Here is a 56367-nt window from a genome sequence, read left to right as displayed (position 1 = left end):
CCGCTAAATTGGCCGCGCCTTTCCCATCCGTTGTGCCGTTCAAGACAAGGAAATACGTGATGAAGCTTATTGGAATGCTCGATTCACCCTACGTGCGCCGCGTCGCCATCAGCCTCAAGAGCCTGGGCCTGCCCTTCGAGCATCACTCGCTTTCGGTGTTCAGCACCTTCGAGCAGTTCAAGGCGATCAACCCCGTGGTCAAGGCCCCGACCCTGGTCTGCGAGGGCGGTGAAGTGCTGATGGATTCGAGCCTGATCATCGACTACCTGGAAACCCTGGCCGGCCCGCAACGCAGCCTGATGCCCACCGCCCTGCCCCAGCGCCTGCGTGAGCTGCGGCTGGTCGGCCTGGCCCTGGCGGCCTGCGAGAAGTCGGTACAGATCGTTTACGAGCGCAACCTGCGCCCCGCGGAGAAACAGCACGGCCCCTGGCTGGAGCGGGTTGGCGGCCAGTTGCAAGCCGCCTATGGCGAGCTGGAGCAGGAGTTGCAGAAACAGCCGCTGCCCCGGGACGGCTCCCTGGGCCAGGCCGGCATCAGCCTGGCGGTGGCCTGGAGTTTCAGCCAGATGATGGTGGCGGACCAGTTCAACCCCGGGCAATTCCCGGCAGTACGCGGCTTTGCCGAGTACGCCGAACAATTGCCGGTATTCCTCGCCACCCCCGCCACCTGAGCCACACCCTCCCCGTAGGAGCCGGCTGCCGGCGAAGAGGCCCGCAAGCCTTGCAGCGCCTTCGCAGACGCCTTCGCTGGCAAGCCAGCGCCTACAGCAGCGGTCAGGCCGGTTCGGGCTGTTTCTTCACGGCGGCAGTGGCGAAGCGCCGGGCCAGGAAGGGGGTGATGTCCAGCGGCAGGGCTTCATCGTTCACCAGTTTGTCCAGCAACACGCCGGTGATAGCCGAGGTCAGGATGCCGGTGCGGAAGTGCCCGCAGGCATTGAGGTAGCCTTCGACCCCATCCATCGGCCCGAGGATCGGCAGCTCATCCGGCGAACCCGGGCGCAACCCCGCCCAGCAGCGCTTGAGGTTGACATGGGCCAGCTCCGGTACGCAGCGCACTGCGCCCTGCACCAGGCCGTTGATCTCCGGGTAGGTGGTGGTGACGTCGAAGCCCTTGTCCTCGGTGGTACTGCCGATCAGGATCTCGCCGTTGTCCTTCTGCGCCATGTAGCAGTCGCTGGTGGTCAGGCAGCCGTTGAGCAGCTTGGGCATGCGCTCGGTGAGAAGGATCTGGCCCTTCACCGGCTTCACCGGAATCTCGATGCCAGTGGCCTGCAGGCTCAGCTCGGCGGCCCAGGCGCCGGCGGCGTTGATCAGGGTCGTGCAGCGGAACAAACCAGCAACGTCGGTCTTCACCCCGCTGACCCGATTGCCCTGGTGCAGGACCCCGGTGACGTTGGTGTTGAAGTACACATCCACGCCGTTCTGGCGTGCGCCTTCGGTGTAGGCGTCGGTGAGGCGGAACGGGTTGACCTGGTGGTCGCAGAGGAACTCCAGGGCGCCCTGGGCTTCATGGCTGACATTGGGTTCCGCGGCGCGCAGGGCCGCCTGGTCGAGCCAGCGTACCTGGTCGCTCAGGTGCGGGATGCAGCCGACGATGTGCTCGGCGTACAGGCGGTCTTCCTCGTCATAGATGACGAACTTGAGCCCGGTCTGCTCGAACTTGAAATCCATGTTGTGCAGGCCCATCAGCTCGCGGTGCAGGCGCGGGTACAACTCGTTGGACTGCAGGGCGAAGTCGAAGAACGACTGCGGCAGGATGTGCGGAGTGCTGGAATCCACCACCACCGCCGAACCCTGGGCCTCGCGCTTGCGGTTGGCCGACATCATGCGAAAGAAGATCACCCCGCAGCCCAGCCCCACCGACTCGCCGATGGCCCACAGGCCGCCGGCCGAAGCGCGGCTGGCGTTGCCCGGGCGCTTGGCGTCGATCAGCGCCACCTTCAGGTCCTTGCGCTTGGACAACTGGTAGGCGCAGGAAGCGCCGATCACGCCGCCACCGGCAATGACCACGTCGTAATGCTTAATCATGCTGGGAGACCTCCTGGTCAGACGGCGGGAACGCGGAAAACGGAATCGGGTCCAGGGGGAAGCGCGGGCGGATCCAGCCCACGTCCTTGCGCCCGGTGGCCTGGCGCAGGCGGTCGCTGCAATAGCCCACGCACATGCGCCCCTGGCAGTCGCCCATGCTCACCCGGGTGCGCATTTTCAGGCTGGCCATGTCCTGCACGCCCTGGCTCAGGGCACGCTCGATGTCGTTGCGGGTGGTGTGTTCGCAACGGCAGATCACGGTGTCGCCCTTGGGCAGCTCTACCTGCCCGGCGCCACGCGCGGTATAGCGGTCCACCGCACCACGAAAACGCAGGATCGAGGCCAGCTTGCGCTCGTAACCCTGGCGCCGTTGCAGGGCCGCTTCGTTGCTCAGTACGCCACGCTGCATGAGGATCGACAGCGCGGCGATACGCCCGCTGAGCATGGCCGCCTCGCCGCCGCGGATGCCGCCCATGTCGCCGGCCAGGTGCACGTGGGGCTCGCTGCTCTGCTGCCAGGCGTTGGCGCTGGCGCGCAGGTAGCCGTCGTCGCTGAAGTTGTGTTCCAGGCCCATCTGCTGGCTCAACTGGGTGCGCGGGATGAAGCCGTAGCCCACCGCCAGGGTCTGGGCAGCAATGCGCTGGGCCTTGGCCATGTCCGGCTGCCAGTCGCTGGAGTACGGCGCCACGGTGACCACGCTCAGGGCGTCCTGGCCCTGGGCTTCGACCACGCCCCAGCCATAGCGCAGGGCAATGCCGTGCAGCTTGAGGTAGGCGAGCATGCTCAGGCCGTCGAGAAACAGTTGCGGCTTGTTGAGCATGGCCAGGCTCTGCTTGGCGATCTTGCCCAGGGCACAAGCCTCGTAGACCCCCGCCACGCGCACGCCGGAAGCATGCAGCTGACACGCCACCAGGGGCAGCAAGGGGCCGGTACCGGCGATCACCACCGGGCTCTGGGGCTTGACCACCCCGCTCTTGATCTGCAATTGCAGGCCACCCAGCAGCTTGACCCCGGGCAGGGTCCAGCCGGGGAACGGCACACTGCGCTCATGGCAGCCGGCGGCCAGTATCAACTGCTCGTAGCTGACCTGCTGCACCTGCTCTTCGCCATCGAGCAGCACCAGGCTCTGGGTGCCCTCGGCGCCCACTACCCGGCTGTTGAGGCGCACGTCGATCATCTGTTCGTGGTCGGCGAAATCGCCGTGCAGCTTGGCCAGCATTTCGCAGTAGCGCGGCCCCAGGTAATCCAGCTGCACGCCGTCGCGCAGCGGCCCGCGGTAGACCACGCCCCCCAGGCGCGAGGCCTCTTCGATCAGGGTGCTGCGCACGCCGTGCTCGGCCAGTTCGATGGCGGCCGCCATGCCCGCCGGCCCACCGCCGACGATCACCGGGTTCAGGCTCATAACGTGGGCTCCGTTTCAGTGATGCGGTTGCTCAGGGTCTGCACCTGCATCCCCGGCTTGACCAGGGTCTGGCAGGCGCGGCGCTTGTGCCGGCCGTCGATCTGCACCAGGCAGCAATGGCACACGCCCATGCCGCAGTAGGCGCCGACCAGTTGCCCGTGATCGTTGCGCGCCACCTGGCGCAGGCCGGTGGCCTGGATCACGCTGAGGACGGTTTCACCCAGGGCGGCAGTGACTGGCTGGCCATTGAGGCTGATGGTCATGTCCGCATGCTGCAGCGGCTGAATATCGAAGTTGCGGTCTATCTGACGCATTGTGGGTTCATCCGTGAAAAATGAATGGGGTTGCCGGCGTCCCGCCGTCCATGCTGCTGCGGTCGGGACCGGGCAACGTCCCGGTCCCAAGCTGTTTGTCAGAACCGAGCGCGGGCCAATCTAGTCGGTTTGTCGGACACGGATATTGATCTGGGCCAAGCAAACGGCTGCCTCGCACCCGACGGTGGCCAGCCCTTGCAAAACTGCGATACCGCGCACAAAAACGCCGCTGGCGGCAATGGCCGGCAGCGGCGTTCGGGAAGGCCCGGGCCCGTTCGGGCCGGGCTTTATAGCTTGAATCAGTGCATGAACAGGGCGATCAGGATAATCACCGGGATCGGCACACCGAGGAACCACAAGAGTAATGAGCGCATGGGAAATCTCCTGGATCAGTGAACGGGGGTGGGGGCTACGGTGCGCGGCTGGACATCGCTTTCAAGCCAGACCACGGCGTCCCGACGACGACCGCCAAAGGTCGCCGCGAGGCTGGCGAAGAAGGCCCCGCACAGCAGCGAGATAAACATCCACAGCGACGACCAGGCAGCCACCTTGGCTGCGGTGTCGGCAGCTTCCTTGGCGGCCTGCTTGGCTTCTTCCACGGCCTGGCGGGTCTTGGCGAAGACTTCATCGACCCGACGCTCGGCATCGGCCTGGCTGAGGTTGGTACGCTGGGCCACCAATTGCGCCAGGTAGCTGCGGTCCTCAGGGGCCAACTGGCCGTCGTTGCTCAGGGTGCGCACGAAGATCCGCGATACCGTGCCACGGGCCGCGTCATCGCTGACCGCCGCCGGGCGATCGTCGCGGAACAGGCTGTCGACGAAGTAGCCGTAGTCATCCTGGGAACCCTGGGCGGCAGCATGGCCGGCCACCTGGGTCATGGCACCGGCGGCGCCGGAAGCCACCTGGGCGCCGGCATGCACGCCGCCGCTGATGACGCTGCTGACCGACCCCACCACCAAAGTCGCGGTGACCAGGGTGGCCACGGCCCAGGCCAGGAAGCCATGGGCGGTGTCGCGGAAATACACTTCATCGCCATGCAGGTTGGCCCACTTCACCCGCAGGCGCCCGGCGATGTAACCGCCCAGGCCGGCAGCGATGATCTGCGTCACGGCCAGCCAGACAATGCTGGAAATGCCCAGGCCCTTGGCGCTGATGCCGCTGCCGGCCCAGGGCGAAACCGCGGAAAAGCCCAGGCCGAAGCCCAGCAACAGGAGGATCAGCGAAAGAGCGGCGGCCGCCGCGGCGCCAGCGAAGATCGCCGCCCAGGACACGCCCGAGTGATGACTCGAGGCATCTGCGGTGGCCAGCAGGTGTTCAGAGGGTCTGTTCATTGTTGTTCAGCTCCAGGCATGAAAAATGGTGTTACACGTCTCGAAGGGACAAGTGCAGCCACCGTGCCAGTTGCACGAACTTTATAAGCGCTTTTATTTCAATGACTTGCGATAAGCAGACAATCCCGGATCGTGCAATTTACCGGCCCGGGAGTTTTCGGGCGGGCGTTCTGCACGGCCCGCCCGGTGCTCAGGCCTGCCGGCTCCGGTAGAGCTCCCGGCCGCGGGTCCAGCACAGGTGCACCACCAGTACCAGGATCCACAGGGCCAGCAGCAGGTTGCCCACCAGGGTCAATTGCCCGATGCCCTGCCCCCACAAGGTAAAGAGCGGCAATGCCAGCCAGGCCGAACGACGAAAATCCAGCAGCCGCATGATTCCCGGCACGGCCACCGCCATCAGGGCGATGACCAGGACGTCCAGGCCGCGATACGCCAGCATCCAGCGCGCATAGCGAGGGTCGGCAGCATAGGCCTCCAGGTAACCCGGCAGGCGCAGCGCCAGATCCACGGCGAGGCTCAACAGCAGGCTGGCCAGCAGCAGCCACAGCAGTCCTTTGAAACGTGATGCGTAGTTCATTGCACAACACCTTGATACACAGAAGGTCAATCGGGTTTTCAATGCCGCTTGTAGCTCTTGTTGCCACTGGGGGTCAGGCAGTACACCCCGCCCCGGGGCCCGGTGCAGAAACTGCCGCTGCCACAGTTGCATCCCTGGGCGTCGCGCAGCAGGGGCTCGGCCCGCGGGGTAGTGGAGCGCTGGCCGGACATCAGGGCGCAGTTCTTTTTCGACGCGCTGATGGAACCGTCGTTGCACAGGAACAGCTCGCCGTCGCAACGGGCGATACCGCCCTTGCGCCCGGAACAGGGCTGGTTGGCCGCCAGCACCGCGCTGCTGCACAGCACCATCAGGCAGAGAAAGGACAATGGCTTCCAGCCAACCCGGGGCAGGCCCGTCATGGATGTGCCTCCTGGCCATAAAAGTGGCGCGATAATATCAGGCAGCGCGGCCTCTGGCAGGGGCTTGTTCAAGGTCTGGACAGAGGCCTGGAGGCGCAGATGAAAGTTTTTTTAGAATTGCGGCCGCCGTTTCTTGGCAAAATGCCCGCCTGTGTCACGAACCGCCAAACAGGTAACGCCTATGACCCGCATTCTGACCATCGAAGACGACGCCGTGACCGCCCGGGAAATCGTCGCCGAACTGAGCAGCCACGGCCTCGACGTGGATTGGGTGGACAATGGCCGCGAGGGCCTGGTGCGCGCCGTGAGCGGCGACTACGACCTGATCACCCTGGACCGCATGCTGCCGGAACTGGACGGCCTGGCCATCGTCACCACCCTGCGCACCATCGGTGTGTCGACACCGATCCTGATGATCAGCGCCCTCTCCGACGTCGATGAACGGGTGCGCGGCCTGCGCGCCGGTGGCGACGACTACCTGACCAAGCCCTTCGCCTCCGACGAGATGGCGGCCCGGGTCGAAGTGCTGCTGCGGCGCAAGAACACGGTCAAGGATTTCGACACCAGCCTGCGGGTGGCGGACCTGGAACTGAACCTGATCAGCCGCGAGGCAACCCGCGCCGACCAGTTGCTGAGCCTGCTGCCCACCGAATACAAGCTGCTGGAATTCCTCATGCGCAACACCGGCCAGATCCTCTCGCGGATGATGATCTTCGAGGAGGTCTGGGGCTATCACTTCGACCCCGGGACCAATCTGATCGACGTGCACATCGGCCGCCTGCGCAAGAAGATCGACCCGCCCGGCATGACCCCGTTGATCCGCACCGTGCGAGGCTCGGGTTATGTCATTGCTGAACCCCTCTAAAGGCTGGCGTTCCTCCAGCAGCCGCCTGCTGGCGCTCTACAGCACGCTGTTCGTGGCCTGGAGCTGCATCCTCATGGGGGTGCTGTACTACGAGGTCTCCACCTACCTGGACAGCCTGGCCAAGCACTCGCTGATGCAGCGCCAGCACCTGTTCGCGCGCTTCGAGGGCGACCAGCTGGTGGAAGCCCTGACCACCAGCATGACTTTCGACATGCGCGCCATCGACGCCTACGGCCTGTTCGATGAGCAGCGCCGGCCCCTGAGCGGGCCGATCCGGCAGATACCCGACGACCTGCCCCTGGACGGCAAGATCCACGAACTGAAGAACTGCATCGACTCCGACGACCCGAGCCTGCCCCGCGACAGCTGCGACGCCGTGGCCACCCACACCCGGGATGGCCGCTGGCTGGTGCTGGTGCGCGACAACGGCTCGCTGTTCGCGGTGACCCGGATCATTCTCCACGCCCTGCTCTGGGGCATTTCCCTGACCATCATTCCCGGCGCCGCCGGCTGGCACCTGCTGCGCCGCCGGCCCTTGCGGCGCATCCGCCAGATCCAGGCCAGCGCCGAAGCCATAGTCGCCGGCGACCTGACCCGGCGCCTGCCACTGTCGGACCGGCGCGACGAGCTGGACATGCTGGCGGCCATCGTCAACGCCATGCTCGAACGCATCGAACGGCTGATGCATGAGGTCAAGGGCGTGTGCGACAACATCGCCCACGACCTGCGCACCCCGCTGACCCGCCTGCGGGCCCAGCTCTATCGCCTGCAGCAACAGGCCGAGGAAGGCTCGCCCCAGGCCCTGCAGATGGACCAGTTGCTGGCCGAGGCCGACACCCTGATGGCGCGCTTTCGCGGGTTGCTGCGGATTTCCGAACTGGAGGACCAGCAGCGGCGCTCGGGCTTCCTGGTGCTCGACCCCCTGCCCCTGCTGCACGAGCTCTATGACTTCTACCTGCCCCTGGCCGAGGAAGGCCAGTTGACCCTGGTGCTGGATGTACCGGCGAGCCTGCCCAGCCTCACCGGTGACCGCGCCCTGTTGTTCGAGGCCCTGGCCAACCTGCTGAGCAACTCCATCAAGTTCACCCCACCGGGGGGCGAAGTGATCCTGCGGGGGATTGACGACGACGGCAGCCCGCGCCTGGAAGTGCTCGACTCAGGCCCCGGAATACCCGCAGCGGAACGGGCGGCGGTGTTCCGGCGCTTTTACCGGGTGGATGAAAACAATGCCCAGGGCGGGTTTGGCCTTGGCCTGTCGATCGTCGCGGCGATTGTCAGCCTGCACGGCTTCAAGCTTGAGGTGGGCAGCAGCGAACGCGGCGGCGCGCGCCTGAGCCTGGACTGCCGGCCGAGCCTGATTGCCGACAATTGATCCCGGCCTCCACGCCCCTATGATCCGGTGCCTGTGGCCCTGTGACCCTGTGATCCTGTGATCCTGTAGCCGCTGCTGAGCCTGCGAAGCTGCGAAAGGCCGGGCCGCGTTCGGTACGCAGGGCCTTGCTTGACGATCTTGCGCCAAACCTTCCGCGCTCTCGCGCTCCCGGTGTCTTCTGCGTCGCAATGCCGCCCAAGCCGTTCACAGCCTGCATCAGCGACTACAAGGCCTTGGGCAGTTGCCAGCCGTAGCGCACCGAGAGCATGCGCAGGGCGAAACAGACGGTGCCCGCCAGCCAGGCCGACCATAAAGGCGGCACGCCCAGGCGCCGGGCGATGACCAGGCTGGCCGCGCCGACAAAGGCCGAGCTGGCATACAGGTCGACCTGCAGCACCAGGGGAATGCGGGCCAGGACAATGTCGCGAATCACCCCGCCCCCCACCCCGGTCACCGTACCCATGAGCATCGAGACAAAGGGCGAGATGCCGAAGTTCTGCGCCTTCTGCGTGCCCGCCACGGCAAACAGCCCCAGCCCCGCGGCGTCCAGCAGAATCAGCAGCGGCCCGGACCACCCCAGCACCCAGTCCCGTGCCACGAAGGCCAGCCCGCCCATCAGCAGCGCCAGCGCCGGGTACCGCCAGTCGGCCACGGCCTTGGGCGGCGTGGCGCCAATCAGCAGGTCACGGGTCACCCCTCCGCCAAGGGCGACGATAAAGGCGATCACCATCACCCCCAGCAGGTCCAGTTGGGCGCGCATGGCGCTGATCGCACCCTCCACGGCAAACACCGCAGTGCCCGCCAGATCCGCCACCAGCACGATGTTTTCCAGGCGCCGGGGCAAGCCCTGGGCCCGGGCGTTCATGGGCCCATCCAGAAAAGCGAGGTGATCAGGAAAATACGGCGCGGCAACAGGGTTGAAGGCATGCCCGGGCACCTGCAAAAGGCTGGAGATGACGGCCGGGAACCCGACCGTCGACCCATTGCTTATAGTTCAGGCCGTGGGCTGTCGCCATCGACCGGCCCCAGTGCAAGGCCGGGTTCAGGGCGCCAGATCGAGCTGGCCCAGGGAGTTGCTGCCCAGCTCATAGAGCAGTTCGTCGATGATCTTCTGCACATCGGCCTCGCTCTGCAGCGCCCGGGCGCTGAGCCCGGTCACCACCAGGTCGACCCGGCCGCTGGCCGGCTCGAACACCCGCAGGGTCAGGGTGCCGTCACCGGCGTTGCTGAAGCTGCAGGCCAGGGGCGCCAGGCGCTGCTCGATACAAGCGCGCAACTGCGCCAGGGTGATGGCCGCCGGCATTTCAGCGGCGCCGCAGCAGCAGGCCCGCCAACAGGCCGACGCCGGCCAGCAGGGCCACGCTCAACAGCGGTTTGTCCCGGACCCAGCGCTCGCCCTGGTCCAGGGCCTGGCCGTACTTTTCCTGCAATTGCCCGGCGGCTTCCCGGGCCATGCCGCGGGCTTGCAGTTGCTCATCATCCAGCCACTCACCCACCACGGCCTCGGCCTTGCCGGCCACCTTGCCCACTGTGCCCTTGATCTGTTCGCTAGCCATGCTGGCGCTCCTTCTACTGCGGTTCATGAATGGCAGAGGCCCGATACAGAGCCCTGCGCAGAATCACAGGATAGAAAGGCCCGCCCCTGGGCAAAAGGCGCATTTGCACTGGTTGCACTGGTGCATTTGCACCGGGTCAGCCGGCACTGCCGGCAAACAGCCCGCGCTCCCGGGCCCAGACAATGGCCTCGCCGCGGCTGTGCACATCGAGCTTGGAGTACAGGGTGGCCACGTGATTGCGCACGGTGTTGGGGGCCAACTGCAGTTGCGCGGCAATTTCCTTGTCCGCCAGCCCCTGGTAGATCAGCCCCAGGACCTCGCGCTCGCGGGTGGTGAGCTCGGCAGAGGTTACCGCCGGGGCTTGCGCGCTGCGAGTATTGCGCACATTGGCGAGCTTTTCGATCAGGGTCTGGCTGAACCAGGAGGCATCGCGCATCACCTCCTCGATGGCGCCCACCAGCTCCAGCTCCGAGCGCTTGCGCTCGCTGATGTCCATCAGCACCAGCAGGTAACAGGGGCTGTCCTGGATCAGCACCGTATCGGCGTAGGCCACGCAGTCCACCTGCTCGGCGCCCTTCTTGCGCACCTTGAGGTCCAGGCCCATGACGTTGCCGCTCTTCTCCAGGCGGCCGAACAACTGCTCGGCGGCCTGGGGCTCGGCGATAAAACCGATGTCCTGCACGGTCTTGCCCAGCAGTTCTTCGCTGCTGTAGCCGCAGGTGTCGAGAAAGGCTTCGTTGACATCGACGATCTGCTGCTCGGCGCTGCACACCAGGGTCGGCACCGGGGTCAGGCGGAACGACTTGGCGAAACGCTCCTCGCTCTGGCGCAGGGCGATCTCGGCCTTGCGCCGCGGCTCCAGGTCCATGAAGGAAAACAGCATGCAGTCCTCGTCGTTGATGTCCAGCGGCTGGCCGGCGACGATCACCAGCTTGCTGCCGCCCTCGGGCAGACGCAGCTCGGCCTGCATCTGCGGGATGGTCGCACCCTGCCCCAGGCGTTCGACGGCCAGTTCCTTGTGCTCGGCGTCTTCCAGCACGTCCAGCTCGTAGACCGAACGGCCGATCACCTGGTCCCGGGCATAGCCGGTCATCTCCAGGAAGCCCTGGTTGACCTTGATGTAGCGCAAATCCCCCAGGCGGCAGATCACCGCCGGCGCCGGGTTGGCGTTGAAGGTCTTCTCGAAGCGCTGCTCGGCGCTGGCCCAGTCGGTGGCGTCACTGAGGATCAGCACCAGGGACTCCGGCGCGCCATTGCGGTCCTCGAGGATCATGCTGCGCACCCGGTGCACCCAGTGCCGGGGTTCGCCGTCGATCTCGGCCTGGACCTCCACCACCACGTCGCTGAAGGTTTCTCCGGCAGCCACCCGGTTGATGGGGTAGCTGTCCAGGCCCAGTGGATGGTTGTTGCGGTAGCGCAAGGCATAGCGCCGGGCGTATTCGCGCAGATTGCCGCCCAACTGCTCGACCGTGCTGACGCCGTGCATGGCCAGGGCCGCTTCATTGGCCCAGAGCAGGGTCCGGGGCTTGTCGGTCTCGATCAGGATCACCCCGTCGGACAGGCCGGAGATGATCTGCTGCAATTGGCGGCGGTTGGTTTCGGTGGCAAGTACGGCCTGGCTCATGGCATCTCCGGAAGAACCCGACGCTGCGCCAAACATCCCGCACGCCGGAAAAAAGGGGGCTGCAACTACGACCACGGCGCGCCGCCATCGTGCCCCGGCCCGAGCGCTGGAGCCCCTTTGGGCAACGGAGTAAGCTGCCCCGTCCGGATTGCGGGCCAGCCGCCAGCCCGGCGACACCGGCCAGCCGCCCCTCGAGGAATGACGCATGATCACCATCCGTGAAGCCGACAGCCGCGATATCGACACCCTCCAGGCCATTGGCTGCGCCACCTACCGCGAGCACTTCGCCGCGATCTGGAGCACCGAAGGCATGCAGCAGTTCCTGGCCCAGGACTTCGCCCCCGCCCCCCTGGAACAGTCCCTGGCCGACAAGCACCTGCACCTGTGGCTGCTGGCCCTGGACCCGCAGCAGCAGCCCATCGGTTTTGCCAAGCTCAACTGGAACCGGCCACTGCCCGATGGAGCCCGGCGCGGGGCCGAACTGCAGAAGATCTATCTGCTCAAGTCCGAGGCCGGCAAGGGCTATGGCCGCCGGTTGCTGGAGCATGTGCTGCAACGGGCCAGCGCTGCCGGTGAGCCCTGCCTGTGGCTGGACGTGCTCAAGAGCAACAGCGGCGCCCGGCGCTTCTATGAAAGCGCCGGCCTGCGGCAGGTCGACGAGGTGCCGTTCAGCACCGACGTGGAACAGATCGGCATGTGGGTGATGGCCTGCGACCTTCCGCGCACCGGCGAACGCACGGCCTGAGGCTCAAGATCCCGTCCAGGGGCAGCGCCTGCTCCGTCCCCTCCTCCCTCCAGAACCCCGCACGTTCAGCCCTTCCGGCGGCCTGAACGTGCGGCGCCCGCAACAAAGCGACTAGTCCGAATAGACGATGTCCAGCCCCCGCTGCATTTCCGATAGTCCCTTCCCCCCCTCCACAACCCTACGGTACCTCGACGCAAAAACAGACATTCAGAGGCAGCAATGAAAAAAACAACAACGCCTTACGCTTTCTCCACCTTGCTCGCAGTTCCCGGTTCCTTGCTCCTGTTCAGTTCCCCGCTGGCCGCCCTGGTCTTCGAAATCGGCGACGACCTCAAAGTGCAGAACAGCAACGTCGTCTCCTATGGCCTGGCCTGGCGCACGGCAAAGCCGGCCCATGCCCTTGGCGGGCGCAACAATGCCAACGGCAACGACGGCAACAACGCTTTCGACCGGGGCAGCCTGATCACCCATCGCCTGGGCCTGGTCAGCGACGCCGACTTCAACTTTCGCCGTGACTTCGGCCTGTTCGTGCGCGCCAGCGCCTACTACGACAATGTCTACCATCGCCGCAATGACAACCACACCGGCACCTCGAACTGCTATGCCGCCGGGCAATGCTCGCGCCCCGACCAGTTTTCCAGGCCCACCCGCGACGCTCACGGCGGTGCCGTGGAAATGCTCGACAACTACCTGTATGGCAGTTGGCAGGTCGCTGACAGGCCCTTCAACCTGCGCCTCGGGCGCCAGGTGGTCTACTGGGGCGAGAGCGTCTACAACGGCAACGGCATTGCCTCGACCATGAGCCCGTTTGATGCCAGCAAATCCAACGTGCCCGGGGTCGAGATCAAGGAGCGTACCCTGCCGACCGGCCAGCTGTTCGCCTCCTACAGCCTCACCGACGCGCTCGACCTGCAGTTCTACTACCAGTACGAGTGGAAGAAGAGCCGACTCAACGCGGTCGGCAGCTACTTTTCCACCACCGACCTCCTCGACAGGGGCGGCTACAGCAACTCCACCGGTCAACTGGTCCGCTTGAAAGATGACGAACCCCGCGACAGCGGGCAGTTCGGCCTGGCCCTGCGCTATGTCGCCCAGAGCCTGAACAACACCGAGTTCGGCCTCTACCGCCTGCGCTATCACAGCAAGACACCGGTGGTGGACAACCTAAGCCGCCGCGGCAGCTACCAGGCGCGCTACTTCGAAGGCATCGAACTGTATGGCGCAAGCTTCGCCACGGTCGTGGTCGACACCAACATCAACGGCGAGATCAGCATCCAGGATCGCCTGCCCCTGGCGATCGACCTCGGCGGCGCCCGCCACACTGCCCGCGGCAGGACCGGCCAGGTACTGCTGTCGATGACCCACGGCTTCGGCCAGACGCCCTTTTCCGACAATTTCACCCTCAATGGCGAGGTCGGCTACAACCGCGTCTTGAGCAACGACAGTGCCTACCTGCCCCAGCGCACCCCCAGTGACAAGCTCTGGAACGACCGTTCGGCCTGGGGTTACACCTTGCGCGCCAGTTCGCGCTACATCGAGATCATGCCCGGCTGGGACCTGACCATTCCGCTGTCCTTCAACCAGGGGGTGAACGGCAACTCCTCTCTGGGCAGCTACAACCAGGGCAGGAATCGGCTGTCCCTGGGCGGCACCCTGGAGTACCTCGGGAACCTCTCCCTGGAGGCCGTCTACAACGCCTACCTGGGCAGCCCCCGGTACAACAACCAGAGCGATCGCGACCACATCGCCCTGAACGCCAAGTACAGCTTCTGACCCTCGCCCAGACAACCGGAGAACATTTCATGTCCTGCCAAACGCAATTCCCTGCCTTTGTGCTCGCCGGCCTGCTCGGCCTGTGCCCCCTGGCCCAGGCCGCGCTCAGCGAGGCCGAGCTGGCTCGCCTCGATCAAGATCTCACGCCCGTCGGTGCGGAGCGTGCCGGTAACGCCGACGGCAGCATTCCTGGCTGGTCCGGCCAGTGGCGCGGCACTCCGCCCCATGTACAGTTCGCCGGCAGCGGCTCGCTGTACCCCGATCCGTACGCCAAAGAGCGCCCGTTGTTCAGGATTACCGCGCAGAACCTGGAGCAGTACCAGAACCGCCTCAGTGACGGCCAGATCGCCCTGTTCAAGCGCTATCCACGCAGCTACTGGATGGACATCTATCCCAGTCATCGCGACATGCGCCCGAGTGCAAAAATCGAAGAGCAAATCCGCGAAAACGGGCGCACCGCTCGACTCACCGAGGATGGCAACGGCGTCACCGGGGCCTGGGGCGCGTCGCCGTTCCCGATCCCGAAAAACGGCAACGAACTGATCTGGAACCACGCCCTACAAGGGCGGGGGCCCGGCGAGGAAGGCGTCTACAGCCTGGTCGTCACCCTGGCCAACGGCAAGCAGGCACGTCAGGTCCAGCATCACCAGACGCTCAATATCTGGACCAACCCGGACAGCCCCCGGCAAGACGACCGCAACGCCATCAACAGCCACTTCATGTACCGGACCCTGGAACCGGCCCGGGAGCTGGGCAAGATCACCTTCGGCCACGGCTTCGTCGATCCGGTGGCCAACGCCCAGCAGAGCTGGCAATACGACCCGGGCAGCCGACGGGTGCGGCGCGCGCCCAACGTCGGCTACGACAACCCTTCCAGTGGCGCCAGCGGCGGCCTGCGGGTCAACGATGACAGCCGCATGTTCAATGGCGGCACCGACCGCTACCAGTGGACGATCATCGGCAAGCGCGAGCTGTTCATCCCCTATCACAACTATGCAATCAGCGACCCCGCGACCACCCTGGCCAAGCTCACCGAAACCATTGGCCACCCCAACCCCGAAGCACTGCGCTACGAATTGCACCGGGTATGGGTACTGGAGGCCAGCCTCAAGCCCGGCAACCGTCATGTGTATGCCAAACGCCGCTTCTACATCGACGAAGACACCTGGGGCGCGGTCATGGCCGACAGCTATGACGCCCGCAACCTCCTCTGGCGCACCAACCTGCAGACCACCTTCTACGCCTATGACACCCAGAGCTATCAGGCGGGCCCATCGGTGTATCACGACCTGATGTCCGGGGCCTATCTGGTGGATCGCCTGACCAATGAGCACGGCCCGATCCGCCTGACGGACCTGGCCCACGATGCCAGCGATTTCACCCCCGCCGCCGTGCGCAAGCGCGCCAAATGAAGACTCACGGAGAGCACAACATGACCCGATTCGACCTGGCCCTCGGGGCCGCCCTGCTGTGCACCATCGCCACAGCCAATGCGGCCCCTGCCGAGCAGCCAGCGCCCCCGCAAGAACTGCCCGCCAGCGAACGCCAGGCGCTGCGCGACCTGAACCTGGCAAGCGCACCCAACCTGCGCGACCTGGGTGGCTACCGCACGGCCGACGGACGTAGCGTGAAGTGGGGCCTGCTGTATCGCGGTGGAGCCCTGGACTCACTCAGTGCCGAAGATCAACGCAGGCTGCAAGGCCTGCAACTGCAGCGTGTGGTGGACCTGCGCAGCCGCGAGGAAATCGCCGACGCCCCCGACCGCCTGCCGCCGGCGCTGATGCAGCGGCGGATCGAGATGCCGATCAGTGCCGGCAACATCGACATCCGCGAGCTGACTCGGCGCATCAACAGTGGCGACACCGCCGAGCTGCACCTGGACGATGTGCTGGTTCGGGCCAACATCCAATTCGTCCGCGAGCAGAGCCCGCTCTTTCGAGCCTGGCTGCATGGCCTGCTCGATGACCAGGGCACCCCGGTTCTCTACCACTGCACCGCGGGCAAGGATCGCACCGGCTTCGCTTCGGCCATGGTGTTGCTGGCCTTGGGGGTGCCGGAAGCTACGGTGATGGAGGACTATCTGGCGTCCAACCGCTACCTCGGGGAAAAAAACCGCCGGATCGCCGAGCAAGTCAGGCTCGCGTCAAAAGGCCGTACCGATCCTGCCCTGCTACAGCCCTTGCTAGGCGTCGAGGCGCGCTACCTGCAAGCGGCGTTCATGGCCATGCGCGAAGACTACGGCTCGGTGGAGAACTACCTGCGCGAGGGCCTGGGGGTCGATGCCGCGTTTCGCTCGCGGCTGCAAAGCAAGTTCCTCGAAACCGCCGCCCCCTGATCAGCTGCGGCACTCAGAGACCCAGGGCCTTGAGCCGCCGGTACAGGGTCCGCTCGCTCAGGCCCAGGGCCCTGGCCAGCTCACTGCGCGAACCCTCGAACACCTCCAGGGCATGGGCCAGTTGCTCCAGGTCCTTGTTGCCGCGGCGGCGGCCGGGGGGCGCTGGTGCCGGCGTGCTGCGCAGCTCCGGCGGCAGGTCCGCCAGGCGGATCACCCCGTCGTCGCTGAACAGCCGCGCCCGCTCGAGGATGTTGCGCAGCTCGCGGATATTGCCCGGGTAGGTGTACAGGCTCAGTTGGGCCAGGGCCTGGGGATCGACCCGCGGCACCACCCCGGGGTCAAGCCGGCGCAGCAGGCTGTCGATCAGCAGTGGCAGGTCGTCGCTGCGCTCGCGCAAGGCCGGCAGGCGGATCGGGAAGGCGCTGATGCGGTAGTACAGGTCCTGGCGGAAGGTGCCGGCGGCGACCATTTCCTTGAGCGGCTTGTGGGTCGCCGCCACCAGGCGGAAATCCGAGTGCACGGTGCGCAGGCTGCCCACCGGGCGAAAGCTGCCGGACTCGATCAGGCGCAGCAGTTTGACCTGCATGGCCAGGGGCACTTCGCCGATCTCGTCGAGAAACAGGGTGCCGCCATGGGCGGCTTCGGCCAGGCCGATCTTGCGCTGCAGGGCACCGGTGAAGGCGCCCTTTTCATAACCGAACAATTCGCTTTCCAGCAGGCTTTCGGTAAGCCCGGTGCAGTCCACCACCACCAGCGGCCCGCTGGCCCGGGGGCTGCCGTCGTGCAGGGCACGGGCGAACAGCTCCTTGCCGGTGCCGGATTCACCCTGGAGCAATACCGGGATCGGCGCCGGCGCCGCCCGCTGCAAGGCGCCCAAGGCTTCGTTGAAGGCCGGCGAGCGCCCCACCAGGCCCTTCTGCTGGGGTTGTACCGAGGCCACGGCCACCGAACTCAGGCGCTCGACATAGGCCACCACCGTGCCGTCTTGGCCAATGATCGGCCGCAGCTCCACGTCCACATGTTCCGGCCCCCGGGGCGTGTGGTGGATGTGCAGCATGCGTTCCGGCACGCGGCTGTCATGGGCCTTGCGCATCGGGCAATGCTCGCCGGCCTGGTCGCAGGGCACGGCGAACTGGTGGGACACCCGGTAGCACTTGGCGCCCACGTGGGGCTTGCCGGCCACGCCGAACTGACGCTGGTAGGCGGTGTTGGCGGCGATGATGTTGTAGTCGGTGTCCAGCACTATGGTGGGCTGCGGGTCGTGTTCGAGGTAGGACACCAGGGCGGACATCGGTGGCGGGACTAGGTCGGTGGCAATCAGGGACATGGGCAACTCCGGGGCAGAGGCGGCAGCTTAAAGCATGGGCGCCATCACTGCCATTTTCTGCCAGCAACTGCCAAATGACTGCCAAGCCCGGGTGACAGTCCTGGCGACAACACATCACCAAGGGGTTGAAAAAGCGTCTAGACCAATGAACAGGCGCCAAACGACGCCGTTTCGGGTTGGCACGCTTATTGACACTTCAAGAAACGAGCGTCAGCGCAGACTGCCCTCACCTTCATTGCCTGGAGTGCCCCATGATCATCAGCGACACGCTGCGTGTAGAAGCCTTTTTCGACAGCCATACCTGGACCATCAGCTACCTGGTGATGGACCTGGCCAGCCGCCACTGCGCATTGATCGACAGCGTGCTGGACTATGACCCGAAATCCGGCCGCACCCACACCGAGTCCGCCGATCGCCTGATCGCCCGGGTGAAAGAGCTGGACGCCCGGGTCGACTGGATCCTGGAAACCCATGTGCATGCCGACCACCTGTCGGCCGCCGCCTACCTCAAGGCGCAGCTCGGGGCCCAGGTGGCCATCGGCAACCAGATCACCCGGGTGCAGAAGACCTTCGGCGCGCTGTTCAACGAAGCCTCGGCCTTTGCCCGGGACGGCAGCCAGTTCGACGTGCTGCTCGAAGACGGCGCCGAATTCGCCATCGGCGGCCTCACCGCGCGGGCCATGCACACCCCGGGGCATACCCCGGCCTGCATGACCTACCTGGTGCAGGTCGGCGACGAAACCCTGGCCTTTGTCGGCGACACCCTGTTCATGCCCGACTACGGCACCGCCCGCTGCGACTTCCCCGGGGCCGACGCGCGGACCCTGTACCGCTCGATCGGCAAGATCCTCGCCCTGCCCCCCAGCACCCGGCTGTTCATGTGCCACGACTACCTGCCCAACGGCCGCGAGCTGCAGTACATGACCACCGTCGCCGAGCAGCGCGCCAACAACATCCACATTCACCAGGGGGTCGACGAAGACAGCTTCGTGGCCATGCGCGAAGCCCGCGACGCGACCCTGGACATGCCGGTGCTGATCCTGCCTTCGGTGCAGGTCAACATGCGCAGCGGGCACTTCCCCGAGCCCGAGGACAACGGCGTGAGCTACCTGAAGATTCCCCTGAACACCCTATAACTATTACCTACTCCACACGGAGACCTTGCCATGCGCCCCTTCAACCCGGCCCTGCCCACTGTCGACGGCAGCCACCAGGTGCTGATCGTCGGTGGCGGTGCCGCCGGCATCGCCGTTGCTGCCAGCCTCTTGACCCGCGATCCACACCTGGACGTGGCACTCATCGACCCTGCCCGGCACCACTATTACCAACCCGGCTGGACCCTGGTGGGCGCCGGAGTATTCAGCGCCCAATCCACCGAGCGCGCCATGGCCGAGCTGATGCCCCAAGGGGTCAAGTGGATCCAGGACGCAGTCAGCCGCTTCGACCCGGAACACAACGCCCTCGTGCTGGAGGACGGCCGGGTGCTGGCCTATGACCAACTGATCGTCTGCCCCGGGCTCAAGCTCGACTGGGCCGCCATCGACGGCCTGCCCCAGGCCCTGGGCAACCACGGCGTGACCTCCAACTACCGCTACGACCTGGCGCCCTACACCTGGCAACTGGTGCAGCAACTGCAACAGGGCGAGGCGCTGTTCAGCCAGCCGCCGATGCCGATCAAGTGCGCCGGAGCGCCACAGAAGGCCATGTACCTGTCCTGCGACCACTGGCTGCGCCACGGCCGCCTGGGGCAGATCAAGCCGCGCTTCCTGAATGCCGGCGGTGTGCTGTTCGGCGTCGCCGACTACGTGCCGGCGCTGATGGAATACGTGAAGAAATACGCCATCGAACTGGATTTCGGCCATAACCTGGTGGCGGTGAACGGCCCGGCCAAACGCGCGACCTTTGTCCGCACCCTGGCCGATGGCCGCCAGGAAACATTGGAACGGGCCTTCGATATGCTGCACGTGGTGCCTCCCCAGTGCGCCCCGGACTTCATCCGCCAGAGCCCCCTGGCGGACGCCGCCGGCTGGATCGACGTCGACCCGGGCAGCCTGTGCCACAAGCGCTACGTGAACATCCACGGCCTGGGGGACGCCACCAATACCAGCAATGCCAAGACCGCCGCAGCGGCACGCAAACAGGCACCGGTGGTGGCCAACAATGTGCTGGTGGCCCTCAAGCGCCTGACCCGCCTGGCCGAATACGACGGCTACGGTTCCTGCCCGCTGACCGTGGAACGGGGCAAGATCGTTCTCGCCGAATTCACCTATGGCGGCAAGCTGGCACCGAGTTTCCCGCGCTGGCTGCTGGACGGGCGCCAGCCAACCCGTCGCGCCTGGTGGCTGAAGGAACGGATCCTGCCACCGCTGTACTGGCGCGGAATGCTCAAGGGCCACGAATGGCTGGCCCACCCGACCCTGGCCACGGACACCCCGAAAGCATGAGCGAACACAGTCTTCTGGGCGCCGGGCTGGGGGCGATCATTGGCGCGATCCTGGCCCTGACCGGGGCCGGTGGCGGCATCCTCGCCGTGCCGCTCCTGGTCTTCGGCCTGGGCCTGAGCATGGTCGAGGCCGCGCCCATCGGCCTGCTGGCGGTGGGCCTGGCAGCCAGCGTCGGCGCGGTGCTGGGCTTGCGCCAGGGCATCGTGCGCTACCGCGCGGCGGGGTTCGTGGCCGGCATCGGCATCCTCATGGCGCCGCTGGGCCTGTGGCTGGCCCACCGCCTGCCCAACCTGCCGCTGGCGCTGCTGTTCTCCCTGGTGCTGCTGTACGCCTGCGGGCGCATCCTGCGCAAGGCCAGCCTGGAACTGAAACAGGGCCAGCCGGCGCCGCGCCCGGCCTTCATGCCCTGCGTGCTCAACCCGGCCCAGGGCCGCCTGCGCTGGACCCTGCCCTGCGCCCGGGCGCTGACCTTCACCGGAATGCTCTCGGGGCTGCTTTCCGGGCTGCTGGGGGTGGGTGGCGGCTTCGTCATCATCCCGGCCCTGAGCCGCTACACCAACCTGGACAGCAAGAGCATCGTCGCCACCTCACTGGCGGTGATCGCCCTGGTCTCCCTGGGCAGCGTGGTCACCGCCAGCCTCAGCGGGATCATGCACTGGGCGGTGGGCGCGCCCTTTGCCCTGGGGGCGGTCCTGGGGCTGGTGCTGGGACGCCAGGTGGCCAGCCACCTGGCCGGCCCGCGGTTGCAACAGCTGTTCGCCATCACCGGGATCCTCGCTGCCCTGCTGCTGGCCGGCGGCGCCCTGGGGCTGTTGCCACGCTGAAGCATTCGCGCCCGCCACGGGTTACGGCCTGTGGCGGGCCTGCCCCGGTTATCAACGGCAAAGGTCGCCTCAGTGCGCAAAACAGTCGCCCTGGGTCTGATGACCAAGCCCAGGATGTCGCACCCTTGAGCCTGCAGACTCGAAAGGAGACGACGATGCTTGCCCTGATTCAAGAAACAGATCATTGCCTGGTGAAGGCAGTCCCGTTCAGCGCCGATGAGATCGCAGCCTTTCGCAGCCACGGTTTCATCAAGATCAAAGGCTTTTTAACGGCGCATGCTATAGAGGCGCTCAAGCACGAGGCCGGTGCTCGAGTCATTTCGGCCCGGGACGCGAAGTCGGCCTATGGAGATTCCTTCAACCGGTTGACTTACGACCTTGGCCGCACCGAGGTGCTCAAGCGCATCTACTCCTCGACGGCCTTCAGGACGGCCTGGTGACCCTGACAGGTCATCCGCTGATCATGACCGAGTCCCAGAGCTTCGAGCTCACCGCGCACCAGCAAGGCTTCGCCTGGCATTACGATTCACTGAGCTTTCGCTACATTCGCCCGCAGGATGCGGCCTTCAGCGTGTGGATCCCATTGGACCCCATCCACAATGCAGGGCAACGCGGGGGAATGGCCTATGTCCCTGAAAGCCTGTATTCAGCCAAGGCCAACTTCCAGCTGGCCAGCCTGCTCTCAAGAAAGATGGCCGCCGGCCTCTCGGTCGAGGATTTCTCTGCGCACCTAAGGGGTATCTTCAATACGCCGAGCCTGCTGACAGAGATATTCGAGGAACATAAGTCCCAGGACGATTTCGCGCTGGGCGATGTGTTGTTCTTCAGCAAATCCCTGTGGCACCGCTCCGAGCCGCTGCTGCCGGGGCCACTCCAGGCGCGGTTGGCGGTGACCATACGCTTTCTGGATTGGCGCTCACGGCTGGACAGAACCCTGTTCGAAGGTGAGTCTGAAAGCGGTGGTGGCGTGGGGATGGGCGTCAACTGGGGCAAACCCACCCAGACGGCCTACGGCTCGCAGTTCACCGATATCGACGACGGCGAGGAAATTCGCACGTCCAGGCATTGCGGCCCGATTATCTAGCAGCGCCCAGATCGTGGTCAGTCAGCCTTGAGGAGCAGGAATGTCGAAGTCTTATGCCATAGGCGTGGCCGCAGCCCTCTTCGCCACCTTCAGTTGGGCGCTGAACTTTCTATCGCCCTATCTGATGGGCGACTTCGGCACGTTCGACTTCATTACCCTGCGCTTCATCGTCTCCGGCGCCATTGGCCTGGCGATGCTGCGCCTCTACCGAGCCGGCCTTGCGCGCTTGAACGGACGCACCATGGCCACCGCCGCGCTGCTGGGGGTGGTGGGCTACACCCTGTACATCGGGTGCGTCATGGGCAGTGTGCTCAACGGCGGCGCGATCATCGCGCCGGCGTTTTTGAGCGCAGCGCCGATCATGGTCGCCCTCATCGGCAACCTGATCGAACCCACGGTCTCCTGGCGCGCCCTCTGCGTACCGGTGCTGCTCGCGCTGCTGGGGCTGGTCGCCACCAACTACGGCGCCTTCGCGAGGGTACTGGACGGCGATCTGTCCACCTACCTGCAAGCGGTCGGCTACGCGGTAGGCGCCACCCTGTCCTGGTTGATCTTCAGCCTCTTGAACCAAGTGATCCTGGCACGGCTGCCGCATGTTTCCTCAGGCCTCTGGACCGGGCTGATGATGGTGGGAGCGGGCTTGAGCGTGGTGCTCTTCGTGCCGTTCGGGCTCACTTTCGACCTGTACAGCGCGCCCCATGTGGAGTGGCGTCTGGACAATACCCTGCCGGTGCTCGCCGCCGCCTCGGCCTTGGCCTGCGTCGCCTCGGTAGGTGGGGCCTGGGCCTGGAACTTCGCGAGCCAGCGGTTACCCCTGGCCCTGTCCGGACAACTGATTTCGGTCGAAACCCTCTTTGCCGCGGCGTTTGGCCTGATCGCCGAACAGCGTTTACCCACCGCCCTTGAAACCCTGGGAATCATCGCCTTGCTGAGCGGCGCCTCGATTGCCGTCAGGGTCATGGCGCACCATCAACGGGCCGGGGCGAGTGTGCGAGCATGAAGAGCCTGAATCCCTCCACTCATTAACCGCCGGTGTTGCAATCCAGAGGCAATGGCCCGGTCTGAGTGTTTTTTCAGTGCCTGGAGCGCTTGCGGCGCTGTTGAAACAGATGGGAGTGAAGGACATGGCTGCCGGGTACTTCCCAGGGAAGTTCTCTCCACTGCCCGCGCACGCTCGCAACGCCCACCATGACCTGGCGCCCCGTAACCGCAAGGAGCCCGCCATGTCCACCGACCATAGCCTGGAAAAAAGCTTCCACCGCTGCCTCTGGCGCAAGATCGGCCGCTATACCTCGCGCATCGGCCGGGCCTTGATCCAGAAAGCCCTATGGCTCTACTACGCCGCGCAACGACCGCAAACCCCGATCTGGGCCAAGGCCACCATCTACGCCGCCCTGGGTTACTTCATACTGCCAGTGGACATCATCCCGGACCTGATCCCCGGGGCCGGGTACGTCGATGACCTTGGACTGCTGACCAGTTCAGTGCTGGCCGTGGCTGCGCATATCAACGCCGAGGTCAAGGAGCAAGCCAGCGCGCGCCTGGCCGACTGGTTCGGCAGCGAGTCGGAATGAGCCAGAGGTCGGCGCCAGGCTGGGCATTCGACTCACCAAGGCAGTGCAGCGCCCCCGACACCATGGCCACCCGACTCACCGCGCCTGGGTGTCCAGGGCATAGAACTCCTGCAACTTGGCCTGCAGCAGTTGCTTGTCCGGCAGTTGGGTCCGGTACTCGGCGATCAGCGCCGGTGACAGGGAACGGTTGAGGGCATATTCCACCACCTCGTCCTCCTTGCTGGCACAGAGCAACACGCCCAGGGCAGGGTTCTCGTGGGGCTTGCGCACCTGGCGATCCAGGGCCTCCAGGTAGAAGTCCAGCTTGCCCAGGTACTCCGGCTCGAAGCGCCCGACCTTGAGTTCAACGGCCACCAGGCAATTCAACCCGCGATGGAACAGCAGCAGGTCCAGGGCGAAATCGCGCCCGCCGACCTGCAGGGGATAGCCTGAAGCGACAAAGCAGAAGTCGCGCCCCATCTCGATCAGGAAATCCTTGAGTTGGCGCAGCAGCCCCTGGTGCAGGTCGGCTTCGTTATGCCCCTGGGCCAGGCCCAGAAACTCCACCATGTAGGCATCCTTGAAGACCTTCAGGGCCTCGGGACGGGCCTGCTTCAAGGTTGCCGAGGCATTGGCCGGGCGGGTCAGCGTGCGTTCGAACAGCGCGGATTTGATCTGCCGTTCCAGTTCTCTGCGTGACCACTGTTCCTGGACCGCCAAGCGCAGGTAGAACTCACGTTCACTGGGCCCTTTACTCTGCCCCATCACCACCAGATGGTGGCTCCAGGACAATTGTCGCACCAGTGGTGCGACTTTCTCGTCAGCACGATAGGCCTCATAAAACTGGCGCATGCGAAACAGGTTTGCCCGGGTAAAACCCCGCAGGCCCGGCTGCTGCCGCGCCAGGTAATCCGCCAATTGCCGGACCACGCCATCACCCCACTCCGCCGCCTCGATCTTGCGGCTGATATAGGCCCCGACCTGCCAATACAGCTCCACCAGTTCAGTATTCACCGCGCGCACTGCCCGCTGCCGCGCGGCGGTGATCATTTGCGCCACTTCGCCAAATGCCACTTCGGTGGAAGAGATCGCCGCTTCAGCCTCTTGCTTCATGACGCTCGCCCGCTTGCTGGGAGACAGGCCCCTATCATCCCGTGGCTCGCCATGGGCCTGAAGTCAGGCCTGTCTCTTTGTGGTGAGCGAAATGTCCTTGTTTGAGCGCGGTAAACAGCCTCGTCAGCCGGGCATGCAATTGAAGTCGTGGGTACTGGCTACCTGCTTGCCCTTGGCGTCATACAGGCGCGCCGACACCTCGTTCCCCAGGCTCGACTCCACCAGTGTGTAATGCTCCCCAGCCTTGAAGCCGCCGTAGCTGATGTGGCCGTCGCAGTCTTGCTGGTTGGAGTCGCCGACGTTCTCTTCAAACAGGGTCACGTCCAGGCGGTGAGCACCGGGCTTGACCTGGAAATAGCGACCATCGTCGGTCTTCTGCCCGTCCACCCGTTCGGCCATCAGGTCGTTGGGCGCCTCTTCCTGCAGGCCGATCCAGGCCTCGCTGGGATCAGGCCGGGGCACGGGCCCGGCGCAAGCGCCGAGCAGGCACGCGAGGCCCAGGACGGGTATCAGCAGCAGCGGTTTGAGTGTCATGAAAATCTACCTTGGCAATGGAAAAAAGAAGCCCTACAGGCAACTGAACGGCCGGCTCTGGGCCACCTGCCGGCCCTGGGCGTCCAGCAGCTCGGCGCTGACGTCCTGGCCCTGGCTGGACTCCACCAGTCGGTAATGGCCCCCCGCCTGGAACCCGGCATAGTCCAGGCGCCCCAGGCAGTCGGGTTGCGCCGAGTTGCCGTTGGCCCCTTGCAGCAAAGCCATCTGCAAGCGGTGCTGGCCGGAGCTGACCTGGAAGTAGCGGCCATCGTTCAGGCGCTTGCCATCGACGCTGTCGGCCAGCAAGTCGTTGGGCGACTCCGGAGCAAGATCGATCCAGGCCTGCTGCGGATCGGCCTTGGGCAGCGGCCCGGCACAGGCCGAAAGCAGGCACACCAGGCCCAGGCCCGGCAGCAGCAACAAGGGTTTGAGGGACATGGAAGCAACCTCGCAAATGACAGTCATGAGTGCGGCGCAAGCCCGGAAAAATCCCCTGCGCCGATGGCCACCAAGCTTGTCGAGGCCCCGGTGCGAGAACAAATGAATCCACATGAAAGGAAATACAGGCCTTACCTAAAACTTCCTTCACTTAGCTGAAAGCCGCGTGTTAGGTGGGTCGCTGCAGGCTGCCGAGGTTTGCAACCCCACTCCCTCGGAGGTTTTCGGCATGCTCGGGCTGGTCAAGACCGCACTGCTCAAGCCCTACACGTTCATCGTGCTGGCGATATTCATCTGCATCATCGGGCCCCTGGCGGCCCTGCGTACCCCCACCGACGTGTTCCCGGATATCGGCATCCCGGTGGTGGCGGTGGTCTGGCAGTACAACGGCCTGTCGCCGGACGCCATGGCCGGGCGGGTGATCTACACCTACGAGCGCTCCCTGAGCACCACGGTCAACGACATCGAGCACATCGAGTCGCAGTCGCTGCCGGGCATGGGCATCGTCAAGATCTTCTTCCAGCCCGGGGTCGATATCCGCACCGCCAACGCCCAGGTGACCGCGGTGTCACAAACCGTGCTCAAGCAGATGCCGCCGGGCATCACCCCGCCGCTGATCCTCAACTACAGCGCCTCGACGGTGCCGATCCTGCAGATGGCGTTTTCCAGCCCGACCCTGTCGGAGGCGAAGATCCGCGACCTGGTGCAGAACAACATCCGCCTGCCCCTGAGCTCCCTGCCCGGCCTGGCCATGCCCACCCCCATGGGCGGCAAGCAGCGCCAGATCACCCTCGACCTGGACCCGCAAGCCCTGGCCGCCAAGGGCCTGTCGGCCCAGGACGTGGGCAATGCCCTGGCGGCGCAGAACCAGATCATCCCGGTGGGCACCGCCAAGCTGGGCAGCGATGAATACACGGTGCTGTTGAACAACAGCCCGACCGCCATCGAGGAGCTCAACGACCTGCCGATCAAGACCGTGGACGGCGCGCTGATCACCATCGGCCAGGTGGCCCACGTGCGCGACGGCTCGCCGCCGCAGACCAACATCGTGCGGGTCGACGGACGCCGCGCGGTGCTGATGCCGGCCCTGAAGAACGGCAATATCTCCACCCTGTCGATCGTCGACGGCATCCGCCAGATGCTGCCGCGCATCAATGAGACCCTGCCGCCAGCGCTGAAGACCTCACTGCTGGGGGACGCCTCGGTGTTCGTCAAGCAGTCGGTGGGCAGCGTGGCCCAGGAAGGCATCATCGCCGCCCTGCTGACCAGCGCGATGATCCTGCTGTTCCTCGGCAGCTGGCGCTCCACACTGATCATCGCCGCCTCGATTCCCCTGGCGGTGCTCTCGGCCATTGCCCTGCTGGCGCTCAGCGGCCAGACCCTCAACGTCATGACCCTGGGCGGCCTGGCCCTGGCGGTGGGGATCCTGGTGGACGATGCCACCGTGACCATCGAGAACATCAACTGGCACCTGGAACAGGGCAAGGCGGTCAAGCAGGCCATCCTCGACGGCGCCAAGCAGATCGTCGGCCCGGCCTTTGTCTCGCTGCTGTGCATCTGCATCGTCTTCGTGCCGATGTTCCTGTTGCAGGGCATCGCCGGCTACCTGTTCCGGCCCATGGCCCTGGCGGTGATCTTCGCCATGGCCAGCTCGTTCATCCTCTCGCGGACCCTGGTACCCACACTGGCCATGTACCTGCTCAAGCCGCACACGCCAGAAGCCGGCCCCGGGCACCACCCGGAAGATGCCTTCATCAACCACCACGAAGGCGAACAGCACGCCAAGCCACGCAATGCCCTGGTGCGCGGGCTATTGGCCTTTCAACAGGGTTTCGAGGCGCGTTTCTCCAGCGTGCGCGACACCTACCACGGCCTGCTGCACCTGGCCCTGGGCCGGCGCAAGACCTTCATCCTCGGCTTTCTTGCCTGCGTGCTAGCCTCCTTCGCCCTGCTGCCGAGCCTGGGCCAGGACTTCTTCCCCGCCACCGACGCCGGGGCCCTGGCCCTGCACGTGCGGCTGCCCCTGGGCACACGGATCGAGGAAAGCGCGGCGGCCTTCGACCGTATCGAAGGGCGCATTCGCGAGGTGATTCCGGCCGAGCAACTGGACAGCATCATCGACAACATCGGCATCCCCTTGAGCGGCATCGACATGGCCTACAGCAACAGCGGCACCATCGGCCCCCAGGACGGTGATATCCAGGTCACCCTCAAACCCGGCCACGCCCCCAGCGCCGACTATGTGAAACAGCTGCGTGAAGCCTTGCCGGAAAGCTTCCCCAGCAGCCAGTTCGCCTTCCTGCCGGCAGACATCAGCAGCCAGATCCTCAACTTCGGCGCCCCGGCCCCCCTGGACGTGAAAATCTCCGGGCCCGACGCCGCGGCCAACCGCGCCTTCGCCCTGCAACTGCAACGGCGCCTGCAGCATGTGCCGGGCATCGCCGACCTGCGCATCCAGCAGTCCACCGGCTACCCGTCCTTGCAGGTCAAGGTCGATCGCCTGCGGGCCAATGGCCTGGGCATCACCGAGCGCGACGTGACCAACAGCATGGTGGCGTCGCTGGCCGGCAGCTCCCAGGTGGCGCCGACCTTCTGGCTCAACCCGAAGAACGGCGTGTCCTATTCCATCGTCGCCGCCACCCCGCAATACCGCCTGGACAGCCTGCCGGCCCTGGAGGCGCTGCCGGTCACCGGCAGCAACGGCCAGTCGCAGATCCTCGGCGGCCTGGCGGACATCTCCCGGGTCGAGAGCCCGGCGGTGGTCAGCCACTACAACATCCAGCCCACACTGGATCTGTACGCCAACGTGCAGGGCCGCGACCTCGGCGCCGTGGCCCACGACATGCAAAAGGTCCTGGACGACGCTGCGGCCCTGCGGCCCAAGGGCGCCACGGTCAGCCTGCACGGGCAGATCGACGCCCTGCACGAAGCCTTCAGCGGCCTGAGCCTGGGCCTGCTGGGTGCGGTGGTGCTGATCTACCTGCTGATCGTGGTCAACTTCCAGTCCTGGGTCGATCCGTTCGTGATCATCACCGCGCTGCCGGCAGCCCTGGCCGGGATCGTGTGGATGCTGTTCTTGAGTGGCACCTCGCTGTCGGTGCCGGCGCTGACCGGGGCCATCCTGTGCATGGGGGTGGCCACCGCCAACTCGATCCTGGTGGTGAGTTTTTGCCGCGAGCGCCTGGCGGAACACGGCGATGCCCTCAAGGCCGCGCTGGAAGCCGGCTACACGCGCTTTCGCCCGGTGTGCATGACCGCCCTGGCGATGATCATCGGCATGCTGCCCCTGGCCCTGTCCGAGGAACAGAACGCCCCACTGGGCCGCGCGGTGATCGGCGGGCTGATCCTCGCCACCGTGGCCACCCTGATCTTTGTCCCCGTGGTCTTCAGCCTGGTCCACGGCCGCCGTCCCCAATCCGCTGTTGCTGGAGAAAACACCCATGTCGCCTGATCACACCCCTTCGCGCAAACGCCTGATGCTGCTGGGCATCGGCGGCCTGAGCCTGGCTGCCCTGCTGGTGGCCAGCGGCCTGGCCGCGCGCACCCGGCATGAACGGGCCGTCGTTGCCTGGACCGAGACCGCTGCCGTGCCGCAGGTGCTGGTGTTCCAGCCGCAGCACAACGTGCTGGGCGACACCCTGCGCCTGCCGGCGCACCTGGAGGCCTGGAGCAAGGCGCCGATCCATGCCCGGGTCAGCGGCTACCTCAAGGACTGGACCCAGGACATAGGCACCCACGTGGCCGCCGGGCAGGTACTGGCCCATATCGACAGCCCCGACCTGGACCAGCAAGTGGCCCAGGCCCGGGCGCGGATGATCCAGCAGCAAGCCAATGCCCGGCTGGCCCAGACCACCGCCGAGCGCTGGCAGAACCTCTTGGCCAGCCACTCGGTATCGCGCCAGGAAGCCGATGAAAAGACTTCCAACGCAGCCGCCGCCAAAGCCAATGCCGAGGCGGCCGCCGCCGACTATGCGCGGCTCTCGGCGCTGGAGGACTACAAGACCATTCGTGCGCCGTTCGCCGGCACCATCACCGCCCGCCACACCGATATCGGCCAGTTGATCAAGGCCGACAACGACAGCGACCCGGAGCTGTTCGACCTGGCGGACACCCACAAACTGCGGCTCTACGTGCCGATTCCGCAGAACTACGCCAGCGTGATCCGCCCCGGCCTGCACGCGCAACTGACCGTGCCCGAGCACCCTGGCCAGCACTTCAGCGCGCAACTGCTGGGCGACTCCACCGCCATCGACCCACGCTCCGGCACCCTGCTGGCGCAGTTCGTCGCCGCCAACCCGGACGGCGCGCTGATGCCCGGCGACTATGCCGAAGCCACACTGGCCATCCCTGCCGACACCCACGGTGTGAGCATCCCCGCCAGCGCCCTGATCTTCCGCGCCCAGGGCACCCAGGTGGCGGTGATCGACGGTTCCCGCCACGTACACCTGCGCAGCATCCATATTGGCCTGGACCTGGGCGAGCGGCTGGTGATCGACCAGGGCCTGCAAGCGACCGACCAGGTCATCGACAACCCGCCGGACGCCCTGCGTGAAGGCGACCTGGTGCAACTGGCGGACGCGGGAGGCGAACATGCGCCCAAGGCTTAAGCCCCTCGCCGCCCTGCTGTTGCTGGCCCTGCACGGCTGCTCCCTGGCGCCCCACTACCAGGTGCCGCCCATCGACCTGCCGGCGCAGTATCGCGAACAGAACGCCGACGGCCCCTGGCACCCGGCCGCCACGCCCCAGATGATCGCCGAGCAATGGTGGCTGTTGTACCAGGACCCGCGTCTCAACGACCTGCAACAGCGCCTGCTCCAGGCCAACCCGGACCTCGCCGCGGCCTTGGCTCACTATGACGGCGCCCAGGCCTACGCCAGCCAGCTGCAGGCCGGGCTGTTCCCGCAGATCAGCGCCAGCGCCCAACCGTTGCGCCAGCGTCAGTCGGACAACCGCCCGCTGCGCGGCAGCACCCAGCCTTCGGTATACAACAGCAACACCGCCGGTTTTGCCCTGGGCTTGGACCTCGACCTCTGGGGGCGGATTCGCAATCAAGCGGCGGCCGGAGACGCCCAGGCCCAAGCCTCCGGCGACGACTTGGCAGCGGCGCGCCTGAGCCTGCAAAAACAATTGGCGAGCCTGTATGTGCAACTCAATGGCCTGGACGCCCAGAGCCGCATCCTCAGCCACTCCCTGGAGGATTACGCCCAGGCCCTGCAACTGACCCGCGACCGCTACCAGGGGCAGATCGCCTCGGAACTGGACCTGACCCGGGCCCAGAGCCAACTGGCCAGCGCCGAAGCCGAACTGGACGAAGTGCGCGCCCAGCGCAACCTCACCGAACACGCCATCGGCGAACTGGTGGGCGAGCCGGCCAGCCAATTCCACCTCTCGCCCTCTGCGCAACTCTTGAGCCTGCCGAGCATTCCCCGGCAGCTGCCCAGCACCCTGCTGCAACGAAGGCCGGACATTGCCGCCGCCGAACGCCGTGTGTACGCCGCCAATGCCGGCATCGGTATCGCCCGCGCCGCCTGGTATCCGGATTTCAGCCTGACCGGCATGCTCGGTGGCCAGACCCAGGGCGTGGGCAACCTGCTGGCGGCGGGCAATCGCTATTGGGCCCTGGGGCCGTTGGTGAACCTGCCGATTTTTGACGGCGGGCGGCTGAGCGCCAATGAGCGCCAGGCCCACGCCGAGTTCGAAGAAGCCGCCGCCCATTACCGTGGGCAAGTGCTGCGGGCGGTGCGCGAGGTGGAGGATAACCTGGGGCAACTGCGGGATTTGCGCCAGGAAGCGCTGGACCAACAGGCGGCGGTGAATGCTGCCGAGCACACGCAGACCTTGGCCATGAACAGCTATCAGGCAGGTGCCGTCAGCTACCTGGATGTGGTGACGGCGCAGACCGCAGCCTTGCAGGCGCAACGGGGGTTGCAGGCGGTGCAGACAAGGGAGCTGCAGGCCAGTGTGGGGTTGGTGGTGGCGTTGGGTGGGGGGTGGAACGGGTGAGTTTTTGAGGAGGGTGTACATATCCGTTGCTGCGGGTGTGGCGGATATTGGTTCCGCTCTTACAGCGGCTCACTTTTGAAAAGCGCAAAAGTAAGCAAAACGCTCTGCCCCTCCACTCGGTGCCTCGCCTAGGCTCGGCATGTCCTCACTCCGGCATTGATCCGTGGGCCGCCGCCACAGGCCATCCATGGCCTGGGGCGGCTAACCCGGCATCCCTGCCGGGTTACCCACGGCTCAATGCCTGCGTTCGGCCATCGTGGTTAACGGGGCGTTCAGATCAAGATCAAAATCAAGAGCGCGACGGCGGCCTGCCGGCCGGCCTGGAGCTGGAGCTGGAGCGGCGTGTAGCGCCCCCCGTGTAGGAGCTGGCTTGCCAGCGAAAGCGTCCGCCCAGGCGCTGCATGTCTCACGGGCCCTTTCGCCGGCAAGCCGGCTCCTACGAAAAGCGCGTAAAACGCGCTTGGCTTTTGCTTTTGATCTTGATCTTGATCTTCAGGCCCCTTCCCAGCCGGCCGAGCGTAGGCGTTGCGTAGGGGGCAGCTCGGCAGGGATGCCGAGCTAGCCGCCACCCGGCCAGGGATGGCCGGTTGGCGGCGGCCCCCGGAGCAATGCCGAAGTGAGGGAACCCCGAGCCTTAGCGAGGGGCCCATGGAGGGGCAAGCGTTTTTGGTTCCTTTTTAGGCGTTTGTAAAAAGGGACTCGCCGTAAGGGCGAAACCATAAGTGGCCACACCCGCAGCAACGGATATGTCCCCTATCAAAACCCAACCACACCCACCACACCGAACACCCGGTGTTCTACCTCGACACCGAAGCCCCCTTGAGCGACCTGGCCAGCCCCTACAAAAGCCTGCGTACCTGCAAACGATCAAATGTGGCAACTGCTCAGGCCGTTCTTCTCCAGGTAACGCTGGTGCGCTTCATCCGCCAGGTCGAAGCGGCCCAAGGGCACGATCACCGTGGCCACGGGTTTGTTGAGGCGGCCGGAGTCTTGCAGGGCGGTCTTGGCCGCCCTCGCCTGTTCGGCTTGCGCGGCGTTGGTGTGGAAGATCGCCGAGCGATATTTCACACCGCCATGCTCGCCCTGGCGATCCACCGAGGTGGGATCGTGCAAGCCCCAGAAGTGTTCGATCAGGGTCGAATACGCCAGCACCTGAGGGTCGAAATCCACCTGCACCACTTCAATCTGCAAGGCTTCATCCGCCGCTTCCACGGCGTAGCCGACGCGGCTGTCCACGACCCCAGGCAGCGCCCGGAACGCGGCTTCCGCACCCCAGAAACACCCGGCGCCGAAGGTCGCCTGTTCGAGGCTGTTCACCGGCGCCCCACTCATTGCGCCACTCCCACTTTCTCGCCGCTGGCACCCAGCCAGCCATCAACGATCTGCGGGTGCGCCGCGACCCATTCCTTGGCCGCCTGCGCCGCCGGTTGCTGTTCCTTTTCGATCTTGAGAATCAGGTCGTTCAGGGCCTGAGGTTCGATGCTGAAGTTCTCCAGGAACGCGGCAATTCGCGGTGCGCGTTTTTGCAGGGCGCTGGACGCCAGGACATACACCCGGGCATCCGGGTAGGCGCAGGTGATCTTGCTCTTGCTCAGCCAGTCGGCATCCACCGTGGGGCTGATGAATTTCCAGCAGCCGTCGGCCTTGTACAGCGGGTCGCCCTTCTTGTTGTCCTGGGCGTAGCCGTCGAACGCCGGTTCATCCAGGCGGCGCAGGTCGAAGGCGGAGAAGATCCAGTCCGGGGTGTAGGCGTAGAAGACCACGCCGCGTTGGGCCTTGTAGGCCGCGGCCAGCTTGGCGTAGGTCACCGAGGCTTCGGTGGACACCGATTCGAATTTGTCGGCAAAGCCGAAATCCTTGGCCTTGATCTCGCCGATGTAGGTCGATTCCCAACCCGCCGGGCCCACCAGCAGTTGCGCCTTGCCGCCGCCCAGGGGTTCGAAGAGTTTCGCCACTTCGGGCTTTTGCAGGTCGTAGACCGACTTCACGCCGTATTTGTCTTGCAGGTAGCCGGGGATGTAGAAGCCCTGCACCCCCAGGTACGGCTGCTTGTTGGGCACCAGCGAGCGAGTGCCGCCGGTGACGTATTTGGCCCAGGCGGCGGACTGGTTGGGCAGCCAGATATCGGTCAGCACGTCCACCGAGCCGTCGCCCTTGGCGGCGGCAGCGAACAGCACCGGCACGTCACCGGCGAGGTAGGAAACCTCGCCGTCGAGGCGGCTCTTGATCACTTCGCCAAGGATGTTCTGGATGGCGATGGCGCCGGTCCAGTTCTGCTCGCCAATGACGATCTTGTCCTTGGCCAGCACCGGCAGGGACAACCCCAACAGCAGCGCGGCAGCGCCAAGGGTACGGGTAAACGACTTGTTCAAGGGACACCTCATGATTGATGCAATGTGCGATCCCGCTGGCGCAGGGTCGCTTGAATGATGCGGTCGGGAATCAGCGCGCAGAACACGATCGCGGCGCCGGCCAGCATGCCCTCGCCGCCCTTGATGTTGCGCAGCGCGGTCATCACGTCGTAGCCCAGGCCGCCGGCGCCGATCAGCGCCGCCACCACCACCATCGACAGGCTCATCACCAGGGTCTGGTTGATCCCCAGCAGCAAGGAGCCCGCAGCCAGGGGCAGTTCGACCTTGGTCAGGATCTGCCACGGCGTGGCGCCGTGGGCCAGGGCCGCCTCGACGGCGGTCTTGGGCACTTCCTGAATCCCCAGGGCGGTGAGGCGGATCATCGGCGCCAGGGCGAAGATCACCGTGGCGATCACCGCCGGGGTCTTGCCCACCGAGAAGAACGCCACCGCCGGGATCAGGTACACGAAGGTGGGCAAGGTCTGCATCACGTCCAGGAGCGGAGTGATCAGGCGCCGGGCCAGGGCGCGCTTGGCCAGGAGGATGCCGGCGGGTACGCCGATCAACAGCGAGATCAGCACCGAGGAGCCCACCAGGGCCAGGGTGGCGATGGTCCGTTCCCAGAAGCCGAACAGGCCGATGTAGAGCAAGGCCGCGGCACTGGTCAGGGCCAGGGCGGCGCCGGCGCTGCGCCAGGCCAGCAGCACCAGGGCCAGGGCCGGCACCGGCCAGGGCAGCCAGCCCAGCAGGCTTTCGATGCTTTCGATCACCGTGCGCACGGCGACTATCACGCCGACGAAGGTGCTTTCGAACGTCACCTGGGACCAGGCAATCAGTTGATCGATGGCCGCGGCGGTGCCCAGCAGCACTTGCCGGTCGGCGGGAAATTGCAGCCAGGGGCCAGAGGCATCGGTGGCCAACACCCGCCACAGCACCAGGGCCTGGGACAGCAGCAACACCAGCCACGGCAGACGCCAGTCCGAACGCCCCAGGCGGCTGGGGCGGCGGGCCAGGGCCAGGCTCAACAGGCGGCTGAGCAGCAAGCCGATGAGCGCCAGGGCGGCCCAGGCGAAACTGGCCGTGGCCAGCCCTTGCCCCAAGGCTGCGGCCGCCCCCAGTTCCAGGGCGAAGCCCAGCCAGTACAGGCCACCGCGACCGCTGGCGGCCAGGGCGGCGGGCCCCAGCAGCAGGGCCTGGGCAGAGGACAGTCCGGGGTTGACCGGCGCCGGGGTCGTCGCGCTCTTGCGCGGGGCAATCGTCGCCACCGGCGTGGCGCTGCGGGCGCCGTGTTCCTGGAAGAAGTCCGCCACTTCGGCATCCGCCGGCTGCTTCAGCAATTCCTCGGGCGTGCCGACCTGAATCAGCTGGCCGTGGCGCAGCACGGCGATGCGGTCCGCCAGGCGCAGGGCTTCCGCCGGGTCGTGGGTCACCAGCAAGGTGGTGATGCCGCGCTCGCGCACCACCTGCAGAAAGTGGCTTTGCAGGTCGCGGCGGATGGTCGGGTCCAGGGCGCTGAAGGGTTCGTCCATCAGCAGGATGTCCGGCTCGCTGACCAGGGCCCGGGCCAGGCCGACCCGCTGCTGCATGCCGCCGGACAGCTCATGGGGGTAGTGATCGCCCCAGCCTTCCAGGCCCATTGCCTGCAGTTGCACGTCGGCTGCGGCATGGCGCAGGGCCTCAGGCTCGCCGCGCAGTTCCAGGGGCAAGGCGACGTTGTCGCGCACGCTGCGATGGGGCAGCAGGCCGAAGTGCTGGAACACCATGCCGATGCGCCGCGAACGCAGGGTGCGCAGTTCCCTGGCCGAAAGCTGGCTGATGGCCGAACCGTCGATCAGCACTTCGCCGCTGCTGGGCTCGATCAACCGGTTGATATGGCGCAGCAAGGTGGACTTGCCGCTGCCGGAGGTGCCCATCAGGCACAGCACTTCTCCACGGCGCACCTTGAGGCTGACCTGCTCAACCGCAGGCGGAGCGGACGGGCCACGGCGGCGGGCGTAGTGCTTGGTCAGGTGGCGCAATTCCAGCACCACGTCGGCGTTAACCGCGGGCGGGCTGATTGAGGCAGGGACGGCAAAGGCCTCTTGGGGGTGAACGGCAGACACGGGAACTCCTGACGCCGGGCGCGGGATGGCGTAACCGGCGGTGAACAAGAAAAAGGGGGGGCCTGTTCGCCGGCAAGCCGGCTCCTACAAGCGAAAGCGACCTAACGACCCACTACAAGGATTTGGGGCTCCACAACTGCACGGCCCGGGCATCCACTGGCTTGGGCAACAGCTTTTCCTGGTAGAAGGCATCGGCGATTTTCTGCTGCTCGCCCAGGGCGTCGGGCTTGACCGCTTCTACCTTGTAGGTGCGGCGGCTGTTGGCCAGTTCCACCGTCGGCACATCCAGGTTGCCCCACAGCGGGCCCAGCAGTTTTGCCGCCTCGGCCGGGTGCGCCTTGACCCAGGTGCCGGTCTTCTGCAACTCGGCGAACACTTGCTGCAGCACCTCGGGATGGGCCTTGGCGTAGTCGTTGGAAGCCAGGTAGTAACGGCGATAGCTGGCCAGCCCCTGGCCGTCGTGCAGCACCCGCGCGCCCTGCTGGCGCTGGGCGCTGGCGACAAAGGGTTCCCAGGTGACCCAGGCATCGACCTTGGCGGTTTCCAGCGCCGCGCGGCCATCGGCCGGGGTCAGGTACACCGGCTGGATATCGGCGAAGCTCAAGCCCGCTTCGCGCAAGGCGGCGATCAGCAGGTAGTGGCTGCCGGCGGCCTTGGTCACGGCGATGCGCTTGCCCTTGAGGTCGGCCAGGGACTTGAGCGGCGAATCCTTGGGAATGACGATGGACTGGGCCGCCGGGGAGGGAGTTTCGCTGGCGAAATAGGTCAGCTGGGCCCCGGCGGCCTGGGCGAAGACCGGTACCGTGTCGGCGACATCGGCGCTGATATCGACATTGCCCACATTCAGCGATTCCGCCAACGGCAGGCCACTGGTGAACTCGTGCCAGGTGATGTTGACGCCCTGCCCCGCCAGCTGTTTTTCCAGGGTGCCCTGGGCCTTGAGCAAGGCCAGCAGGGTCGAGGATTTCTGATAGCCGATGCGCAGGTCGGTATCGGCCTGGGCATTGAGGGCCATGCCCAGCGCCAGGCCGGCCAGGGCGGTGATCGACAAGCTACGACGCAAAGCAAAGGGCAGGCGCATGGGGGCGAACCTTCTGGGAGACAGGAAAGTCGCTAAAAGCTAATCGATCTAACAAATCTAAAATAAATACTTTTTAGGAATTAGCTTAGGTTCGGCTGGCAGCTCTATCTCGGCCCTGCCCCCTACGCCCGTGCCGGGCGTGCGCAGCCTGCGGCAGCGGCTACAAAAACCCAGCTCGCCACGGACCCTGTAGCCGCTGCCGAGCCCGCGAGGCTGCGAAAGGTCGGGCCGCGTTCGGTACGCAGGGCCTTGCTTCTTGGCTACCGACCGCACGGTGTCGAGCCGCCGAACTTTGTAGCCCGCAGGCAGAAGAAACTGTCCTTTTTCAGGGTCATCGGCGCCACTGCGCAGGGCAGCAAGGCCTGGTTGACCTCGATCGACAGCTGTTCGCCCTGCAACTCGCGCGGGCCCAGGTCGATGATGCACAGGCCTTCGCCGCTACGCCGCGAGAAGCCAACTGCCTGAATGGGCCGGTTGTCCAGCTTCAGCAGCAGAGGGTTTTGCGCAGGCGAAGCACATGCCATCAGGCTGGGGTGACTGGCCCTGATCCATACATGGCCGTCATCGTCCGACGCGGAAAACAACGGGATGAAGAACAGCGATAAAAGTTGATGGGAGGCGTGGGTCTCCACGTTCACATAGAGTGGGCTGCCCCCGCAGGCCAGTTGGAACGCCGTGCCTTTGTCGAAACCGACAACGCTTGCGTCTTGCCAGCCGCCCGGACTGTCGGCCTTCCAGTCGTGGCCCCATTTGTAATCGATACAACCGCCGAGACTCAGAGCCAGGGCCAGGCAGAGCACCATCCTGTGCATATTCGGCATCCCATGGGAAAAGTTCGCCAGTGTACGCCAGGCAAAGCCCACCACGATGCCCCTTGCAGGAACTGGCTTGCCAGCGAAGGCGTCGGCATTGGCGATGCATGTCTTGCCGGCCTCTTCGCCGGCAAGCCGGCTCCTACGGTTGGCGCTGGGCGATGGCCTGGGAGGCGGCGAGCATGGCGCGCAGCAGCACCGCGCAGCCGGCGGCGAGGTCGTCGGGGTCGGCGTTCTCGATTTCGTTGTGGCTGATGCCACCTTCGCAAGGCACGAAGATCATCCCCGCCGGGCCCAGCTCGGCGACGAAGATCGCGTCATGCCCGGCACCGCTGACGATGTCCATGTGGGACAACCCCAAACCCTGCGCGGCGCCGCGCACCGCATCGACGCACACCGGGTCGAAGTACAGCGGCGGAAAGTCCGCGGTGGGGGTCAGTTCGAAGCTCAGGCCGTGTTCTTCGCAGGTGTTGTCGATCACCTGGCGCACCTCGGCAATCATCGAGTCCAGGCGCGCCGGCTCCAGGTGGCGGAAGTCCAGGGTCATGCGCACCTCGCCCGGAATCACGTTGCGCGAACCCGGGTAGGCTTGCAGGCAGCCAACGGTGCCGCAGGCGTGAGGCTGGTGGCCGAGGGCGGCGCGGTTGACCGCCGCCACCACGGCGGCGGCGCCCACCAGGGCGTCCTTGCGCAGGTGCATGGGGGTCGGGCCGGCATGGGCTTCGACACCCCGCAGCTTGAGATCGAACCACTTCTGCCCCAGGGCGCCGAGCACCACGCCTATGGTCTTGCGCTCATCTTCCAGGATCGGGCCTTGCTCGATGTGCGCTTCAAAATAGGCGCCCACCGGATGCCCGCTGACCGGGCGCGTGCCGGCGTAGCCGATGGCGTTCAGGGCCTCACCGACGCTGATGCCATCGACGTCGGTCTTGGCCAGGGTGTCCTCTAGGGTGAACTTCTCGGCGAACACCCCGGAGCCCATCATGCACGGCGGAAAGCGCGAGCCTTCTTCGTTGGTCCACACCACCACTTCCAGGGGCGCCTCGGTTTCCAGCTTGAGGTCGTTGAGGGTGCGCAGCACTTCCACCCCGGCCAATACGCCGAAACAGCCATCGAACTTGCCGCCGGTGGGCTGGGTGTCGATATGGCTGCCGGTCATTACCGGCGGCAGGTGCGGATTGCGCCCGGGGCGGCGGGCGAAGATGTTGCCGATGCCATCCACCGTGACCGCGCAACCGGCCTCCTCGCACCATTGCACGAACAGATCCCGGGCCTGGCGGTCGAGGTCGGTCAGGGCCAGGCGACAGACGCCGCCCTTGACCGTGGCGCCGAGCCTGGCCAGTTCCATGAGCGACTGCCACAGGCGGTCGCGGTTGATGTGCTGATGGCTGGATTGCAGAACCTCGACGGCAGCGTTCATGGTGATTTCCTCAGGCGTTTCTTCTGATTTTGTCGGGGGATGCGTGGCGCAATCGCCCGGGATAACGGCCTAGCAACAATCGGTAGGAGCCGGCCGGGCGGCGTTACGCTTGCCGGCGAAGGGGCCCGCAAGATGTGCGTCGCCCGTGCCGACGCCTTCGCTGGCAAGCCAGCTCCTACGGGACGGGGGTGGTGCCCGCGAGCACGCTGGCTGGGTGTTCATGTTGGGGTCTTGGCGGTGGCCACCTGGGGGCTGCGCAGGCTGCACAGGCCGTAGTAGATCAACCCGCCCAGGGCCGAGCCGGTGAACCAGCCGTAGCTGTAGAACCAGTTGAAGGCGCTGCTGCCCAGGGACATCAGGGTCAGGGCCACCGGTACGCCGAAAGCGATGAAGCCGTGCCAGTTCCACGCCGGGTAGACGTCGTCGCGGTACAGGCCGGCCAGGTCCAGGCGCTGTTTCTTGATGATGAAGTAGTCCACCACCATGATCCCGGCAATCGGCCCCAGCAGGCTGGAGTAACCCAGTAGCCAGTTGGAATACACGGTCTCCAGGCTGACATCGGAAATCAGCAGGCCGAGTTTTTTCAGCAACTCGTGGCCCATCAGCGCCAGCCCCACCAGGCCGGTGAGGATCACCGCGGTGGTGCGGCCGATCAGCTTGGGCGCCAGGTTCTGGAAGTCGTTGGTGGGCGAGACGATGTTGGCCGCGGTGTTGGTGGACAAGGTGGCGATGATGATCAGCGCCATGGCCAGGGCCACCCAGCCCGGGCTCTGGATATGGCCGATCAGGCTCACCGGATCGGAGACGGTGACCCCCACCAGTTTCACCGAGGCGGCGGTCATCACCACCCCCAGGGCGGCGAACAGGAACATGGTCAGCGGCAAGCCGAAGATCTGTCCGAGGATCTGGTCCTTCTGGCTTTTCGCGTAGCGGCTGAAGTCGGGAATGTTCAGCGACAAGGTGGCCCAGAAACCCACCATCGCCGTGAGCCCGGCCATGAAGTAACCGGTGACACTGGCGCCCTCGGGACGCTTGGGCGGGATCGCCAACAGCTCAGTCAGCGACACGCTGGGCAAGGCCCATACCAGCAGGCCGATGCCCACCGCCACCAGCAGCGGCGCGGACAGGGTTTCCAGCCACTTGATCGACTCGGCGCCGCGCAGCACAACCCACAGGTTGAGGGTCCAGAAAATCATGAAGCCGATCACCTCGCCGGTGCCGCCCAGGGCCTTCCAGCCCTCGAAGATCGAGCCCAGGAACAGGTGGATCGCCAGCCCGCCGAACATCGTCTGGATGCCGAACCAGCCGCAGGCCACCAGGGCGCGGATCAGGCACGGCACGTTGGAGCCGATGATGCCGAACGAGGAGCGCAGCAGCACTGGGAACGGAATGCCGTACTTGGTGCCGGCAAAGGCGTTGAGGGTCAGGGGCACCAGCACCACGATATTGGCCAGCAGGATCGCCAGCAGCGCCTCGCCGACACTGAGGCCGAAGTAGGCGGTGAGCACCCCGCCCAGGGTGTAGGTGGGCACGCAGATCGACATGCCGATCCACAGTGCGGTGATGTGCCATTTGTTCCAGGTGCGTTCCTGGACCTTGGTCGGTGCGATGTCGTGGTTGTAACGGGGGCTGTCGAGTACGTCGCTGCCGGCGTCCAGCTCGTACAAGCCGGCGCGCTCGGTCACCTGGGATCTGATCTGTTGCATGGCCGCTCCACTGTTGTTCTGATTATTTTGCTCATCAGGCCGGCACACCAAGGGACAGCGCGCCGGACGATGGCCGGAGAACTTACGACTTCCACCCTCCTGGCCAGCGATCTGCGGCGGCACTCAATAAAGGTGCCAACTACTGCCGGATACGCGACTGCACAGTGTGCGGAATCCATGTAAACAACTGATGTCATTCAGTTTTATTCAATTAACTTTGAAGTCCTCGGTTAGTTGCCAACTCACTCAGGCCGGGTGTTTGGCAAGTTGTCCATTCGATCAGGACCCAAAGCAGTGCACGGTTATTTTCCTAGTTATTTCCCGGCCTTCCCAGCGCCTCCTCAAGCAGCTGATTTGACATAGGAAATCTCGACTATTTTTTGATCCTGTCAAGTGCGTCAAAATGGTGAGAGGCTGCACCATTTTGCAGATTTTAACTTTTAATCTTTATATTTCAACAAGTTATATTGAATATAAGCTTATAAAAAATATTCTTGATGTTTCTTTGAAGTGCGACTAGCTTCTAATCCTGTCACCGATGACAGGATTGTTTAAGTTATCAGTGCGTTCAATAAAAAAGTTAGAACCGACAGCAGTCGGTCATGCCTGCGAGGAACTCGGAATGTCTCTGTTGATCCGTGGCGCCACCGTTATTACCCATGATGAAAGTTATAAAGCCGATGTGCTCTGCGCAGACGGTCTAATTCGCGCCATCGGCAACAATCTGGATATTCCCGTCGGTTGCGAAGTGCTCGATGGCAGCGGCCAATACTTGATGCCCGGCGGCATCGACCCCCATACCCACATGCAGCTGCCCTTCATGGGCACCGTGGCCAGCGAAGACTTCTTCAGCGGCACGGCAGCGGGCCTGGCGGGGGGCACCACCTCGATCATCGACTTCGTGATTCCCAACCCCCAGCAGTCGTTGCTGGAAGCCTTCCAGCAGTGGCGCGGCTGGGCGGAAAAATCCGCCAGCGACTACGGCTTCCACGTGGCCATTACCTGGTGGAGCGAGCAGGTGCGCGAGGAAATGGCCGAGCTGGTGCAGCACCACGGCATCAACAGCTTCAAGCACTTCATGGCCTACAAGAATGCCATCATGGCCGCCGACGACACCCTGGTGGCGAGCTTCGAGCGCTGCCTGGAACTGGGGGCGGTACCCACGGTACACGCGGAAAACGGCGAGCTGGTGTATCACCTGCAACGCAAGCTGCTGGCCCAGGGCATTACCGGGCCGGAAGCCCACCCGTTGTCGCGGCCTTCGCAAGTCGAAGGCGAAGCCGCCAGCCGGGCGATTCGCATCGCCGAGACCCTGGGCACGCCGCTGTACCTGGTGCACGTCTCGACCCAGGAAGCCCTGGACGAAATCAGCTATGCCCGGGGCAAGGGCCAGCCGGTCTACGGTGAAGTGCTGGCCGGGCACCTGCTGCTGGACGACAGCGTGTACCGCGACCCGGACTGGCAGACCGCCGCCGGCTACGTGATGAGCCCGCCCTTCCGCCCCCGTGGCCATCAGGAGGCCCTGTGGCGCGGCCTGCAATCGGGCAACCTGCACACCACCGCCACCGACCACTGCTGCTTCTGCGCCGAACAGAAAGCCGCCGGCCGCGACGACTTCAGCAAGATCCCCAACGGCACCGCCGGCATCGAGGACCGCATGGCCGTGCTCTGGGATGAAGGGGTGAACAGCGGGCGCCTGTCGATGCAGGAGTTCGTCGCCCTGACCTCCACCAACACCGCGAAGATCTTCAACCTCTACCCGCGCAAGGGCGCGATCCGCGTCGGCGCCGACGCCGACCTGGTGCTCTGGGACCCGCAAGGCAGCCGCACCATTTCCGCCAAGACCCACCACCAGCAAGTGGACTTCAACATCTTCGAGGGCAAGACCGTGCGCGGCGTGCCCAGCCACACCATCAGCCAGGGCAAGCTGGTGTGGGCCGACGGCGACCTGCGGGCCGAACGCGGTGCCGGGCGCTACATCGAGCGCCCGGCCTACCCGGCGGTGTTCGACCTCTTGAGCAAGCGCGCCGAGCGGCACAAGCCGACGGCGGTTAAACGCTGAGACCGGGGGGGGGCGTTGCCCCCCTATCGCGAGCAAGCTCGCTCCTACAGAAACCCATGCCCCCTGCAGGAGCTGGCTTGCCAGCGAAGGCGCCCGAAGATCCCTTGTAAGAGTCAAAGGCCTATTCGCCGGCAAGCCGGCTCCTACGGATATGGGTGATCCCAGCTATAGAAAATGCCCGTCAGAGGCAACCAAGAAACGAACCGTGAGGCCAAAACCGTGATCAAGACCTTGAACCACTTGCCCCACCCGCCCCTGGACGGCGCCACCCTGGCCGGCCACTTCAGCGACCTGGCGCCGCCGCTCAACGCCCGCCAGGCCCACCTGGAAGCTTCGCGCTGCCTGTATTGCTACGACGCGCCCTGCGTCAACGCCTGCCCCAGCGAGATCGACATTCCTTCGTTCATCCGCAATATCCACACCGACAACGTCCAGGGTGCGGCGCAGAAGATTCTCTCGGCCAATATCCTCGGCGGCAGCTGCGCCCGGGTCTGCCCCACGGAAATCCTCTGCCAGCAGGCCTGCGTGCGCAACAACGCCCAGGAGTGCGCACCGGTGCTGATCGGCCTGTTGCAGCGCTATGCCCTGGACAACGCGCACTTCACCCAGCACCCGTTCCAGCGCGCCGCGCCCACCGGCAAGCGCATTGCCGTGGTCGGCGCCGGCCCGGCGGGTTTGTCCTGCGCCCACCGCTGCGCCCTGCACGGCCATGAGGTGGTGATTTTCGAAGCCCGGGACAAGGCTGGCGGCCTCAACGAATACGGGATCGCCAAGTACAAGCTGGTGGATGACTTCGCTCAGCGGGAGCTGGAGTTTCTACTGGGCGTTGGCGGCATCGAGATCCGCCACGGGCACAAGCTGGGCGCCAACCTGAGCCTGACCGAGCTGCACCAGCAGTTCGACGCGGTGTTCCTCGGCCTCGGGCTGGCCGCCAGCAAGCAACTGGGGCTGGAGCATGAAGACGCCCCCGGGCTGCTGGCCGCCACCGACTACATTCGCGAATTGCGCCAGGCCGACGACCTCAGCCAGTTGCCCCTGGCGGAGCGCTGCATCGTGCTCGGCGCCGGCAATACCGCCATCGACATGGCGGTGCAGATGGCGCGCCTGGGTGCCAGTGACGTCAACCTGGTGTACCGCCGGGGCGTCGAGGACATGGGCGCCACCGAGCATGAACAGGACATCGCCAAGGCCAATCAGGTGCGCCTGCTGACCTGGGCCGCGCCGCAACAGGTGCTGCTGGATGACCAGGGCCGGGTGCGCGGCATGCGCTTCGCCCGTACCCGCATGATGGAAGGCCGCCTGCAAACCACCGGCGACACCTTCGAACTGGCCGCCGATGCGATCTTCAAGGCCATCGGCCAGAGCTTCGACGCTACAGCCCTGAGCGACCCGCTGGCCCGGGAGCTGCAACGCAGCGGCGAACGTATCCAGGTGGACGAACACCTGCGCACCAGCATTCCCGGAGTCTACGCCGGCGGCGACTGCGTCAGCCTCGGCCAGGACCTCACCGTGCAGGCGGTACAACACGGCAAGCTGGCCGCAGAAGCCATGCATGCCCGACTGATGCTCAACCAGGAGGCTGCATAAATGGCCGATCTGTCGATTGTCTTCGCCGGTATCAAAGCCCCCAATCCGTTCTGGCTGGCCTCAGCGCCACCCACCGACAAGGCCTACAACGTGGTCCGCGCGTTCGAGGCCGGCTGGGGTGGTGTGGTCTGGAAAACCCTGGGTGAGGACCCGGCGGCGGTCAACGTCTCGTCCCGTTATTCGGCGCATTTCGGACCGAACCGCGAAGTGATGGGGATCAACAACATCGAGCTGATCACCGACCGCTCCCTGGAGATCAACCTCAAGGAAATCACCCAGGTGAAGAAGGACTGGCCAGACCGGGCGCTGATCGTCTCGCTGATGGTGCCCTGCGTCGAAGAGTCGTGGAAAGCCATCCTGCCGCTGGTGGAAGCCACCGGTGCCGACGGCATCGAACTGAACTTCGGCTGCCCCCACGGCATGCCGGAACGGGGCATGGGTGCGGCGGTGGGCCAGGTGCCGGAGTATGTCGAGCAGGTGACTCGCTGGTGCAAGACTTATTGCTCGCTGCCGGTGATCGTCAAGCTGACGCCGAACATCACCGACATCCGCACCGCCGCCCGCGCCGCCCATCGTGGTGGGGCGGACGCGGTGTCGCTGATCAACACCATCAACTCCATCACCAGCGTCGACCTGGAGCGCATGGTGGCCCACCCGATGGTGGGCAGCCAGAGCACCCACGGCGGTTATTGCGGCTCGGCGGTCAAGCCGATCGCCCTGAACATGGTGGCCGAGATTGCCCGCGACCCGCAGACCCGCGGCCTGCCGATCTGCGGCATCGGCGGCATCGGCAGCTGGCGCGATGCGGCGGAGTTCGTCGCCCTGGGCTGCGGCGCGGTGCAGGTGTGCACGGCGGCAATGCTGCATGGCTTTCGCATCGTCGAGGAAATGAAGGATGGGCTGTCGCGGTGGATGGACAGCCAGGGCTATCGCAGCCTGCAGGACTTCTCCGGGCGCGCGGTGGGCAACACCACCGACTGGAAGTACCTGGACATCAACTACCAGGTGATCGCCAGGATCGACCAGCAGGCCTGCATTGGCTGCGGCCGCTGCCATATCGCCTGCGAAGACACCTCGCACCAGGCGATTGCCAGCCTCCGGCAAGCCGACGGCAGCCATGTATATGAAGTGATCGACGACGAATGCGTGGGCTGCAACCTGTGCCAGATCACCTGCCCGGTGCAGGACTGCATCGAGATGGTGCCCCAGGACACGGGCAAACCGTTCCTCGACTGGCTGCACGACCCGCGCAACCCCTACCGCGAAGCTGTTTGAGAGAGAGGCCTGCTCTTGCCGGCGAAGGTGGTCTTGCGGGCCTCTTCGTTGGCAAGCCAGCTCCTACGGCTGGCAGGAATATCGCGGGAGGTTCTGTAGGAGCCGGCTTGCCGGCGAAGGCGGTCTTGCGGGCCCCTTCGCTGGCAAGCCCGCTCCTACGGGAAGCGGCGATGCAGGTTCAGGGTTCCAGGCCGATGCCGCGCAGGATGACGCTGGTGACGGTCTGGACTGCGCGTTCAAATTGCAAATCCGATAAAGGTTGATGGTCGTTGAGGATCATCACTTGATGATCGAAGTCGGCATAGTGCTGGGTCGAGGCCCAGATCATGTACAGCAGGCTCGACGGCTCCACCGGCAGGATCCGCCCGTCCTCCACCCACTGGCGGATCTTCGCTTCCTTCATCTTCGCCCAGTCGTACAGGCTGGCATCCAGGGTCTCGCCCAGGGTCGGGGCGCCGTGCATGATTTCGTTGGCCCAGACCTTGGAGCCATAGGGCCGGCTGCGTGAATGCTGCATCTTGGCGCGGATGTAGCTGCTGAGCACCACCCGCGGGTCATCGAACATCTCGAAGCACAATGCGTCCTGTTTCCACACATCCAGCAGGTCCAGGAGCACAGCGCTGTACAGCTCGTTCTTGGTGCTGAAGTAGTAATGCAGGTTGGAGCGCGGCAGTTGCACTTCTTCGGCAATGTCGGCCATGGCGGTGCCGGCATAGCCTTTTTCAGCGAAGATTTTCTCGGCACCCAGGAGGATCTTTTCCACGTTGCTGCGACGAATCTCGATCTTGTGATTGCCCATGAGGGCTCCTACGAAAACAGTCTGGGGCAAGACTAGCATCCGCCCGCCCGCTGCGGGGAGCTGTCAAGCCTGCGACATCGCCGGCCTGCGTCGGTCTTTCACCACCCGGCCATATTGGGTAGGATCGGCCTCCCGCTCATTTGCAGCAGCCACTGCGGTGCTCCGTCCAGGCGTTAATTCGCGACACGGGCATACAGGTCTCTGCCCGAATGCCGGCCCTGCACCATCGCCGGCCATCTGTCCTGTTACCGATGGAACATGCTCATGAAGATTCGCCCTCGCGTCGCTGCGGACGACGCCCTGCTGACCGCGCTCTGGGAGCGTTCGGTCCGCGCCACCCATGACTTTATCGCTGAAGACGATATCCAGCGCCTGTACCCGCTGGTACGCGACAGCTACCTGCCGGCCCTTGAGGCCTGGGTCTGGGAGAACCCCGACGCCAGCCCCGGCGGTTTTATCGCCACCAGCGACGACACGGTACAAATGCTGTTCATCGAACCGGCCCAACGGGGCCAGGGCATCGGTCGAAAGCTCCTGGATCACGTACGCCGTCCCGGCCTCAAGGTCGACGTCAACGAACAGAACCCCCAGGCCCATGGTTTCTACCGTCGCTACGGCTTCGTCGACTGCGGTCGTTCGGAAACCGACGGTGAAGGCCAGCCGTTTCCGATCATTCACATGCAGTTGCAAGACCAATGAGCCCCATTCTCTTTAAAGGTAAACCTGCCATGTCCCTGAAAAACCTCTTCACCACCACCGCCCTGCTGACCTCCCTGCTGGCCGCCAGTTCAGTGTTCGCCCACGCCCACCTGAAAAGCTCGACCCCGGCGGCCCAAGGCAGTGTCAGCGCGCCCAGCGAGCTGCGTCTTGTATTCACCGAAGGCGTGGAAGCGGCCTTCACCCAGGTCAAGCTGAGCAAGGACGGCGCCCCGGTGGAGGTCAAAAGCGTCGCCACCGAAGGCGCGGACAAGAAGACCCTGGTGGTCACCCCGGCCGCCACGCCGCTGCGCGCCGGCGAGTACAAGGTGGAATGGCACGCCGTGTCGGTGGATACCCACAAGAGCGAAGGCAGCTACAGCTTCAAGGTGAGCCAGTAATCCATGGCGTCATGGCTGGTGCTGTGCCGCTTCGTGCACTTTGCGGTGGTGCTGACCCTGGTCGGGGCCTGGGTGTTTCGCCCGCTGTTGCTGGGCCGTGATTCCGCGCACAACGGCCATGGCGCCGTGCATCGACAGCTCGATCGGCTCAGCCGCTGGCTGGCGCTGGCCGGCCTGGGCAGCGGCCTGTGCTGGTTGCTGCTGATCACCGCCAGCATGGCCGGCTCCTGGCCGGCGGCGCTGGACCCGGCGACCGTGCAGTTGGTGCTGGGCAAGACCTTCTTCGGCCAGGTGTGGAGCTGGCACCTGTCGCTCAACCTGCTGTTGCTGGGCCTGCTGCTGACCCCGCTGGGCAGGCGCCTGCCACTGCAACTGGGCCTGGGCGCCCTGCTCCTGGCAACCCTGGCTCCGGTGGGCCACGGCGCCATGCTCGATGGGTTGGCGGGGCAGTTGCTGATCCTCAATCAGATCGTGCATTTAAGCTGCGTCGCCATCTGGTTGGGGGGCTTGCTGGTGTTGTTGCTGGTGTTGCGGCAACCCGCTGGGCTGTCTGTCGAGCCCTTGTTAAAGCGCTTCAGCGGCGTGGGTTATGGGCTGGTAACCGGCTTGCTGCTAACCGGCCTGATCAACGTGCGGGTGCTCACCGGGCAATGGTGGCCGACTCCATTGTTCAATGGTTTTGCCCTGATCCTGCTGATCAAGGTGCTGCTGGTGGCGGGGATGCTGGGGCTGGCGCTGTTCAACCGCCTGCGAATCCGCGGTTGCGACCAGCGCCTTGCCAGCCTGCGCAACAGCGTGCAGCTGGAATGGCTGCTGGGAGTGGCCGCAGTGGCGGCGGTCTCGTTGCTGGGCACCTTGCCGCCGATGCAGGCGGTCTAAACCTCAGCCTGTAGGAGCTGGCTTGCCAGCGAAAGCGTCGGCAGCATCGCTGCAAATCTTACGAACCGCTTCGCCGGCAAGCCGGCTCCTACGCAAAGCATCGAGCCTTGGGAAAACCCAGCCCTTGCAGGAGCTGGCTTGCCAGCGAAGGCGTTTGCAGCATCGGTGCAAATCTTGCCGGCCCCTTCGCCGGCAAGCCGGCTCCTACGTGAGGTGCTGTGTCGGCTATTGGCTGGTATCAATGCTGACCACCACCGACAACCCCGGGCGCAGGCGTTCAAGCTCCGGCTGGTCCGGGTCGACGGTGATCCGCACCGGCACCCGCTGGGCAATCTTGACGAAGTTGCCGGTGGCATTGTCGGCCTGCAGCAAGGCGAACTCGGAACCGGTGGCCGGGGAGATCCGCTGCACCTTGCCGGTGAATTTGCGGTGGTTCAGGGCGTCCACGGTAAAGCTCACCGGCTGCCCGACCCGGACGTTGTCCATCTGGGTTTCCTTCATGTTGGCAATCACCCACAGCTGGTTCGGCACCAGGGCCATGAGCTGGGCGCCGGAGTTGACGTAGGCCCCCAGGCGCACGCCGATCTGCCCCAGCTGGCCGTCCCGCGGGGCGAGGATGCGGGTGTTGGACAGGTCGATCCGCGCCAGTTCCACCGCGGCTTCGGCGCTGGCCACCGCCGCTTCCAGGGAGCCGCGGTTGACGATCACGGTCTGCAGGTCCTGGCGGGCTATTTCCAGTTGCGCCTGGGCCTGGGCCACGGCGGCCACGGTCTGGGCATTGGCCGCGCGGGTCACGTCCAGTTCACGCCGGGACACCGAGCCGTCGGCAATCAGTGCTTCGTTGCGTTGCAGGTCGGCCGCGCTCTTGCGCGCCTGGGCCTGGCTGTCGGCCAGGGCCGCCTGGCGCAGCTTGATGGTGGCTTCGGCGCTGTTGCGCTGTTGCAGGGCATTGGCCAGGGCCGCCTTCTGCACCGCCAGTTGCGCCAGGGACTGGTCCAGGCGCTGCTGGTAGATGCGGTCGTCAAGGCGCACCAGCAGGTCGCCGGCCTTGACCTGCTGGAAGTCCTGCACCGGCACCTCGAACACGTAGCCACTGAGCTGCGGGCCGATGATGGTCACCTGCCCCCGCACCAGGGCGTTCTCGGTGCTTTCGATGGCGCTGGAGAAGGGTGGCAGTTGCCAGGCGTAGAGCACGATCAGCACACCGACGATGGCGATGGCGGCAAAGCCCAGGGACGAGATGATGCGCACCGCCAGCGGCCGTGGCTCGGTGGCCGGCATGGTCGGCGGGCCGCTGGGCTCGGGAGTCGAGGCAATGGCGTTGGTGGTGGGGTTGACGGTTTCGCTCATGAAGAAGAGGCACCACTTTGTTGAACGGGAGCCGGGGCGGCAGGCGCGACCGCTTGGGTCGTGCTCATCAGCCACAGGCTGCGAATGAATATCCAGATCATGGTCAGTACCGCAATCACCGCGATCAGCATGAATACATCGTTATAGGCCAGTACGTTGGCTTCGCGCGTGGCCGCGGTGGCCAGGCTGCGTATGCCTTGCAGGGTGCGCAGGTCCGGGTCGGCGATGACCTTGCCGTAGGCCGCCCCGCCGCTCTGTACCCGGGCCAGGACCTGGGGATCGAGCAGGGTCAACTGCTCGACGATATGGCTGGAATGGTACTTCTCGCGCACGATCTGGAAGGTCCCGAGCAAGGCCGAGCCGATCAGCCCGCCGAGGTTCTGGCAGATGCCGAACAGCACCGAGAAGCTCACCAGGTTGCGCGGGTTGGTCAGCACGTTGCGGGTGCCCAGGACCATGGTCGGGCCAAGAAAGAACGTACCGCCGAAGGCCAGCAGGAACTGGCTGAAGTACATGTTGGCCGGGCGCGTGAGGTTGCTCGAAAAGCTGTCCATTACCGACCCAACGGCCATCAGCGCCAGGGAAATGACCAGTGGCATCAGCAGGTGCGCCGGGTTGATGGTCAGGGCGCTGGTGGCCAGCCCGGCAATGCTGCCCAGCAGCATCACCCCGTAGAGCATGCGCATCTGCTGGCTGCTCATGTTCAGCGCCTGGAGAAAGCCTACGGCGCCGGTGGACTGTTCCGACAGCACCATGCGAATCAGTATCACTGCCAGGGCCAGGCGGATTATCGCCCCGCTGCCCAGCCAGCGGGTCATCAGCATCGGGTTGCTGCGGTTATGTTCGATGCACAGCCCGGCCATGATCAGCAGGATCGAGGCGGCGCTGGCGTAGCCGATCCACGGCGCCTCCAGCCACCAGTCGATGCGCCCCAGGGACAGCACCGCGCACAGCAGGGCCACGCCAGTGGCCAATAGGGCAAAGGTCAGGAAATCGAGCTTCTCGAAGGTACGGAAGCGGTCCCCCGGCGGCAGCTTGAGCATGAACACGCAGCCCAGGGAGGTCAGCGCCAGGCCCAGTTCGAACAGGTACAGGCCGCGCCATTCGGCGATCTGCAGCAGGTCCTCGGAAAACAGCCGGGCCAGGGGCAAGGCCAGTTGCGAGGCGCCCAGCCCCAGCACCAGGGCCTTGAGCCGCCACTTCGCCGGGAAGGCCTGGACCATGTAGTACAGGCCCAGGGAGCTCAGCGCCGCGCCGACCATGCCGTGGGCCGCGCGCACGGCGATGGCCGAGCTCAGGTCGTTGACGAACAGGTGGCCGAAGGTCACCAGGGCGTAGAGCACCAGGAACACTTCGGTGAAGGCGCGCAGGCCGAACTGCTGGCGAAACTTCACCAGCAACAGGTTCATCGACACGTTGGTCATCACGTAGGCGGCCGGCAGCCAGGCCATTTCCGCGGTGGTCGCCCCCAGCGCCCCCTGCAGGTACGGCAGGTTGGCGATCACCAACGAGTTGCCCAGGCCACCGGTGATGGCCACCAGCAAGCCCACCAGCGCATAGGCCAGGCGCTTGTGGGTGGGGTGCAACGGTGTCGAGGGGGAGCCGGGCAAGCTGGGCTTTTCGTGGGGCTGCCAGTTGCGCGGGGCGTAGTGATCCATGCCATGACCTTGTGCTGTGCCGGCCGCTGTTGCGGCGGTCGGCGATATTCCCGGTGGTCCGGCAGTGTGCCGGAAAATCCCGCCGCCCAGGCAATGCCCGGGCTTGCAGGATGAATTTTATTTTAAGGCGCTGGCGTCGGTGGCTTTTTTTCGGAATCCTGCATGCGCTGGCCCCCGCCCTTCCCTGCCCTCGCCTGTTGGAGCCCGAATGCCCCTGAACTTTGTGAAGATGCACGCCAATGGTGACGACTTCGTGCTGATCGATGCCCGTGGCCGCACCAACCCGATCACCCGCGAGCTGGCCAGGGCCCTGGGGGACCGCCGGCGTGGCATCGGTTTCAATCAGTTGGTGGTGCTCGGCGATTGCAGCGACAGCGCGGCGCAACTGACCTTCTTCAACGCCGATGGTTCCAGCCTGGACACCTGCGGCAGTGCCACCCGGGGCGCCGCCGACCTGCTGATGCAGGAAAGCGGCGTCACCTCGGTGCAGGTGAAAACCGCCCGCGGCCTGCAGCAATGCCTGCGCCTTGAGGATCGGTCGGTGTCGGTGGAAATGGGCCTGCCTTCGTTCGACTGGCAGTCCATCCCCCTGGTCCGAGAGCTGGACAGCCTGCACCTGCCACTGCCGGGAACACCGGCGGCGTGCAGCATGGGCAACCCCCATTGCAGTTTTTTCGTCGACGACCTGGCACCGCTGGACATTGCCACGCTGGGCCCACAGATCGAGAGCGACCCGCTGTTTCCACACAAGACCAATGTGCACTTCATCCAGGTGATCGACCGCCAGACCATCCGCCTGCGCATCTGGGAGCGCAATGGCGCCATCCCCCTGGGTTCCGGCTCCTGCTCCTGCGCAGCGGCAGTCAACGGCATCCGCCGCGGCCTGCTGGACAGCACGGTGCAGGTGCTGTGCGATGGCGGGCCGGTGACGGTGAGCTGGGACGGCCAGGGCAAGGTGCGCCTGGCCGGCAGCGTGACCCGGGTGTTCAGCGGGTCACTGTGAAGGGATTTACTTTTCCTACATCCAGCCCAGCCATTTCCACCAGGTCATGGCGAACACCAGCATCAGCAGGTAGCCGATCAGCGTCACCAGCAGCCCGACCTTGGCGAACTGCCGGGCATTGAAGGTCTCGGTACCCAGGCAGACCATGTTCTGCGGCGCGTTGATCGGCAGGATGAAGCCGTAGCTGACCACAAAGCCCAGGAGCATGGTCATGCCCAGGCGGCTGAACTCACCCGGCAGGGTCTGCAGCACGGCGATCAGGATCGGCAGCAAGGCCGAAGTCAGCGCCGTGGCGCTGGCGAACCCCAGGTGGATGAGGATCAGGAACGCCGCGAGAATCGCGAACACCGCCAAAGGCCCCACCTGGTCCAGGCCGGTATGGGCCACTACCTGGCTCCCCAGCCACTGCCCGGCCTGGGTGCTGAGCAGCGCCGACCCCAGGCTGATGCCGACGCCGAAGACGATCACCGTGCCCCAGGGAATGCGCGACTGCACATCCTTCCAGGTCATGATGCCGATCCGCGGCAGCAGCAGTATCACCAGCCCGGCGTAGGTGGTGGTCGTGGTGTCGAAGGGGTGCAGCTTGCCTTCGGTGGACCAGGCCAACAACAGCAGCACCGACACCGCCAGCAGGCGTTTCTGCGGCCCGGTCATGGGCCCGATGTCCGCCAGGGACTGGGCCACCGCCTCCTTGCCGCCGGGAATGCTGTCGGTTTCAGGCGGCAGCAGTTTCAGCACCAGCCACAGCAGCACCAAAGACATGATCACCGCCCAGGGCGCGCCGGCGATCAGCCAGTCGAGCCAGGCCACGCGCTGGCCGAGCATCTTGTCCATGAAGCCCACGGTCAGCAGGTTCTGCGCCGCGGCGGTCTGGATCCCGACGTTCCAGATGCTGGTGCCCTGGGCGACCACGATCATCAGCCCGGCGGCGATATTGGAGCGCTTGTCGACGCCGAAGGCGGCAATCACCCCCATCATGATCGGCACCACGCAGGCACTGCGGGCGGTGGCGCTGGGCACCAGCAGGCTGAGGAGGATGCTCACGGCAATGGCGCCGATAAGGATGCGCCGGGTGCTGGTGCCGACCCGGGTCAGGGTCACCAGGGCGATGCGCCGGTCGAGGCCGGTGTGGGTCATGGCGGCGGCGATGAACAAGGCACCGGCCACCAGGGCCAGGGCCGAGTTGGAGAACCCGGTGAGGGCCAGGCCGATGGCCGCCGAGCTGCCATAGAGCTGGCTCGGGTCCTGCAGGGTCGGCGCGGTGCCGATGAGGAAGGCCATCAAGGCGGTGATCATGATCGCGCTGGCCTCGTAGGACACCGCCTCGCTGATCCACACCACCACGGCAAAGGCCAGGATCGCCAGCATCCGGTGCCCCGCCACCGGCAGGTCGGCGGGCAGTGGCAACAGCAACACGACAACCATCGCCAGCACGGCGATCAGCAATCCAATCGGTAATACAGCCTTGGCCGTGGGCGCCGTTGTTTCAGGCTTGGACATGGGCCTTTTCCTTTTCAATTGGACAGGCGCCGAGCATGGCGCAAAACCCCGGAAAGCGCCTTGATGAAGGTCAAGCACGGCGTCCTGCAAGGGCTCAAGCTGTCTGCGGGCTGAACAGGAAAACACCCGTAGAAATATTTTTTTACATCTATGCAGATTTTTCACAACTTTGAGATCAGAGTGATATCAAGGCGACAAGGAGTCGAAACGTACTTGGCTGTATCACTCCAACCTGCAAGGTGCCTTTATGGTGACAAGAAACATGAAACTGACTTCCAGGGCGCTACTGAGTTTCGGCGCCATCTGTGTACTGCTGATTGGTCTGGGAGGGCTGGCACTGTGGAAAATGGGACAGATTCACGACGCGGCACTGGATCTGCAAACCAACTGGCTGCCCAGCGTCAGGCAAGCCACGAAAATCGAATCCGGCACCTTGCGCGTGCGCCTGGAAGCACTGCACTACGCCACTGAGAACGATGCCCAGAAAGCCGCTTCGCTGGACAAGCTGGGGACCCTGAAGGCCAGCCTGGCCCAGGCCATCAAGGATTACGAACCGCTGGTTTCCAGCGCCGAGGAAAAAACCACCTTTGATCAGGTCAAGCGCGGCGCCCAGGACTACCTGGACAAGCTGGCGGTGCTGATCGAGAGCAGCAAGACCAACACTGCACAACAAACCAGCGACTACATCAACCAGGTCACCGTGCCCCTGGCCAACACCCTGCAGTCCGCCATCGAGGCACTGATCGCCATCAACGAAAACGGCGCCGAGCACTCCGCCAACCAGGCAGGCCAACAGTTCGACACCGGCCTGACCCTGACCTCGGTGATCATCGTCCTGGCGATTGTCCTGACGATCCTCATCGCCACCCTGTTCACCCGCAGCATCATCCGCCCGGTGCTGTCGCTGCTGGCCACCACCCAGAAGATCGCCGAGGGCGACTTGCGGGCCCAGGTGGACGTCAGCGGCCAGGACGAGCTGACCGACCTGCAGAAATCCACCCAGGCCATGCTCGACAGCCTGAAATCCACCATCCGCCACATCGCCGATTCGTCCACCCAACTGGCTTCCGCGGCCGAGGAAATGAGCGCCATCACCCGCGAGTCCAACGCCGGCATCCAGCAACAGAGCATGGAGACCGACCAGGCCGCCACCGCGGTCAATGAAATGACCGCTGCGGTGGAGGAAGTGGCACGCAACGCGGTGTCCGCCTCGCAATCCACCCAGGCCTCCGAGCGCTCGGCCGGGCTGGGCAAGGAGCGGGTCGAGCAGACCATCCACTCCATCGAGAAACTCACCGGCACCGTGGAACACACCCGGCTGGAAATGGCCGGCCTGGCCCAGCAGGCCCAGGACATCACCAAGGTCCTGGATGTAATCCGCGCCATTGCCGAGCAGACCAACCTGCTGGCCCTGAACGCCGCGATCGAGGCCGCCCGGGCCGGGGAACAGGGCCGCGGCTTCGCCGTGGTGGCCGATGAAGTGCGCGCCCTCGCCCACCGCACCCAGCTCTCGACCCAGGAGATCGAGCAGATGATCCAGGGCATCCAGAGCGGTTCGAGCAAGGCTATGCTGTCTATGCAGCAAAGCAGCGAGGACGCCAGCCAGACCCTGGCCATCGCCCACGAGGCCGGCGCCGCCATCGGTCATATCACCCAGGCCATCAGCGAAATCAACGAACGCAACCTGATGATCGCCACCGCCTCGGAGGAACAGGCCCAGGTGGCACGCTCGGTGGACCAGAACCTGATGAGCATCCGCGACCTGTCGCTGCAAAGCTCGTCCGCCGCCAGCCAGACTTCCATCGCCAGCAGTGAACTGTCGTCACTGGCGGTCAGTCTGAACAAACTGGTGGCACGCTTCTCCCTCTGACCGGGCGCGACCGGTCAAGCGGTTCAGGATAAGTAACGGCAAGGAGCGTTATCGATCAGCCAGCCCGGGCCGCCTCTTGGCGCCCGGGCCGGTCTGAATCAGGTGGGGGGCTCGACCGTGCTCAAACTCATTTCCGTGCAGCAGTTGCAGATGGGCATGTATATCCACCAGTTCTGCGGTTCGTGGCTGGACC

General features: G+C 65.3%; 51 protein-coding genes (1 of these 51 only partly in view). 26 read left to right on the top strand and 25 right to left on the bottom strand.

All coding sequences use genetic code 11. The features are described 5' to 3' along the window. Nucleotides 1-59 precede the first annotated feature (59 nt). Nucleotides 60-671 carry a glutathione S-transferase gene (locus tag AC1RMG_RS03205; protein ID WP_011060876.1) on the top strand — a complete coding sequence of 204 codons (612 nt, stop codon included), beginning with the start codon at nucleotides 60-62 and terminating at the stop codon, nucleotides 669-671. Nucleotides 672-774: 103 nt separating this feature from the next. Here the strand turns inward: AC1RMG_RS03205 and hcnC are convergent, their stop codons facing one another. From hcnC to AC1RMG_RS03175, 6 genes are all read right to left on the bottom strand, one after another. Beyond that, the gene (hcnC, locus tag AC1RMG_RS03200) at nucleotides 775-2028 is read right to left on the bottom strand and encodes a cyanide-forming glycine dehydrogenase subunit HcnC (RefSeq protein ID WP_019094282.1); all 1254 of its coding nucleotides are present in this window, start codon (nucleotides 2026-2028) and stop codon (nucleotides 775-777) included. After that, a complete protein-coding gene (gene hcnB / locus AC1RMG_RS03195) occupies nucleotides 2021-3430 on the bottom strand; it encodes a cyanide-forming glycine dehydrogenase subunit HcnB (RefSeq protein ID WP_011060874.1) in 1410 nt (469 codons plus the stop codon). The genes hcnC and hcnB overlap by 8 nt, the downstream gene beginning before the upstream one ends. Beyond that, nucleotides 3427-3744, bottom strand: a complete 318-nt coding sequence (gene hcnA / locus AC1RMG_RS03190; RefSeq protein WP_011060873.1) for a cyanide-forming glycine dehydrogenase subunit HcnA — start codon at nucleotides 3742-3744, stop codon at nucleotides 3427-3429. Before hcnA ends, hcnB begins: the two co-directional genes overlap by 4 nt. 389 nt (nucleotides 3745-4133) lie before the next feature. Further along, entirely contained in the window at nucleotides 4134-5075 is a 942-nt protein-coding gene (locus AC1RMG_RS03185) for a hypothetical protein (RefSeq protein ID WP_220224235.1), read from the bottom strand. Nucleotides 5076-5265: 190 nt separating this feature from the next. Beyond that, nucleotides 5266-5652, bottom strand: a complete 387-nt coding sequence (locus tag AC1RMG_RS03180) for a hypothetical protein (protein ID WP_123473234.1) — start codon at nucleotides 5650-5652, stop codon at nucleotides 5266-5268. A gap of 38 nt (nucleotides 5653-5690) precedes the next feature. After that, nucleotides 5691-6032, bottom strand: a complete 342-nt coding sequence (locus AC1RMG_RS03175; protein ID WP_053151024.1) for a YdcA family protein — start codon at nucleotides 6030-6032, stop codon at nucleotides 5691-5693. 181 nt (nucleotides 6033-6213) lie between these two features. Here AC1RMG_RS03175 and AC1RMG_RS03170 point away from each other — a divergent pair, with 181 nt between their 5' ends. Both AC1RMG_RS03170 and AC1RMG_RS03165 read left to right on the top strand, forming a co-directional pair. Continuing rightward, nucleotides 6214-6897 carry a response regulator transcription factor gene (locus AC1RMG_RS03170; protein ID WP_011060869.1) on the top strand — a complete coding sequence of 228 codons (684 nt, stop codon included), beginning with the start codon at nucleotides 6214-6216 and terminating at the stop codon, nucleotides 6895-6897. Next, nucleotides 6875-8269, top strand: a complete 1395-nt coding sequence (locus AC1RMG_RS03165; protein WP_011060868.1) for a sensor histidine kinase — start codon at nucleotides 6875-6877, stop codon at nucleotides 8267-8269. The genes AC1RMG_RS03170 and AC1RMG_RS03165 overlap by 23 nt, the downstream gene beginning before the upstream one ends. Before the next feature lie 223 nt (nucleotides 8270-8492). Here AC1RMG_RS03165 and AC1RMG_RS03160 read toward each other — a convergent pair whose 3' ends face one another. From AC1RMG_RS03160 to AC1RMG_RS03145, 4 genes are all read right to left on the bottom strand, one after another. Beyond that, entirely contained in the window at nucleotides 8493-9134 is a 642-nt protein-coding gene (locus AC1RMG_RS03160) for a trimeric intracellular cation channel family protein (RefSeq protein ID WP_015635302.1), read from the bottom strand. A gap of 177 nt (nucleotides 9135-9311) precedes the next feature. Continuing rightward, on the bottom strand, nucleotides 9312-9572 hold the full coding sequence (locus tag AC1RMG_RS03155; protein ID WP_015635301.1) for a DUF1652 domain-containing protein: 261 nt from the start codon (nucleotides 9570-9572) through the stop codon (nucleotides 9312-9314). A gap of 1 nt (nucleotide 9573) precedes the next feature. Further along, on the bottom strand, nucleotides 9574-9825 hold the full coding sequence (locus AC1RMG_RS03150; protein WP_072442217.1) for a CsbD family protein: 252 nt from the start codon (nucleotides 9823-9825) through the stop codon (nucleotides 9574-9576). A gap of 136 nt (nucleotides 9826-9961) precedes the next feature. Next, nucleotides 9962-11449 carry a PAS domain S-box protein gene (locus AC1RMG_RS03145; RefSeq protein WP_041117729.1) on the bottom strand — a complete coding sequence of 496 codons (1488 nt, stop codon included), beginning with the start codon at nucleotides 11447-11449 and terminating at the stop codon, nucleotides 9962-9964. 205 nt (nucleotides 11450-11654) lie between these two features. Between AC1RMG_RS03145 and AC1RMG_RS03140 the strand changes: the two genes are divergently transcribed. The 4 genes from AC1RMG_RS03140 (at nucleotide 11655) to AC1RMG_RS03125 (ending at nucleotide 16302) form a co-directional block, all read left to right on the top strand. Beyond that, entirely contained in the window at nucleotides 11655-12194 is a 540-nt protein-coding gene (locus tag AC1RMG_RS03140; protein ID WP_493168320.1) for a GNAT family N-acetyltransferase, read from the top strand. A gap of 219 nt (nucleotides 12195-12413) precedes the next feature. Then, complete coding sequence (locus AC1RMG_RS03135; protein WP_368995017.1) at nucleotides 12414-13967, top strand: DUF1302 domain-containing protein; 1554 nt, start codon at nucleotides 12414-12416, stop codon at nucleotides 13965-13967. Nucleotides 13968-13996: 29 nt separating this feature from the next. Continuing rightward, nucleotides 13997-15379 (top strand): DUF1329 domain-containing protein, encoded by a 1383-nt coding sequence (locus tag AC1RMG_RS03130; protein ID WP_493168318.1) that lies wholly within the window; start codon nucleotides 13997-13999, stop codon nucleotides 15377-15379. Nucleotides 15380-15399: 20 nt separating this feature from the next. After that, nucleotides 15400-16302 (top strand): tyrosine-protein phosphatase, encoded by a 903-nt coding sequence (locus tag AC1RMG_RS03125; RefSeq protein WP_493168316.1) that lies wholly within the window; start codon nucleotides 15400-15402, stop codon nucleotides 16300-16302. 13 nt (nucleotides 16303-16315) lie between these two features. Here the strand turns inward: AC1RMG_RS03125 and AC1RMG_RS03120 are convergent, their stop codons facing one another. Further along, nucleotides 16316-17629: a sigma-54 interaction domain-containing protein gene (locus AC1RMG_RS03120; protein ID WP_072452278.1), complete on the bottom strand. Its 1314-nt coding sequence runs from the start codon at nucleotides 17627-17629 to the stop codon at nucleotides 16316-16318. A gap of 251 nt (nucleotides 17630-17880) precedes the next feature. Between AC1RMG_RS03120 and AC1RMG_RS03115 the strand changes: the two genes are divergently transcribed. The 7 genes from AC1RMG_RS03115 (at nucleotide 17881) to AC1RMG_RS03085 (ending at nucleotide 23555) form a co-directional block, all read left to right on the top strand. Further along, complete coding sequence (locus tag AC1RMG_RS03115; RefSeq protein WP_368995664.1) at nucleotides 17881-18765, top strand: MBL fold metallo-hydrolase; 885 nt, start codon at nucleotides 17881-17883, stop codon at nucleotides 18763-18765. Between the two features lie 30 nt (nucleotides 18766-18795). Continuing rightward, nucleotides 18796-20073 (top strand): NAD(P)/FAD-dependent oxidoreductase, encoded by a 1278-nt coding sequence (locus AC1RMG_RS03110; RefSeq protein ID WP_493168314.1) that lies wholly within the window; start codon nucleotides 18796-18798, stop codon nucleotides 20071-20073. Continuing rightward, the gene (locus tag AC1RMG_RS03105; RefSeq protein WP_125063744.1) at nucleotides 20070-20897 is read left to right on the top strand and encodes a sulfite exporter TauE/SafE family protein; all 828 of its coding nucleotides are present in this window, start codon (nucleotides 20070-20072) and stop codon (nucleotides 20895-20897) included. Before AC1RMG_RS03110 ends, AC1RMG_RS03105 begins: the two co-directional genes overlap by 4 nt. A gap of 155 nt (nucleotides 20898-21052) precedes the next feature. Continuing rightward, nucleotides 21053-21337, top strand: a complete 285-nt coding sequence (locus AC1RMG_RS03100) for a hypothetical protein (protein ID WP_493168310.1) — start codon at nucleotides 21053-21055, stop codon at nucleotides 21335-21337. Next, on the top strand, nucleotides 21334-21981 hold the full coding sequence (locus AC1RMG_RS03095) for a phytanoyl-CoA dioxygenase family protein (RefSeq protein WP_493168308.1): 648 nt from the start codon (nucleotides 21334-21336) through the stop codon (nucleotides 21979-21981). The genes AC1RMG_RS03100 and AC1RMG_RS03095 overlap by 4 nt, the downstream gene beginning before the upstream one ends. Before the next feature lie 40 nt (nucleotides 21982-22021). Continuing rightward, nucleotides 22022-22981, top strand: coding sequence for a DMT family transporter (locus AC1RMG_RS03090; RefSeq protein WP_183000501.1), 960 nt, complete (start codon nucleotides 22022-22024; stop codon nucleotides 22979-22981). A gap of 223 nt (nucleotides 22982-23204) precedes the next feature. Then, nucleotides 23205-23555, top strand: coding sequence for a YkvA family protein (locus AC1RMG_RS03085; RefSeq protein ID WP_210671653.1), 351 nt, complete (start codon nucleotides 23205-23207; stop codon nucleotides 23553-23555). 75 nt (nucleotides 23556-23630) lie between these two features. Here AC1RMG_RS03085 and AC1RMG_RS03080 read toward each other — a convergent pair whose 3' ends face one another. The 3 genes from AC1RMG_RS03080 to AC1RMG_RS03070 form a co-directional block, all read right to left on the bottom strand. Beyond that, nucleotides 23631-24647, bottom strand: a complete 1017-nt coding sequence (locus AC1RMG_RS03080; RefSeq protein WP_493168301.1) for a PDDEXK nuclease domain-containing protein — start codon at nucleotides 24645-24647, stop codon at nucleotides 23631-23633. Nucleotides 24648-24770: 123 nt separating this feature from the next. Beyond that, complete coding sequence (locus tag AC1RMG_RS03075; RefSeq protein WP_123430938.1) at nucleotides 24771-25181, bottom strand: PA0061/PA0062 family lipoprotein; 411 nt, start codon at nucleotides 25179-25181, stop codon at nucleotides 24771-24773. A gap of 33 nt (nucleotides 25182-25214) precedes the next feature. After that, complete coding sequence (locus AC1RMG_RS03070) at nucleotides 25215-25619, bottom strand: PA0061/PA0062 family lipoprotein (RefSeq protein WP_493168296.1); 405 nt, start codon at nucleotides 25617-25619, stop codon at nucleotides 25215-25217. A 229-nt stretch (nucleotides 25620-25848) separates the two neighbouring features. Between AC1RMG_RS03070 and AC1RMG_RS03065 the strand changes: the two genes are divergently transcribed. From AC1RMG_RS03065 to AC1RMG_RS03055, 3 genes are read left to right on the top strand one after another with little or no spacing between them, the layout of a single operon-like run. Next, a complete protein-coding gene (locus tag AC1RMG_RS03065) occupies nucleotides 25849-29070 on the top strand; it encodes an efflux RND transporter permease subunit (protein WP_493168293.1) in 3222 nt (1073 codons plus the stop codon). After that, on the top strand, nucleotides 29060-30226 hold the full coding sequence (locus AC1RMG_RS03060) for an efflux RND transporter periplasmic adaptor subunit (RefSeq protein WP_265578205.1): 1167 nt from the start codon (nucleotides 29060-29062) through the stop codon (nucleotides 30224-30226). The genes AC1RMG_RS03065 and AC1RMG_RS03060 overlap by 11 nt, the downstream gene beginning before the upstream one ends. Continuing rightward, nucleotides 30210-31622, top strand: coding sequence for an efflux transporter outer membrane subunit (locus AC1RMG_RS03055; RefSeq protein ID WP_493168288.1), 1413 nt, complete (start codon nucleotides 30210-30212; stop codon nucleotides 31620-31622). Before AC1RMG_RS03060 ends, AC1RMG_RS03055 begins: the two co-directional genes overlap by 17 nt. Before the next feature lie 867 nt (nucleotides 31623-32489). Here AC1RMG_RS03055 and msrA read toward each other — a convergent pair. From msrA to AC1RMG_RS03020, 7 genes are all read right to left on the bottom strand, one after another. Continuing rightward, nucleotides 32490-32954 (bottom strand): peptide-methionine (S)-S-oxide reductase MsrA, encoded by a 465-nt coding sequence (msrA, locus tag AC1RMG_RS03050; RefSeq protein WP_186355466.1) that lies wholly within the window; start codon nucleotides 32952-32954, stop codon nucleotides 32490-32492. Continuing rightward, nucleotides 32951-34006: an ABC transporter substrate-binding protein gene (locus tag AC1RMG_RS03045; protein ID WP_065363813.1), complete on the bottom strand. Its 1056-nt coding sequence runs from the start codon at nucleotides 34004-34006 to the stop codon at nucleotides 32951-32953. The genes msrA and AC1RMG_RS03045 overlap by 4 nt, the downstream gene beginning before the upstream one ends. Next, on the bottom strand, nucleotides 34003-36075 hold the full coding sequence (locus AC1RMG_RS03040) for an ATP-binding cassette domain-containing protein (protein ID WP_493168286.1): 2073 nt from the start codon (nucleotides 36073-36075) through the stop codon (nucleotides 34003-34005). The genes AC1RMG_RS03045 and AC1RMG_RS03040 overlap by 4 nt, the downstream gene beginning before the upstream one ends. Nucleotides 36076-36187: 112 nt before the next feature. Then, complete coding sequence (locus AC1RMG_RS03035; protein WP_019093858.1) at nucleotides 36188-37156, bottom strand: aliphatic sulfonate ABC transporter substrate-binding protein; 969 nt, start codon at nucleotides 37154-37156, stop codon at nucleotides 36188-36190. Between the two features lie 260 nt (nucleotides 37157-37416). Continuing rightward, nucleotides 37417-38019 (bottom strand): hypothetical protein, encoded by a 603-nt coding sequence (locus AC1RMG_RS03030; RefSeq protein ID WP_011060847.1) that lies wholly within the window; start codon nucleotides 38017-38019, stop codon nucleotides 37417-37419. Nucleotides 38020-38110: 91 nt separating this feature from the next. Then, a complete protein-coding gene (locus tag AC1RMG_RS03025) occupies nucleotides 38111-39388 on the bottom strand; it encodes a Zn-dependent hydrolase (protein WP_401019652.1) in 1278 nt (425 codons plus the stop codon). 218 nt (nucleotides 39389-39606) lie between these two features. Further along, on the bottom strand, nucleotides 39607-41094 hold the full coding sequence (locus tag AC1RMG_RS03020) for an NCS1 family nucleobase:cation symporter-1 (RefSeq protein ID WP_019094042.1): 1488 nt from the start codon (nucleotides 41092-41094) through the stop codon (nucleotides 39607-39609). Between the two features lie 622 nt (nucleotides 41095-41716). Here AC1RMG_RS03020 and hydA point away from each other — a divergent pair. The 3 genes from hydA (at nucleotide 41717) to preA (ending at nucleotide 46018) form a co-directional block, all read left to right on the top strand. Continuing rightward, entirely contained in the window at nucleotides 41717-43156 is a 1440-nt protein-coding gene (gene hydA / locus AC1RMG_RS03015) for a dihydropyrimidinase (RefSeq protein ID WP_053150960.1), read from the top strand. A gap of 219 nt (nucleotides 43157-43375) precedes the next feature. Further along, nucleotides 43376-44743 carry an NAD(P)-dependent oxidoreductase gene (locus tag AC1RMG_RS03010; protein WP_493168283.1) on the top strand — a complete coding sequence of 456 codons (1368 nt, stop codon included), beginning with the start codon at nucleotides 43376-43378 and terminating at the stop codon, nucleotides 44741-44743. Then, a complete protein-coding gene (preA, locus tag AC1RMG_RS03005) occupies nucleotides 44744-46018 on the top strand; it encodes an NAD-dependent dihydropyrimidine dehydrogenase subunit PreA (protein ID WP_065363807.1) in 1275 nt (424 codons plus the stop codon). It begins immediately after the preceding gene. A gap of 178 nt (nucleotides 46019-46196) precedes the next feature. Here the strand turns inward: preA and AC1RMG_RS03000 are convergent, their stop codons facing one another. After that, on the bottom strand, nucleotides 46197-46817 hold the full coding sequence (locus tag AC1RMG_RS03000) for a TetR/AcrR family transcriptional regulator (RefSeq protein WP_011060841.1): 621 nt from the start codon (nucleotides 46815-46817) through the stop codon (nucleotides 46197-46199). A 264-nt stretch (nucleotides 46818-47081) separates the two neighbouring features. Here AC1RMG_RS03000 and AC1RMG_RS02995 point away from each other — a divergent pair, with 264 nt between their 5' ends. Genes AC1RMG_RS02995 through copD form a run of 3 tightly spaced genes read left to right on the top strand, consistent with a single transcriptional unit; the run spans nucleotide 47082 to nucleotide 48793 of the window. Continuing rightward, nucleotides 47082-47516, top strand: coding sequence for a GNAT family N-acetyltransferase (locus tag AC1RMG_RS02995; protein WP_493168281.1), 435 nt, complete (start codon nucleotides 47082-47084; stop codon nucleotides 47514-47516). A gap of 29 nt (nucleotides 47517-47545) precedes the next feature. Then, nucleotides 47546-47914, top strand: a complete 369-nt coding sequence (copC, locus tag AC1RMG_RS02990) for a copper homeostasis periplasmic binding protein CopC (RefSeq protein WP_011060839.1) — start codon at nucleotides 47546-47548, stop codon at nucleotides 47912-47914. A 3-nt stretch (nucleotides 47915-47917) separates the two neighbouring features. Next, nucleotides 47918-48793: a copper homeostasis membrane protein CopD gene (gene copD, locus AC1RMG_RS02985; protein WP_493168279.1), complete on the top strand. Its 876-nt coding sequence runs from the start codon at nucleotides 47918-47920 to the stop codon at nucleotides 48791-48793. A 225-nt stretch (nucleotides 48794-49018) separates the two neighbouring features. Here copD and AC1RMG_RS02980 read toward each other — a convergent pair whose 3' ends face one another. Further along, the gene (locus tag AC1RMG_RS02980; RefSeq protein ID WP_019094312.1) at nucleotides 49019-50143 is read right to left on the bottom strand and encodes an HlyD family secretion protein; all 1125 of its coding nucleotides are present in this window, start codon (nucleotides 50141-50143) and stop codon (nucleotides 49019-49021) included. Then, nucleotides 50140-51801, bottom strand: coding sequence for an MFS transporter (locus AC1RMG_RS02975; protein WP_011060836.1), 1662 nt, complete (start codon nucleotides 51799-51801; stop codon nucleotides 50140-50142). The genes AC1RMG_RS02980 and AC1RMG_RS02975 overlap by 4 nt, the downstream gene beginning before the upstream one ends. Before the next feature lie 208 nt (nucleotides 51802-52009). Here AC1RMG_RS02975 and dapF point away from each other — a divergent pair, with 208 nt between their 5' ends. Beyond that, the gene (dapF, locus tag AC1RMG_RS02970) at nucleotides 52010-52804 is read left to right on the top strand and encodes a diaminopimelate epimerase (protein ID WP_493168277.1); all 795 of its coding nucleotides are present in this window, start codon (nucleotides 52010-52012) and stop codon (nucleotides 52802-52804) included. Between the two features lie 15 nt (nucleotides 52805-52819). Here dapF and AC1RMG_RS02965 read toward each other — a convergent pair whose 3' ends face one another. Next, a complete protein-coding gene (locus AC1RMG_RS02965) occupies nucleotides 52820-54304 on the bottom strand; it encodes a DASS family sodium-coupled anion symporter (RefSeq protein ID WP_493168275.1) in 1485 nt (494 codons plus the stop codon). 247 nt (nucleotides 54305-54551) lie between these two features. Between AC1RMG_RS02965 and AC1RMG_RS02960 the strand changes: the two genes are divergently transcribed. Next, entirely contained in the window at nucleotides 54552-56174 is a 1623-nt protein-coding gene (locus AC1RMG_RS02960; RefSeq protein WP_015635271.1) for a methyl-accepting chemotaxis protein, read from the top strand. Between the two features lie 117 nt (nucleotides 56175-56291). Continuing rightward, a protein-coding gene (locus AC1RMG_RS02955; protein ID WP_342403576.1) for a cyclic di-GMP phosphodiesterase crosses the window boundary here: on the top strand, nucleotides 56292-56367 show its beginning. 1121 nt of this gene lie beyond the right edge of the window; the window shows 76 of its 1197 coding nt (coding positions 1-76); its start codon is at nucleotides 56292-56294; the stop codon falls past the right edge of the window.

This window comes from Pseudomonas sp. GW822-FHT04H02, assembly GCF_058800645.1.
Note: the sequence above shows the minus strand (reverse complement) of the source record. Positions and strands in the feature narration are given on the sequence as shown.

Excerpts from the sequence above, each read along its gene's own strand:
- dapF (WP_493168277.1), top strand. The coding sequence starts at position 52,010 with ATGCCCCTGAACTTTGTGAAGATGCACGCCAATGGTGACGACTTCGTG.
- AC1RMG_RS02965 (WP_493168275.1), bottom strand. The coding sequence starts at position 54,304 with ATGTCCAAGCCTGAAACAACGGCGCCCACGGCCAAGGCTGTATTACCG.
- hcnA (WP_011060873.1), bottom strand. The coding sequence starts at position 3,744 with ATGCGTCAGATAGACCGCAACTTCGATATTCAGCCGCTGCAGCATGCG.
- AC1RMG_RS03140 (WP_493168320.1), top strand. The coding sequence starts at position 11,655 with ATGATCACCATCCGTGAAGCCGACAGCCGCGATATCGACACCCTCCAG.
- AC1RMG_RS03025 (WP_401019652.1), bottom strand. The coding sequence starts at position 39,388 with ATGAACGCTGCCGTCGAGGTTCTGCAATCCAGCCATCAGCACATCAAC.
- AC1RMG_RS03075 (WP_123430938.1), bottom strand. The coding sequence starts at position 25,181 with ATGACACTCAAACCGCTGCTGCTGATACCCGTCCTGGGCCTCGCGTGC.
- hcnC (WP_019094282.1), bottom strand. The coding sequence starts at position 2,028 with ATGATTAAGCATTACGACGTGGTCATTGCCGGTGGCGGCGTGATCGGC.
- AC1RMG_RS03110 (WP_493168314.1), top strand. The coding sequence starts at position 18,796 with ATGCGCCCCTTCAACCCGGCCCTGCCCACTGTCGACGGCAGCCACCAG.
- AC1RMG_RS03160 (WP_015635302.1), bottom strand. The coding sequence starts at position 9,134 with ATGAACGCCCGGGCCCAGGGCTTGCCCCGGCGCCTGGAAAACATCGTG.
- AC1RMG_RS03080 (WP_493168301.1), bottom strand. The coding sequence starts at position 24,647 with ATGAAGCAAGAGGCTGAAGCGGCGATCTCTTCCACCGAAGTGGCATTT.
- AC1RMG_RS03085 (WP_210671653.1), top strand. The coding sequence starts at position 23,205 with ATGTCCACCGACCATAGCCTGGAAAAAAGCTTCCACCGCTGCCTCTGG.
- copC (WP_011060839.1), top strand. The coding sequence starts at position 47,546 with ATGTCCCTGAAAAACCTCTTCACCACCACCGCCCTGCTGACCTCCCTG.
- AC1RMG_RS02995 (WP_493168281.1), top strand. The coding sequence starts at position 47,082 with ATGAAGATTCGCCCTCGCGTCGCTGCGGACGACGCCCTGCTGACCGCG.
- AC1RMG_RS03000 (WP_011060841.1), bottom strand. The coding sequence starts at position 46,817 with ATGGGCAATCACAAGATCGAGATTCGTCGCAGCAACGTGGAAAAGATC.
- AC1RMG_RS03115 (WP_368995664.1), top strand. The coding sequence starts at position 17,881 with ATGATCATCAGCGACACGCTGCGTGTAGAAGCCTTTTTCGACAGCCAT.
- preA (WP_065363807.1), top strand. The coding sequence starts at position 44,744 with ATGGCCGATCTGTCGATTGTCTTCGCCGGTATCAAAGCCCCCAATCCG.
- AC1RMG_RS03065 (WP_493168293.1), top strand. The coding sequence starts at position 25,849 with ATGCTCGGGCTGGTCAAGACCGCACTGCTCAAGCCCTACACGTTCATC.
- AC1RMG_RS03130 (WP_493168318.1), top strand. The coding sequence starts at position 13,997 with ATGTCCTGCCAAACGCAATTCCCTGCCTTTGTGCTCGCCGGCCTGCTC.
- AC1RMG_RS03165 (WP_011060868.1), top strand. The coding sequence starts at position 6,875 with ATGTCATTGCTGAACCCCTCTAAAGGCTGGCGTTCCTCCAGCAGCCGC.
- AC1RMG_RS03100 (WP_493168310.1), top strand. The coding sequence starts at position 21,053 with ATGCTTGCCCTGATTCAAGAAACAGATCATTGCCTGGTGAAGGCAGTC.
- AC1RMG_RS03070 (WP_493168296.1), bottom strand. The coding sequence starts at position 25,619 with ATGTCCCTCAAACCCTTGTTGCTGCTGCCGGGCCTGGGCCTGGTGTGC.
- AC1RMG_RS03060 (WP_265578205.1), top strand. The coding sequence starts at position 29,060 with ATGTCGCCTGATCACACCCCTTCGCGCAAACGCCTGATGCTGCTGGGC.
- AC1RMG_RS03120 (WP_072452278.1), bottom strand. The coding sequence starts at position 17,629 with ATGTCCCTGATTGCCACCGACCTAGTCCCGCCACCGATGTCCGCCCTG.
- AC1RMG_RS03185 (WP_220224235.1), bottom strand. The coding sequence starts at position 5,075 with ATGAACAGACCCTCTGAACACCTGCTGGCCACCGCAGATGCCTCGAGT.
- msrA (WP_186355466.1), bottom strand. The coding sequence starts at position 32,954 with ATGAGTGGGGCGCCGGTGAACAGCCTCGAACAGGCGACCTTCGGCGCC.
- AC1RMG_RS03170 (WP_011060869.1), top strand. The coding sequence starts at position 6,214 with ATGACCCGCATTCTGACCATCGAAGACGACGCCGTGACCGCCCGGGAA.
- AC1RMG_RS03125 (WP_493168316.1), top strand. The coding sequence starts at position 15,400 with ATGACCCGATTCGACCTGGCCCTCGGGGCCGCCCTGCTGTGCACCATC.
- AC1RMG_RS03145 (WP_041117729.1), bottom strand. The coding sequence starts at position 11,449 with ATGAGCCAGGCCGTACTTGCCACCGAAACCAACCGCCGCCAATTGCAG.
- AC1RMG_RS03155 (WP_015635301.1), bottom strand. The coding sequence starts at position 9,572 with ATGCCGGCGGCCATCACCCTGGCGCAGTTGCGCGCTTGTATCGAGCAG.
- AC1RMG_RS03205 (WP_011060876.1), top strand. The coding sequence starts at position 60 with ATGAAGCTTATTGGAATGCTCGATTCACCCTACGTGCGCCGCGTCGCC.
- AC1RMG_RS03090 (WP_183000501.1), top strand. The coding sequence starts at position 22,022 with ATGTCGAAGTCTTATGCCATAGGCGTGGCCGCAGCCCTCTTCGCCACC.
- AC1RMG_RS02960 (WP_015635271.1), top strand. The coding sequence starts at position 54,552 with ATGGTGACAAGAAACATGAAACTGACTTCCAGGGCGCTACTGAGTTTC.
- AC1RMG_RS03035 (WP_019093858.1), bottom strand. The coding sequence starts at position 37,156 with ATGCGCCTGCCCTTTGCTTTGCGTCGTAGCTTGTCGATCACCGCCCTG.
- AC1RMG_RS03150 (WP_072442217.1), bottom strand. The coding sequence starts at position 9,825 with ATGGCTAGCGAACAGATCAAGGGCACAGTGGGCAAGGTGGCCGGCAAG.
- AC1RMG_RS02980 (WP_019094312.1), bottom strand. The coding sequence starts at position 50,143 with ATGAGCGAAACCGTCAACCCCACCACCAACGCCATTGCCTCGACTCCC.
- AC1RMG_RS03180 (WP_123473234.1), bottom strand. The coding sequence starts at position 5,652 with ATGAACTACGCATCACGTTTCAAAGGACTGCTGTGGCTGCTGCTGGCC.
- AC1RMG_RS03105 (WP_125063744.1), top strand. The coding sequence starts at position 20,070 with ATGAGCGAACACAGTCTTCTGGGCGCCGGGCTGGGGGCGATCATTGGC.
- AC1RMG_RS03020 (WP_019094042.1), bottom strand. The coding sequence starts at position 41,094 with ATGCAACAGATCAGATCCCAGGTGACCGAGCGCGCCGGCTTGTACGAG.
- AC1RMG_RS03175 (WP_053151024.1), bottom strand. The coding sequence starts at position 6,032 with ATGACGGGCCTGCCCCGGGTTGGCTGGAAGCCATTGTCCTTTCTCTGC.
- hydA (WP_053150960.1), top strand. The coding sequence starts at position 41,717 with ATGTCTCTGTTGATCCGTGGCGCCACCGTTATTACCCATGATGAAAGT.
- AC1RMG_RS03045 (WP_065363813.1), bottom strand. The coding sequence starts at position 34,006 with ATGAGGTGTCCCTTGAACAAGTCGTTTACCCGTACCCTTGGCGCTGCC.
- AC1RMG_RS03055 (WP_493168288.1), top strand. The coding sequence starts at position 30,210 with ATGCGCCCAAGGCTTAAGCCCCTCGCCGCCCTGCTGTTGCTGGCCCTG.
- hcnB (WP_011060874.1), bottom strand. The coding sequence starts at position 3,430 with ATGAGCCTGAACCCGGTGATCGTCGGCGGTGGGCCGGCGGGCATGGCG.
- copD (WP_493168279.1), top strand. The coding sequence starts at position 47,918 with ATGGCGTCATGGCTGGTGCTGTGCCGCTTCGTGCACTTTGCGGTGGTG.
- AC1RMG_RS03135 (WP_368995017.1), top strand. The coding sequence starts at position 12,414 with ATGAAAAAAACAACAACGCCTTACGCTTTCTCCACCTTGCTCGCAGTT.
- AC1RMG_RS02975 (WP_011060836.1), bottom strand. The coding sequence starts at position 51,801 with ATGGATCACTACGCCCCGCGCAACTGGCAGCCCCACGAAAAGCCCAGC.